The sequence below is a fragment of the Mesorhizobium sp. genome, from assembly GCF_004962245.1.
In the GTDB taxonomy this organism is placed as follows: Bacteria; Pseudomonadota; Alphaproteobacteria; order Rhizobiales; family Rhizobiaceae; genus Mesorhizobium.
This window is the reverse complement of record NZ_SUHQ01000004.1, coordinates 227,928-285,245: the sequence shown is the minus strand read 5'-3', so window position 1 is coordinate 285,245 and position 57,318 is coordinate 227,928. Positions and strand designations below refer to the sequence as shown.

The 57,318-nt window shown below is 61.4% G+C and carries 54 protein-coding genes and 1 pseudogene (1 of these 55 cut by a window edge); 15 read left to right on the top strand and 40 right to left on the bottom strand.

Features of this window, described 5'->3' with window-relative positions; all coding sequences use genetic code 11:
• Positions 1-464: 464 nt before the first annotated feature.
• Positions 465-995, top strand: coding sequence for a flavodoxin domain-containing protein (locus E5X88_RS06640; RefSeq protein WP_292159436.1), 531 nt, complete (start codon positions 465-467; stop codon positions 993-995).
• Between the two features lie 73 nt (positions 996-1,068).
• The gene (locus tag E5X88_RS06635; RefSeq protein ID WP_366929927.1) at positions 1,069-1,629 is read left to right on the top strand and encodes a pyridoxamine 5'-phosphate oxidase family protein; all 561 of its coding nucleotides are present in this window, start codon (positions 1,069-1,071) and stop codon (positions 1,627-1,629) included.
• A gap of 251 nt (positions 1,630-1,880) precedes the next feature.
• Here E5X88_RS06635 and groEL read toward each other — a convergent pair.
• A pseudogene (gene groEL, locus E5X88_RS06630) lies at positions 1,881-2,913 on the bottom strand (chaperonin GroEL); the annotation flags it as partial.
• Positions 2,914-3,647: 734 nt separating this feature from the next.
• Here groEL and E5X88_RS06620 point away from each other — a divergent pair.
• From E5X88_RS06620 to E5X88_RS06610, 3 genes are read left to right on the top strand one after another with little or no spacing between them, the layout of a single operon-like run.
• A complete protein-coding gene (locus tag E5X88_RS06620; protein ID WP_292159493.1) occupies positions 3,648-3,890 on the top strand; it encodes a hypothetical protein in 243 nt (80 codons plus the stop codon).
• 50 nt (positions 3,891-3,940) lie between these two features.
• Entirely contained in the window at positions 3,941-4,510 is a 570-nt protein-coding gene (locus tag E5X88_RS06615; protein WP_292159434.1) for a hypothetical protein, read from the top strand.
• A gap of 28 nt (positions 4,511-4,538) precedes the next feature.
• The gene (locus E5X88_RS06610; protein ID WP_292159433.1) at positions 4,539-5,030 is read left to right on the top strand and encodes a tyrosine-type recombinase/integrase; all 492 of its coding nucleotides are present in this window, start codon (positions 4,539-4,541) and stop codon (positions 5,028-5,030) included.
• A gap of 466 nt (positions 5,031-5,496) precedes the next feature.
• Here E5X88_RS06610 and E5X88_RS06605 read toward each other — a convergent pair whose 3' ends face one another.
• From E5X88_RS06605 to E5X88_RS06550, 12 genes are all read right to left on the bottom strand, one after another.
• A complete protein-coding gene (locus E5X88_RS06605; RefSeq protein ID WP_292159432.1) occupies positions 5,497-6,231 on the bottom strand; it encodes an ABC transporter ATP-binding protein in 735 nt (244 codons plus the stop codon).
• Positions 6,224-7,945, bottom strand: coding sequence for an ATP-binding cassette domain-containing protein (locus E5X88_RS06600; RefSeq protein WP_292159491.1), 1,722 nt, complete (start codon positions 7,943-7,945; stop codon positions 6,224-6,226). Before E5X88_RS06600 ends, E5X88_RS06605 begins: the two co-directional genes overlap by 8 nt.
• Positions 7,946-7,988: 43 nt before the next feature.
• Positions 7,989-8,822: a branched-chain amino acid ABC transporter permease gene (locus E5X88_RS06595; RefSeq protein WP_292159431.1), complete on the bottom strand. Its 834-nt coding sequence runs from the start codon at positions 8,820-8,822 to the stop codon at positions 7,989-7,991.
• 67 nt (positions 8,823-8,889) lie between these two features.
• Complete coding sequence (locus E5X88_RS06590; RefSeq protein WP_292159430.1) at positions 8,890-10,041, bottom strand: substrate-binding protein; 1,152 nt, start codon at positions 10,039-10,041, stop codon at positions 8,890-8,892.
• A 53-nt stretch (positions 10,042-10,094) separates the two neighbouring features.
• A complete protein-coding gene (locus tag E5X88_RS06585) occupies positions 10,095-10,940 on the bottom strand; it encodes a nitrilase family protein (protein WP_292159429.1) in 846 nt (281 codons plus the stop codon).
• A gap of 274 nt (positions 10,941-11,214) precedes the next feature.
• Positions 11,215-11,844 carry an ANTAR domain-containing protein gene (locus E5X88_RS06580; RefSeq protein WP_292159427.1) on the bottom strand — a complete coding sequence of 210 codons (630 nt, stop codon included), beginning with the start codon at positions 11,842-11,844 and terminating at the stop codon, positions 11,215-11,217.
• Positions 11,845-12,978, bottom strand: coding sequence for a transporter substrate-binding domain-containing protein (locus E5X88_RS06575; RefSeq protein WP_292159426.1), 1,134 nt, complete (start codon positions 12,976-12,978; stop codon positions 11,845-11,847).
• A 791-nt stretch (positions 12,979-13,769) separates the two neighbouring features.
• On the bottom strand, positions 13,770-14,675 hold the full coding sequence (locus E5X88_RS06570) for a LysR family transcriptional regulator (RefSeq protein WP_292159424.1): 906 nt from the start codon (positions 14,673-14,675) through the stop codon (positions 13,770-13,772).
• A gap of 12 nt (positions 14,676-14,687) precedes the next feature.
• Entirely contained in the window at positions 14,688-16,148 is a 1,461-nt protein-coding gene (locus E5X88_RS06565) for an NAD-dependent succinate-semialdehyde dehydrogenase (protein WP_292159422.1), read from the bottom strand.
• Positions 16,149-16,229: 81 nt separating this feature from the next.
• The gene (locus E5X88_RS06560) at positions 16,230-17,519 is read right to left on the bottom strand and encodes an SGNH/GDSL hydrolase family protein (protein ID WP_292159419.1); all 1,290 of its coding nucleotides are present in this window, start codon (positions 17,517-17,519) and stop codon (positions 16,230-16,232) included.
• Between the two features lie 45 nt (positions 17,520-17,564).
• Positions 17,565-18,542 (bottom strand): transketolase C-terminal domain-containing protein, encoded by a 978-nt coding sequence (locus tag E5X88_RS06555; RefSeq protein ID WP_292159418.1) that lies wholly within the window; start codon positions 18,540-18,542, stop codon positions 17,565-17,567.
• A complete protein-coding gene (locus tag E5X88_RS06550; RefSeq protein ID WP_366929926.1) occupies positions 18,539-19,447 on the bottom strand; it encodes a transketolase in 909 nt (302 codons plus the stop codon). The genes E5X88_RS06555 and E5X88_RS06550 overlap by 4 nt, the downstream gene beginning before the upstream one ends.
• Before the next feature lie 219 nt (positions 19,448-19,666).
• Here E5X88_RS06550 and E5X88_RS06545 point away from each other — a divergent pair, with 219 nt between their 5' ends.
• Entirely contained in the window at positions 19,667-20,677 is a 1,011-nt protein-coding gene (locus E5X88_RS06545) for an amidohydrolase family protein (RefSeq protein WP_292159416.1), read from the top strand.
• Positions 20,674-20,979 carry a NifU family protein gene (locus E5X88_RS06540; protein ID WP_292159414.1) on the top strand — a complete coding sequence of 102 codons (306 nt, stop codon included), beginning with the start codon at positions 20,674-20,676 and terminating at the stop codon, positions 20,977-20,979. The genes E5X88_RS06545 and E5X88_RS06540 overlap by 4 nt, the downstream gene beginning before the upstream one ends.
• A gap of 118 nt (positions 20,980-21,097) precedes the next feature.
• On the opposite strand, the gene E5X88_RS06535 is transcribed toward E5X88_RS06540, so the two are convergent.
• The 3 genes from E5X88_RS06535 to E5X88_RS06525 all read right to left on the bottom strand — a co-directional run bounded on the left by E5X88_RS06535 (position 21,098) and on the right by E5X88_RS06525 (position 24,257).
• Positions 21,098-22,165 (bottom strand): SDR family oxidoreductase, encoded by a 1,068-nt coding sequence (locus tag E5X88_RS06535; RefSeq protein ID WP_292159411.1) that lies wholly within the window; start codon positions 22,163-22,165, stop codon positions 21,098-21,100.
• A 184-nt stretch (positions 22,166-22,349) separates the two neighbouring features.
• Positions 22,350-23,132, bottom strand: coding sequence for an SDR family oxidoreductase (locus tag E5X88_RS06530; RefSeq protein WP_292159409.1), 783 nt, complete (start codon positions 23,130-23,132; stop codon positions 22,350-22,352).
• Positions 23,133-23,342: 210 nt separating this feature from the next.
• Positions 23,343-24,257 (bottom strand): LysR family transcriptional regulator, encoded by a 915-nt coding sequence (locus E5X88_RS06525; RefSeq protein WP_292159407.1) that lies wholly within the window; start codon positions 24,255-24,257, stop codon positions 23,343-23,345.
• Positions 24,258-24,447: 190 nt separating this feature from the next.
• Here E5X88_RS06525 and E5X88_RS06520 point away from each other — a divergent pair, with 190 nt between their 5' ends.
• Positions 24,448-25,374 (top strand): LysR family transcriptional regulator, encoded by a 927-nt coding sequence (locus tag E5X88_RS06520; protein WP_292159405.1) that lies wholly within the window; start codon positions 24,448-24,450, stop codon positions 25,372-25,374.
• An 11-nt stretch (positions 25,375-25,385) separates the two neighbouring features.
• Here E5X88_RS06520 and E5X88_RS06515 read toward each other — a convergent pair whose 3' ends face one another.
• The 11 genes from E5X88_RS06515 to E5X88_RS06465 all read right to left on the bottom strand — a co-directional run bounded on the left by E5X88_RS06515 (position 25,386) and on the right by E5X88_RS06465 (position 37,280).
• Positions 25,386-25,847: a hypothetical protein gene (locus E5X88_RS06515; protein ID WP_292159404.1), complete on the bottom strand. Its 462-nt coding sequence runs from the start codon at positions 25,845-25,847 to the stop codon at positions 25,386-25,388.
• Between the two features lie 28 nt (positions 25,848-25,875).
• Positions 25,876-26,835, bottom strand: coding sequence for an ABC transporter permease (locus E5X88_RS06510; protein ID WP_292159403.1), 960 nt, complete (start codon positions 26,833-26,835; stop codon positions 25,876-25,878).
• Positions 26,832-27,809, bottom strand: a complete 978-nt coding sequence (locus E5X88_RS06505; protein ID WP_292159402.1) for an ABC transporter permease — start codon at positions 27,807-27,809, stop codon at positions 26,832-26,834. Before E5X88_RS06505 ends, E5X88_RS06510 begins: the two co-directional genes overlap by 4 nt.
• Positions 27,806-29,380 (bottom strand): sugar ABC transporter ATP-binding protein, encoded by a 1,575-nt coding sequence (locus tag E5X88_RS06500; protein ID WP_292159401.1) that lies wholly within the window; start codon positions 29,378-29,380, stop codon positions 27,806-27,808. Before E5X88_RS06500 ends, E5X88_RS06505 begins: the two co-directional genes overlap by 4 nt.
• Positions 29,381-29,477: 97 nt before the next feature.
• On the bottom strand, positions 29,478-30,602 hold the full coding sequence (locus E5X88_RS06495; protein ID WP_292159400.1) for a sugar ABC transporter substrate-binding protein: 1,125 nt from the start codon (positions 30,600-30,602) through the stop codon (positions 29,478-29,480).
• Between the two features lie 639 nt (positions 30,603-31,241).
• Positions 31,242-31,979 (bottom strand): SDR family oxidoreductase, encoded by a 738-nt coding sequence (locus E5X88_RS06490; protein ID WP_292159399.1) that lies wholly within the window; start codon positions 31,977-31,979, stop codon positions 31,242-31,244.
• Positions 31,976-32,788 carry an aldolase/citrate lyase family protein gene (locus tag E5X88_RS06485; RefSeq protein ID WP_292159398.1) on the bottom strand — a complete coding sequence of 271 codons (813 nt, stop codon included), beginning with the start codon at positions 32,786-32,788 and terminating at the stop codon, positions 31,976-31,978. The genes E5X88_RS06490 and E5X88_RS06485 overlap by 4 nt, the downstream gene beginning before the upstream one ends.
• Positions 32,785-33,756: a phosphoglycerate dehydrogenase gene (locus E5X88_RS06480; RefSeq protein ID WP_292159397.1), complete on the bottom strand. Its 972-nt coding sequence runs from the start codon at positions 33,754-33,756 to the stop codon at positions 32,785-32,787. Before E5X88_RS06480 ends, E5X88_RS06485 begins: the two co-directional genes overlap by 4 nt.
• A 12-nt stretch (positions 33,757-33,768) precedes the next feature.
• Entirely contained in the window at positions 33,769-34,902 is a 1,134-nt protein-coding gene (locus E5X88_RS06475; protein WP_292159396.1) for a Gfo/Idh/MocA family oxidoreductase, read from the bottom strand.
• 202 nt (positions 34,903-35,104) lie between these two features.
• Positions 35,105-36,175, bottom strand: a complete 1,071-nt coding sequence (locus E5X88_RS06470) for a LacI family DNA-binding transcriptional regulator (RefSeq protein ID WP_292159394.1) — start codon at positions 36,173-36,175, stop codon at positions 35,105-35,107.
• A 136-nt stretch (positions 36,176-36,311) separates the two neighbouring features.
• Positions 36,312-37,280, bottom strand: coding sequence for a Gfo/Idh/MocA family oxidoreductase (locus tag E5X88_RS06465; protein WP_292159393.1), 969 nt, complete (start codon positions 37,278-37,280; stop codon positions 36,312-36,314).
• Between the two features lie 84 nt (positions 37,281-37,364).
• Between E5X88_RS06465 and E5X88_RS06460 the strand changes: the two genes are divergently transcribed.
• A complete protein-coding gene (locus E5X88_RS06460; protein WP_292159392.1) occupies positions 37,365-38,261 on the top strand; it encodes a sugar ABC transporter substrate-binding protein in 897 nt (298 codons plus the stop codon).
• A gap of 69 nt (positions 38,262-38,330) precedes the next feature.
• Here the strand turns inward: E5X88_RS06460 and E5X88_RS06455 are convergent, their stop codons facing one another.
• Complete coding sequence (locus E5X88_RS06455; protein ID WP_292159391.1) at positions 38,331-39,200, bottom strand: SMP-30/gluconolactonase/LRE family protein; 870 nt, start codon at positions 39,198-39,200, stop codon at positions 38,331-38,333.
• Positions 39,201-39,213: 13 nt separating this feature from the next.
• Positions 39,214-41,088, bottom strand: a complete 1,875-nt coding sequence (gene iolD, locus E5X88_RS06450) for a 3D-(3,5/4)-trihydroxycyclohexane-1,2-dione acylhydrolase (decyclizing) (RefSeq protein ID WP_292159389.1) — start codon at positions 41,086-41,088, stop codon at positions 39,214-39,216.
• Between the two features lie 147 nt (positions 41,089-41,235).
• Here iolD and E5X88_RS06445 point away from each other — a divergent pair, with 147 nt between their 5' ends.
• Together E5X88_RS06445 and E5X88_RS06440 are read left to right on the top strand one after the other, a co-directional pair.
• On the top strand, positions 41,236-41,976 hold the full coding sequence (locus E5X88_RS06445; RefSeq protein ID WP_292159388.1) for an SDR family NAD(P)-dependent oxidoreductase: 741 nt from the start codon (positions 41,236-41,238) through the stop codon (positions 41,974-41,976).
• A 28-nt stretch (positions 41,977-42,004) separates the two neighbouring features.
• Positions 42,005-43,129, top strand: coding sequence for a Gfo/Idh/MocA family oxidoreductase (locus tag E5X88_RS06440; RefSeq protein WP_120018733.1), 1,125 nt, complete (start codon positions 42,005-42,007; stop codon positions 43,127-43,129).
• Positions 43,130-43,187: 58 nt separating this feature from the next.
• Here E5X88_RS06440 and iolG read toward each other — a convergent pair whose 3' ends face one another.
• The 5 genes from iolG to E5X88_RS06415 are packed head-to-tail and all read right to left on the bottom strand — an operon-like array spanning position 43,188 to position 48,865.
• A complete protein-coding gene (gene iolG / locus E5X88_RS06435) occupies positions 43,188-44,192 on the bottom strand; it encodes an inositol 2-dehydrogenase (RefSeq protein ID WP_292159385.1) in 1,005 nt (334 codons plus the stop codon).
• 23 nt (positions 44,193-44,215) lie between these two features.
• Positions 44,216-45,223: an ABC transporter permease gene (locus E5X88_RS06430; RefSeq protein WP_292159383.1), complete on the bottom strand. Its 1,008-nt coding sequence runs from the start codon at positions 45,221-45,223 to the stop codon at positions 44,216-44,218.
• The gene (locus E5X88_RS06425) at positions 45,220-46,740 is read right to left on the bottom strand and encodes a sugar ABC transporter ATP-binding protein (RefSeq protein ID WP_292159381.1); all 1,521 of its coding nucleotides are present in this window, start codon (positions 46,738-46,740) and stop codon (positions 45,220-45,222) included. Before E5X88_RS06425 ends, E5X88_RS06430 begins: the two co-directional genes overlap by 4 nt.
• Entirely contained in the window at positions 46,737-47,777 is a 1,041-nt protein-coding gene (locus tag E5X88_RS06420) for an ABC transporter permease (RefSeq protein WP_292159378.1), read from the bottom strand. Before E5X88_RS06420 ends, E5X88_RS06425 begins: the two co-directional genes overlap by 4 nt.
• A gap of 17 nt (positions 47,778-47,794) precedes the next feature.
• Complete coding sequence (locus tag E5X88_RS06415; RefSeq protein WP_292159376.1) at positions 47,795-48,865, bottom strand: sugar ABC transporter substrate-binding protein; 1,071 nt, start codon at positions 48,863-48,865, stop codon at positions 47,795-47,797.
• Positions 48,866-49,407: 542 nt separating this feature from the next.
• Here E5X88_RS06415 and E5X88_RS06410 point away from each other — a divergent pair.
• Genes E5X88_RS06410 through E5X88_RS06395 form a run of 4 tightly spaced genes read left to right on the top strand, consistent with a single transcriptional unit; the run spans position 49,408 to position 53,138 of the window.
• The gene (locus tag E5X88_RS06410) at positions 49,408-50,295 is read left to right on the top strand and encodes a TIM barrel protein (RefSeq protein WP_292159374.1); all 888 of its coding nucleotides are present in this window, start codon (positions 49,408-49,410) and stop codon (positions 50,293-50,295) included.
• A 14-nt stretch (positions 50,296-50,309) separates the two neighbouring features.
• Positions 50,310-51,617 (top strand): histidinol dehydrogenase, encoded by a 1,308-nt coding sequence (gene hisD, locus E5X88_RS06405; RefSeq protein WP_292159372.1) that lies wholly within the window; start codon positions 50,310-50,312, stop codon positions 51,615-51,617.
• On the top strand, positions 51,614-52,399 hold the full coding sequence (locus E5X88_RS06400) for an SDR family oxidoreductase (protein WP_292159370.1): 786 nt from the start codon (positions 51,614-51,616) through the stop codon (positions 52,397-52,399). The genes hisD and E5X88_RS06400 overlap by 4 nt, the downstream gene beginning before the upstream one ends.
• Positions 52,400-52,442: 43 nt before the next feature.
• The gene (locus tag E5X88_RS06395) at positions 52,443-53,138 is read left to right on the top strand and encodes a trehalase family glycosidase (RefSeq protein WP_292159367.1); all 696 of its coding nucleotides are present in this window, start codon (positions 52,443-52,445) and stop codon (positions 53,136-53,138) included.
• Positions 53,139-53,147: 9 nt separating this feature from the next.
• Here E5X88_RS06395 and rraA read toward each other — a convergent pair whose 3' ends face one another.
• The 6 genes from rraA to E5X88_RS06365 all read right to left on the bottom strand — a co-directional run.
• The gene (gene rraA / locus E5X88_RS06390) at positions 53,148-53,630 is read right to left on the bottom strand and encodes a ribonuclease E activity regulator RraA (RefSeq protein ID WP_292159365.1); all 483 of its coding nucleotides are present in this window, start codon (positions 53,628-53,630) and stop codon (positions 53,148-53,150) included.
• A gap of 11 nt (positions 53,631-53,641) precedes the next feature.
• Positions 53,642-54,280, bottom strand: a complete 639-nt coding sequence (gene otnC, locus E5X88_RS06385) for a 3-oxo-tetronate 4-phosphate decarboxylase (RefSeq protein WP_292159361.1) — start codon at positions 54,278-54,280, stop codon at positions 53,642-53,644.
• Entirely contained in the window at positions 54,277-55,548 is a 1,272-nt protein-coding gene (gene otnK, locus E5X88_RS06380; RefSeq protein ID WP_292159359.1) for a 3-oxo-tetronate kinase, read from the bottom strand. The genes otnC and otnK overlap by 4 nt, the downstream gene beginning before the upstream one ends.
• Before the next feature lie 32 nt (positions 55,549-55,580).
• A complete protein-coding gene (locus tag E5X88_RS06375; RefSeq protein ID WP_292159357.1) occupies positions 55,581-56,567 on the bottom strand; it encodes an amidohydrolase family protein in 987 nt (328 codons plus the stop codon).
• Positions 56,551-57,228 carry an arylsulfatase gene (locus E5X88_RS06370; RefSeq protein WP_292159355.1) on the bottom strand — a complete coding sequence of 226 codons (678 nt, stop codon included), beginning with the start codon at positions 57,226-57,228 and terminating at the stop codon, positions 56,551-56,553. The genes E5X88_RS06375 and E5X88_RS06370 overlap by 17 nt, the downstream gene beginning before the upstream one ends.
• A gap of 62 nt (positions 57,229-57,290) precedes the next feature.
• Positions 57,291-57,318 carry the end of an ABC transporter ATP-binding protein gene (locus tag E5X88_RS06365; protein ID WP_292159353.1) on the bottom strand. Its footprint extends 1,052 nt past the window's final position, so 28 of the gene's 1,080 nt are visible here — the last part of the coding sequence; the start codon falls outside the window, past its right edge; the stop codon is at positions 57,291-57,293.

Here is a 57,318-nt window from a genome sequence, read left to right as displayed (position 1 = left end):
AGAAAGATGGAAGACTGTCCTTTGAGTTGAAGCATCGAGAGGCTTAGGGCTCCGCCCTCGGCGCGCTTCGGAGCGCCTTCCGCCCAGCTTCGGTCGCTTCGCTCCCTGCAGCCGGTTCCCCGCGAAGGCGCCCACTCCGCTTACACACCCGCTGCTCGCCGCGAGGCAGGGCTGCAGCGCAGTGCTGCGCCGCACCCCGACCTCAAGACCGGCGTGGATGGGAAGGCTGACCGCCCCGCGGTGGATGGTCGTAGTCGGATGGCTTGCGGTGCTGATCATGGCTCTGGCCACGATAGGGTTCTTCGTGCTCAAGCGCCCAGTTCGCAGCGAAAGTGGTTCGTGAAGCCTATTCCATGAGCTATAATGCAGCGAATTGCTGTTGCGAAGCATTGAGGTACCGGCATGCCGGGGTGGCTCGTATCGATCGTCCCTATGAATGTCTCTTCCGCTGTCGGAGGGACATCGTGAACGTCCTGATCGTCTATGGAACGACCGAAGGGCAGACGCGGAAAATTGCCGCACGGACGGCAACGCATATTCGCGAGCACGGGCACCAAGTCGAGCTGCAAGATAGCGCAGCGCTCGCATCCGATTTGAAGCTCGGACCCTTCGACGCGTTCGTCATTGCCGCGTCGGTCCACCAGGAGCACCACCAGGAAATCGTCACGAACTTCGTGTTTGCCCATCACGAACTGCTGAACACTAAGCCTTCAGCCCTCATATCCGTCAGTCTGTCGGCGGCGCTGGAAGACCAAAAGACGGAAGCGCAAAACTACGTGGATCGCTTCGTCTCCGTGACAGGGTGGCAACCACGCATGACCCTCCTTCTCGGGGGTGCTTTGCGCTTCACCAAGTACGATTACTTCCAGGAGCAGTTCGTCAGATTCGTCGTCATGAAACGCAGCGGCGATCCGAGCCCCGAGCGCGATCACGAATTCACTGACTGGAACGCCCTCGCCGACTTCGCTGATCGATTTCTTGAGACGGCCGGCTAAACAGGAGGTGCCTGAGTCCGGCGCAGCTTACATCGACACCCTTCGCCGTCTTTGCCGGCGTGGCGCATGGAACATGGGGTTTAGCAGCCCCGCGAGCGATCGCGAATCCAGTGGAAGCAAGAAGTCCGCTTCCGCGGCATCGAGATGTACAGAGCGAAGCTCGCTCGTTCACCAGGGGAGTCCCGTGATCGTCAGTGAGATGACCGCCCAAGAATGCAGGATGCACCTGGCCGCGAGCAGGGTCGGGCGCCTCGCTTGCGTAAGAGACGGGATGCCGTACGTCGTGCCAATCAGCTTCGTTTACGAGGACGGCCACATCTACAGCTTCTCCCTGATTGGTCACAAGGTCTGGGCGATGCAGGGACATCCTCAGGTTTGCTTCGAAGTCGACGAGATTCGCAGCCCCCGCAGCTGGTGGAGTGTCATTGCCTTCGGTCGCTACGAAGAACTCTCCGAAGCAGGCCCCCGGCAGAATGAGCGCGACCATGCATGGTCGCTGTTGCAGAAAGCGCGCCCCAACTGGTGGGAACCTGGCAGCGAGACACCTCACTCCGAGGACAATGTGGCCAGTCCGCCTCACCTCTTCTTCCGCATCAACATCGAGAAGATCACTGGCCGTCGTGCCCTCGTCTGACCGGCTCAGTCTAGTTATGATCGCGCAGGCCGAACATCGGCAACACAGCGACCTTCGCCTTCGCGAATTGAATTGGCAAGGTCGCGCCATGAGCCGACCTTGCATAGCATACCGTGATCCTCGACGACTTGTCTCACCTCGATAGTGGACGAGATCATTGTTGGTGGTCGCGAGCCCGGACTACGGCCGCGAAGCGGTCAGAAATCCAAATCCATATGCTCGTGACCGGGAAGCTCCGGCGGTGGCGGGCCCGGGATTTCGGCCACCATGGCCTCCGTCATGATGAGGAGGCCCGCCACCGAGGCCGCGCCCTGGAGCGCCGTTCGCACCACCTTGGCCGGGTCGATGATGCCCTTCGACACCAGATCCCCGTACACGCCCGATTGGGCATCGTAGCCATAGGCGTTGTCGTCGTTTTCGAGGATCCCGGCGATGACGACCGAGCCGTCCAGGCCGGCATTGATCGCGATCTGCCGAGCCGGCCAGGTGATCGCCTTCCTGACGATCGCGATGCCGACCTGCTGGTCCTCGTTGCCGCCCTTGAGCTTCTTGAGCGCCCTGCCGGCGCGCAGCAAGGCGACCCCGCCGCCCGGGAGAATGCCCTCCGCGACCGCGGCTCTTGTCGCGTTCATCGCGTCATCGATGCGATCCTTCTTCTCCCTGACCTCGACTTCGGTGGCACCGCCGACCCGGATCACAGCGACACCGCCGGCGAGCCTCGCCAGCCGTTCCTGGAGCTTCTCGCGGTCGTAATCGGAGGTGGTTTCCGCAAGCTGATCTTGATCTCGGCGATGCGGGCCTCGATGCTTGCCCGCTTGCCGGCGCCGCCGACGATCGTGGTGTTTGCCTTGTCGATCATCACCTTCTTGGTGCGCCCGAGCGTCTCGAGGGAAACATTCTCGAGCTTGAGGCCCAAATCCTCCGAGATCACCGTTCCGCCGGTCATCAGCGCGATATCTGCAGCATCGCCTTGCGGCGGTCTCCGTAGGCCGGCGCCTTCACGGCCGCAACCTTGAGAGCGCCGCGCAATTTGTTGACCACCAGCGCCGCAATCACCTCGCCCTCTACATCCTCCGCGATGATGAGCAGCGGCTGGGCGGCCTGCACCACCTTCTCCAGCAGCGGCAGTATTTCGTTCAGGCTGGACAATTTCTTCTCGCTGATGAGGACATACGCATCCTGCATCTCGACCCGCATCTTTGCGCGATTGGTGATGAAACGGGGCGAGATATAGCCGCGGTCGAACTGCATGCCCTCGACGAATTCGAGTTCAATGCCGAGCGCCACCCCATTAGCGATGGTCGAGTTAGCAAACGAATTCGGTGGCCGCACTGTGTTGACGGTATCCCTCGTCCGACTCGAACCCCCGACGTGCGGTGGCGTGCGCGACAAACCTGAACGGAATCGGCCTTGAATCTACTCATTTCATTTCGCCAATCGAACACCAGGTCCTTCTCCATTACCTGAGATGAAAATGACGCCTGCCTCCTCATAGACTCTTTTGATGGCCTGGATTGTCACCGGCTGCGGTCCACGCGGACCAGTTTCCTCTTGCTCAATTCGGCTTACAGTATTGGGCATCACTTTCGCACGTGCCGCCACCTCGCGAACGCTTAGTTTCAAGAGTGCGCGGGCAGCGCGAGCTTGAGCAGGAATCATCGATAAGCTGTACCTTTTTCAATACACTGTATTGACAAATTACGTCTAGATTTATAAATACATGGTATCGATTAGTGATGCAATTTGCTGCGCCTTTCAATGTGAGAGCGTACACGGTTTGGAGCCACGTCGTGATCGGGACGCCGTCCATTTATCCGATTTTCACGTCTTTGCTGCCCGTTGCCGAATGGGCTGGAGAAACGCATTCCGCATCAAAGAACATTCCCATAGGGAACATGGCTCGGCTCTTCCGAAAACGGACACAGCGGAATGTCTGGTGCCACCGAATACATAAATTCCCTTTCTTTCGAACATCTCTGTCGCAATTCCGGCACGCGAACAACTTCGAGGCAGCGGCCGTGAAGAGTGACGCGCTATCGTATCCGCCACGGGGACTCGCCCGCGTGGAAGCTGCACGTTACGTGGGCATCGGACCGACGCTGTTTGACGAAATGGTTGCCGATCGCCGTATGCCGAAACCGAAGCGTATTAATAGTCGAGCGATTTGGGACCGCGTTGAACTCGATATCGCGTTCTCGGCACTACCGAGCAACGAAGGCGGTCTCGGAGCCTTGTTGGCGGTAAGCCCTAAGGCAAAGTAAAGTGGGCAGCAGCGGGGCTAGACTAGTCATGATTTGAAGGTGCAAAGGCCATGGCAACGCATCCCGACTATCCCGGCGCGTCTTCGCGCATCAAGAACGGCAAGACCATTTGGCGTTTCCGCGCCAACCGCCACGCGCCGCAAATCGCGCTGCTTGGTCAGCCTGGCGACGAAGCGTTTGAGGCGGCATACCGGCGCGCCGTCGAAGGTCAGTCCGCCAAGGCGGAAATCATCAACCTGCCAGGGCGAGCGCTGCCAAAGACATTCGGGCAGGCTGCGCTACGGCTCGAAGCAACTATGGAATGGGCCGACTTCGATCCGGCCACGCAGGACAAAAACAGCCGTTTGATCGAACGTTTTTTGAACACGCCCGTGGACCCTGCGCACGTCCTGACTTGGCGTGACGTGCCGGTGGAATACATGGACGCCGACCGGTTGCGTACGATCATCGAAGGCATTTTCAGGACGAACCGCACAGTCGCGAAACACACGCTGGTCGCCATCAAAAAGCTCTTGTGGGTGGCGATTGAAGTCGAGAAGTGGATCAAGCCGCAGGAAGATCCGTCGCTGTCGATCCGCGTCCTATGCGCTCGGTTTCTGGCTCGGCAACCGACGCGGTGATATCGCAGATCTTGAGTGGGAAGACCTTGTGATCGAGGAGATCGAGCTGTTCGAGGGCTCATTGGTGACCGTCGAGGCCTTCTCCTTCCGCCAAAGGAAGAACCGCAATCGCCACGGCGGGAGAGAGATGTTCATTCCCGTTGTCGACAAACTGGCGGCAGCGCTCACGCCGCTGGATCGCTCGAAGGGCGGCACCGTGCTGAAGAACGCGTATGGCAATCCGTTTTCAGAAAAGAGCCTGACCGGCATGATGCAGCATTGGACCAGGCAGGCAGGCATTTCTGACGGCTATACGCTACATGGGCTGCGCCGCACTTTCGGCACCTATCTCGCCGAATGCAACATCCAAGCGAGAGCCATCATGGAGGCAATGGGACATTCCTCAATGGCGGTGACCGACGAGTACGTGCGCGAGGCCAACAAGAAGCGCATCGCGGTCGACATCGCGCGAGCGATCAACCAGCGCGAAGAAAAGCGCGATCAAATGAAGCAGCGAACTAATTTACGGATCGTCCGGTGACACGGAATCGCAAACTGGAAGAGGAGGCGCATTCGGGCGCCTTTTTTGTCGCCTGCGCGAGCCGTGGGCCCAGCGTGGGCCAACCGTGGGCCTCTGGCTGTTTTTCTAAATAAAATCAATGGTTTTGGTGGGCCCGGAGGATCAACGTTTCCTATAGGAAATCAATACGTTAGCGGATGGTTCGCCAACCCATTTCCCTCGTATTCTCTCGTATGGTCTGGCGAACCTAAGGACCAGGAGGAGGACTAGAATTCCATGCACGCGTTTCTCTTTCATCCCATAAAAGGGTCGATGAACCCGCGTTGACCATAGGGTGCGAGCGCGGCTGGTTTGCGGCCGCAAGCAGACCGGTAGGTTTACGCCACGGATAGTCGGAAGCGAACGTTGAGGCACCCCGCTTGCATCGTCGGTTTCCGGTTCTCCCGTCGCCGCGACCCCTGGAATATCCAGGCCGGATGCGTGCACCCTAGATCTTCAAGTGTTGAAGAACGCGGCCCGCCGTTCCCTCCGCAACGTCGCCCGCATCATCGATGCGGCCGAGCTTAAGGACGGCCCAGCGATCGGCGATACCGAGCGCGAAGGGCAGGTTCTGCTCGACGATCAGGATCGTCGTGCCGCTGTCGCGGCGCTCCTCCTTGAGTGCGGCGGCGATGCGTTCGACGACGGATGGCTGCAGGCCCTCGGAGATCTCGTCGATCAGCAGGAGCTTTGGCCGCAGCATCAGCGCGCGGCCAAGGATGAGCATCTTCTGCTCGCCGCCCGACAGTGTCCCCGCCCGTTGCGACAGGCGCTCCCTGAGGAAGGGAAAATGCGCGTAGACCCGCTCGAGGGCCGGGGTAAAGCCGCGATCCGAGCGCAAGGCGAGACGCAGATTGTCGCGCACGCTGAGATCTTGGAATAGCGCCTGCTCCTGCGGCGCATAGCCGACGCCCGAGGCTATCAGCGAGGCCGGCGAAACGCCCGACATCGAGGCGCCGTCAAGGCGGATGTCACCCGAACGCAGCGCCACGAAACCGAGGATGGTTTTCAGCAGCGTGGTCTTGCCCATGCCGTTCTTGCCCATTAGCGCGAAGATCTGCCCGGGTGCGATGGCCAGCGACAGTGCCTCGATGATGGCAACAGGCCCATAGCCGCTCGACACGTTCGATAGGGACAGTTTCGGCGCGGTGGTGCTGGCCAGTGGCTGTCTGGTCTCAAGCATGCGCGCCTCCCGAATAGATCGTCCTGACCACTTCAGAATTGACGACGTCGCCGACGCTGCCGTCGAGCACAAGCCTGCCCTGGTGGAGAACGACGATCCTGGTCGAGATGTCGCGGACAAAGTCAAGATCGTGCTCGACCAAGATGGCCGCAAAGCCAAGCTCGCCGGTCAGCTTCTGCAGCGTCGCGCCGATGGTGGTGCGCTCGACCTTAGTCAGCCCCGCCGTCGGCTCGTCGAGCAGGATGAGTTTTGGCTCGAGCGCGACGACCATGGCGAGTTCGAGGCTCTGCTTCTGCCCATGCGACAGCAGTGAAACCGGGCGGCCAAGCATCTGGTCGAGGCCGGTGGAGCGCAGGATGTCGGCAGCTGCCTCAGGCAGTCCAAGCGTGAGGGAGCGGTGCAGCAGGCTCGGCGCCTTGCGCGAGGCGCGTGCCATGCGCAGGCAGTCGGCGACGGCAAGGCTGTCGAAGACACTCGCCACCTGGAATTTGCGGCCCACGCCGAGCGCCACGATCTCGTCTGGCGTCATGCCGCGGATGTCCTGGCCGGCAATGCTGACGCTTCCAGTCGTGGCTTCGGTGCCGTCGCTGAGACACCGCATCAGCGTCGTCTTGCCGGCACCATTGGGACCGACGAGGCTGACCAGTTCGCCGGGGCGCACCTCGAGGTCGATGCCTTGCAGTACCTGCAGGCTGCCGAAGGACTTGCCGAGGCCGCTGACGGAAAGCACGCGGTTGCCGCTCTCCGCGCCGTTGCCGGGCGGCTCGGCGGCAAGCGCAGGGCTGCCCGCTTGGCTCACCTGCTCTCGATCGCGGCGTGGCAGGACCATCCTGGCGAGTTGCGCCAGCCCGTTCGGCAACAGGATGATCATGACGACGAACAGCGCGCCGACGACGAGGTTCCACAGGAAGGGCAGGTCTCCGGAAAGCTGGGCGCTGAGATAGTCGATGCCAATCGCGCCCATAACAGGCCCGATGATCGTGCCGCGGCCGCCAAGGGCGGTCCAGATGACGATCTCGGTACCGAAGACGAAGCCGGTATTTTCAGGCGCCACCACGCCCGAGGCGTTGGCGTAGAGGAAGCCGGCAATGCCTGCGACCCCGGCAAGGATCGTTGTCAGGACGATCTTCAGCCGTTGCGGATCGAGGCCGAGATAGGCACAGCGTGCCTCGTTGTCGCGAATGGCGACGAGCAGCTTGCCGGCATCGGAGCGAGTGAAGACCAGGGCGATTGCAGTGGTCAGAATGAGGCAGATGCCGGTCAGCCTGAAATAGCCCGATAGCCCGAGCGGCAGGCCGGAATAGCCGACCAGCCCGCTGCTCGACCCGGTCCACACCCCGCCGGAAAACACCAGCTGCGTCACCACGATCGGCACCACCAGCGAGATCACCGTCGCATAGAGCGGCGTCGAGCCGTGGCCAAAAGACAACCAGCCGACCAGGGCGCCGAGCAGCACCGGCACGATGATGGCCAGCAGAAGAGCCAGCGCGAGGAGGGCAGGCGTGGCGCCGAGATGGCTGAGCACCATGGCGCTGGCATAGGCGCCGGTGCCGAAGAAGGCAGCCTGGCCGAAGGTGAGCACGCCGGTATAGCCCCAGAGGATATCGACGGTCACCGCCAGCATCGCGTAGATCATCGAGCGGGTCAGCACGTTCAGCGTGAAGCGGTCGAACAGCGCTGGCCCGATGAACAGCACGAGCGCCGTCGCAAGGATGAGCGCGGCAAACAGCCAGGCCCTCGGCGGGATGGAACGGCTCTCAGGCACGGGCAAATCCCTTCGGACTGATGCGCAGCACCAGGGCGCACAGGACCGCCACCGTGATGCCGCCGAGAATGGGGCTGACGAAGGTGCTGACCAGAACCTGCGCGCTGCCGAAAACGAGGCAGGCGATGGCCAGGGTCGAGAAGGACGAGCCGGCGACCATGACCAGCATGAACGAGCCGATCAGCCAGGCGACGCCCATGTTCGGGTCGACGCTGGTCAGCGGTGTGAGCAGCACGCCGGCGAGCGCCGCCAGGCCGGTGCCGACCATGAAGGTGGCGAGCCGCACGCGCGCGGTGTCGATGCCGAGCGCCCGCGCCAGCATTTCGTTCATGATCACCGCCTGCGCCGACAGGCCGAGCCGCGTACCTTCGAGCAGGAAGGTGAAGGCGAGCCCGATCACCAGTGCCGCCGCCACGGCGAACAGCCGGTAGAGCGAATAGCTGACGCCGAGGACATCGACCGTGCCCGACAGGAGATTGGGGGTGAACTGCACGTCGCGGCCGAACCACAGCGTGATCAGCTGGCCGATGACGATGCCGAGCCCCCAGGTCGCCAGGATGGCGTCGAGCGGCCGCCGATAGAGCGGCCGCACGATCACCAGCTCGGTGACGCCGCCAAGGATGGCACCGACAGCAAAGGCGATCGGCAGTGCCGCCCACGGGTTCAGCCCGAGGCCAGCGGTGGCGACGGCGCAATAGGCGCCGATGGTGAGCCAGGCGCCATGGGCGAAATTGATGATCTTCAGCACGCCGAAGATCGCCAGCAACCCGCCAGCGACGATGAACAGGATCGCCGCCGTCGTCACCATGTCCAGAAGAAGCGTCATGGCAGGTCCCCGATGATGTGGAACAGGGCGGCGCAGGACTGCCGCCCCGTTGCGATCCAAGGCGCGGTTACAGGTTCGGGCACTGTTCGCCGGGATCGACGCCTTCGAACGTGTCGACCAAGCCGACCGAGCCGTCCGCCTTCACCTGGCCGAGATACATGGTCAGCGGTGCATGATGCTGCTTCTTCATCGAGACCGCGCCGCGTGGGCCGGTGAAGGATACCTCGGCCAGTGCCGCCAGCACAGCGGCGGTGTCGGTCGTCCCGGCTTTCTCCACCGCCGCCTTGTAGAGGTAGATGCCCTCATATTCCGGCACCGACAGGTCGTTGGGGGTGCGCAGCTCGGCGCCGAATTTCTTCTCGATGGCGGCGAGGAAGGCGTTGTTGGCGTCGCTGGCGATGCCGGTGACATAGGACGCGGAAATGAATATCCCGGCAGCATCCGCGCCCATGCTCTTGGCGGTTCCCTCGTCGACGGCGAGGTTGCCATAGGGGATTGTGACGCCGGCGCCGCGCAGCTGCTTGGTCAGGGTCACGTTCGGCGCGCCGCCGGCCGTCGAGGTGATCACCGCATCGGCGCCGGAGCTCTTCAGGTTGGAGATGATCGCCGTCCAGTCGCTGCCTTCCATCGGCAGGTACTCCTCGCCGACGACGCTGGCGCCCGACTTCTCGATATAGGCCTTGGCGAATTCGAGCATGCCGCGGCCAAAGGCGTAGTCGGAGCCGATCAGGAAGAATTTCTTGGCGCCTTGCGTCTTGATGAAATTGTCGACGATCGGCGGCACCTGCTGCTCCGGCACCCAGGCGTTGACGAACAGGTTGGCGTTGCAGGATTTGCCCTCGTAGAACGAGGTGTAGATGTAGGGGATGTCGCCCTTGGTGATGATCGGCAGGCCGGCATTGCGGGCAGCACTGGTCTCCATGGTGATGACGGCGTTGACCTCCTTCTGGAAGACCAGCGAATCGAAGGCCTTCTGCGCGCCTGCGGCACCCGAGGCATCATCGGCGATTTCCAGCTCGAGCTGGCGTCCAAGCACGCCGCCGGCGGCATTGATTTCGGCGACCGCCAGTTCCGCCGATTGCACCACCGAAGGCGCGACGACGCTGTTGGCACCCGACAGTCCGACCGGGACACCGATCTTGATCGGACCGTCCGCGGCGAAGGCGGCGCTGGTCAGGGCGGCGCTGGCGAATGCAAGGATCAGTGCTTTGTTCTTCATGGTATTCCCCTTTCTCTGGTTGATCGTACCGGGTAGTGCCGGCTTCTTCTTGGTTATCCGTAGACGTCTGCGCGGCGGTCGCCGATGGCGTCGTTGCGCTCGCTCAGCGCCCGCGCCTTGGCGACTTCGCCGAGGTTGATCGTGGCGATGAGGATTTCCTCGTCGGCTTCGCTGGCCGGCCCGGCGATCGGCCAGCCGGTCGGGCCGACGATCAGGCTGCGGCCGACAAAGGGCTGGCCGCGCTCGGTGCCGACGCGATCGGCGCAGGCGATGTAGAGGCCGTTGCTGTGCGCCGCCGCCTTGTGCAGGATGTTGGCCATCGGCTCGAGGTGGTCGCCCTGGCCGGGCATCGGCACCCAGTTGGTCGGCACGCAGATCAGCTCCGCGCCTTTCAGCGCCAACTGCCGGTAGGTCTCAGGGAACCAGCCGTCATAGCAGATCGCCACGCCGATCCTGCCGACCGCAGTCTCGAACACCGGCAGGCCGAGATTGCCCGGTTCGAAATAAAGCTTCTCGCGGTTCCACAGATGCAGCTTGCGGTAGGTGCCGATGGGACCGGCCGGCCCGCACAGCATGGCGGCGTTGAAGAACCGGTCGCCGTCGCGCTCGGCAAGGCCGCTGACGATGTGGAGATTGAGCTCGTTCGCCAGCGAGCACAGCAGCGTAGCGCTGCGACCATTGGGAATGGGCGCGGCGAGCGCGGCAAGCTCTTCCCGACTGTCGAAGACATAGCCGGTGTCGGCGAGTTCCGGCAGCACCACGATCGCCGCACCGAGGCCCGCGGCCTGGCGTGTCAGCCGCTCCATCGCCTCCAGATTATCGTCCAGCCGGCCGATCGCCGGCTGGAACTGGATACAGGCCAGACGCAAGTCCGCCGTCGCTTTCGCATGTGTCGTCAAAGCCTTTCTCCAAACGCAAAAAACCCCTGGCGCGGATGTCATCCGCGAGCCAAGGGCTACATAGCCATCGATGTGAAACGGCATTCCTGCCGATGAGCAAACCTGCTCGTGCTTTAAGAAGTTGCACGACTGGAAGATCGCGTCAAGGGCCAAAAATGATGGCCGCGAGCGAGATCGATTTCTTCTGCTTATTGAAATAAAATCAGCATGTTATGGAGAATTGTTACAGCTACCGTCAAGCTGCCGTGCTCACGTTCGCCCGTCGGGCGTCAGCCTATTTCTGGCCGCCTTGCGAAGAAATCCCGAAGCCGAAAGTGCGCATCGCTTCCTGCGCGGCGAGGATACCATCGGCCACCGAAACCAGCGCGACGCGCTTGGATGTCGCCTGGTCGCGGATAAGCTTGTAGGCGGTCTCCTCGTCGACGCCGTTCATTTCGACCAGCACCTTGACCGCCTTCTCGATCGTCCGGCGGCCTTTGAGCGTATCCTCCAGCTTGCGCACCTTGTTCGCCAGCCGCCCTTCATAGCCATAGCGGTAGCGGGCCAGCGCGAACTGCGTCAGCACGCCCAGCTGCCTGAGCGGCTTGGTGATGACGCCATGGGCGTTGAGGTCGATGATCGCCTTGATCGAGGTCGGGCTTTCATAGGTGACGATGGCGACCACAGCGGCATTGGCGCCTTCGATCAGCGACACCATCGCATCGGTCGGCGCTTCGCCGACCTGCACGAAGACCGTGTCGATGTCGCCGGGGATGGTAGCGGGCGGCGGCCACGCCGCGCGCACCTCGCAGCCCAGGCGTCGCAAGTGGTCGACAAGGGCTGCGCCATCCTCATCCTTCGGGTGGACGACAAGGATCTTCGCCTGCCGCAGGTCGTTGAGAATGCGTTTGAGCGTCGCGGTCATTTACAGCCACGGCTCTTCGAAATGGGTGGAGGCGAGGTAGGGGTCTGGCCGGATCGGCGCCTGCGATTGCCAGGCGATGTCGAACTGGCCGGTGGCGTTGGCGATGCCGATGCGCGGCGTCGACCAGACGTGGCGGTTCTCCTGGTCGAACATAATGCGTCCCTCCGGCGACGCATAGTCGACCTCCAGCGCGGCCTGTCCTAGACGGTACGTGTCGAGGGTTCCGGCCTTCTCCAGTGCGCGGGCGAACAGGTGCACCTGGGTATAGGCCGTCTGCGACCACATGGTCGCTGTCGTGCGGTCGCCGAAACGGCGGGCGAGCTCGCCGACGAAGCGCTGGTTCTCGCCGCTGTCGACGCTCGCCAGATAGGGTGCGGCCAGCACATGGCCGGTGCAGTGCTCGGCGCCGATCACCCGGATCTCGCCCTCGGCCAGAGTCAGGCTGGCGATCGGCCGTTTTGCCCGGTCGATGCCGGCCTCGGCATAGAGCCTGTAGAGGATCTGCGCGCTGCGCCCGATCACCGTCGAGAACACCGCGTCCGGCGCGGCCTTTTCGATGTCGGCCATCAGCCGCCGGATCCGGCGCTCGTCAGCGTCGAGCGGCACATACTGCTCCTCGATGATCGTGCCGCCCTTGCATTCGAGGAGGTCGCGCATCACCCGGTTGGATTCATGCGGGTAGATGTAGTCGGACCCGGCCATGAACACGCGCGGCCCGTAACGCTGCAGGATGAAGTCGGCGAGCGCAAACGTGTTCTGGTTGAGCGTGGCGCCGGTGTAGAGCACGTTCTCCGAATATTCGAAGCCCTCATAGATCGACGGATACCAGAGCAGGCCGTTGTAGCGCTCGACGATCGGCAGCACCGCCTTGCGGCTGCCCGACATCGAGCATCCGAAGATGACGTTGACGTCGTCTTCGGTCAGAAGCTTGCGGGCCAGCGAACGGAACGCCTCGGGATCGCTGCCCGGATCGTAGGCGATCGGCTCGATCTGCCGCTCCAGCACGCCGCCGGCGGCATTGATCTCCTCGATGGCAAGAGCCGTCCCATAGAAATGCTCGCTCTCGGTGACCGAGGTGATGCCGCTGCGCGAAAAAAGGATGCCGACGCGCCAAGTCCCGGCTGTTCCTGTCACGGCAATCCTCCCTGCGCTTTTCCGCAAGGCCTATTGCACATGAGGCGTGATGGCAATCGTCATTAGATTGCTGCTGTGGTTGCGTACAGATGACGTACCGCTTGGCTAGGAGGCGATTCAAATCGCAGCGCGCCTCTCTTTTGGCTAAACGTCAAGAATGCCCCAAGCAGCCGACATTGCGGCGGCCACTCTGCACGACCGAAGTTGGCGCAAAGATGCAATCCGTAGAAGATGAATGCGATCGGCGAGTGGCCGGACCAGCTCCTTGAATCGACTTCGGCGAACCGCTTCGTAACCTATTGGCGGATAACGATTATTTTAGTCACTGAGGGACGTCGTCTTTTCAACAAAAACAAGCAGTTAGCGGGTGGTTAGCCAACCCGTATCCTTCGTATGTTCTCGTATTCGGTGGCGAACCCAGTAAAGAGGACTCCAGTTGAGGCTCTGCTCGTCAATCATCGAAGCAACGACGCAGAGGCGTAGGAAAGTATGTTGGTGGCAGAGAGGCGCAACCACCGATGCCGACTTTCGCTGATGGTGGCCATCTGAATGGAAAAATCGCCTCGAAGCAAAACAGCACGATAATCCTGGTCCACAATGAGCCCGCTCGATACCCGACAGGCAACTCTGATCATGCTGGAGCACCCGCCCCTTTTGAATCGCCTGCTGACCCAGCGATTTGAGAAACCATTCCGGCTTGTGCGGCATCATCCCGCCCATGGTAAGTTGCTCTACCGCACTTCGTTCCTCGCTTACCAACGCTCCCGGAGACGAAAGGGCGAAAGCAGCGATCAAGAAATCGAGACCTTCTCACTCAGAAAGTCCAGAAGCGCGCATACACGCACGGGGAGATGTCCACCTTCACCTAGGTAAACGGCGTGGATCTCTTCGAGATCTCCAGCGTTAATTTCCTCGAGGACTGGCACCAGCCGGCCAGCCTCAATATCCTTCTTCACTTGAAAGCGAGCCAGTCGGGCGAGGCCTAGGCCACTTATGACGAGTTCCCGCAGGGATTCCCCGTCGCCAATACGAGCATTTCCAACCAGCGGAACGCACATTTGCTCGGTGCCTTTCATGAGAGGCCACCCCTCGATCGGCCGAATATGGGCAAGGCCGAGGCGATTGTGACGTTCCAGATCTTCGGGCGTTTTCGGCGTGCCGAAGCTTTCAAGATATGAAGGAGAACCAACGATAATCATGCCAGTCTCACCAAGCTTGCGAGCAACAGTGTGAGAGTTTCTCATCGGACCGCTTGTCACGATCACGTCTGTTCGTTCTTCCCGAATGTCGCCAATAGCGTCGACGAGATAAATGTCGAGCGTGACCTTCGGATTCCGGGAAAGGAATTCGGAAACGAGCGGCAGAAGAATATGCGTTCCTATTGGTCTGGTGGCGCTAACACACAAGCGGCCCGACGGTGCTTCGCTGGCCGTAGCGCAGCTTTCGGCCTCGTCGATATCGGACAAGATCCCGACACAGCGTTCGTAAAAAATGCGCCCTTCAGGCGTAAGATGGAGCGTTCGGGTGGAGCGATTGAGTAGCCGAGCGCCTATACGTGCTTCCAGCCGCGAGATCAATTTACTGACACCCGAGGGAGTCACTCGGTGGGCACGCGCGGCTGGCGAGAGGCCTCCCAGGTCAACGACGCTTACAAAGACTTCCATTTCGCCCGATCGGTTGACCTCCGGTCTTGGCATCCTACATCTCCTCTAGAGGCCGAGGCCGCCGATGCAGACATATTTGGTGTCGAGATAGTCCTCGATGCCCTGATGTCCGCCTTCCTTGCCGAGGCCAGACTCCTTGACGCCGCCGAACGGCGCTTCAGGCGTGGTGATGAGACCTTCATTGACGCCGACCATGCCGTATTTCAGCCCTTCCATGACCCGGAAGGCGCGGCCGAGGTCGCCGGTGTAGAAATAGCAGGCAAGGCCGAATTCAGTGTCGTTGGCCAGGGAGATGGCCTCATCCTCGGTTTCGAACTTGAATACCGGCGCGACCGGACCAAAAATCTCTTCCTTCATGAAGCGCATCTTCGGCGTCGCGTTGGCGATCACCGTCGGCTGGAAGAACGAGCAGCCAAGTGCGTGGCGCTTGCCGCCGGCGACAACCTTGCCGCCCTTCGAGGTTGCATCGGCGATCAGTTCCTCGACCTTCTCGACCGCCTTCTCGTCGATCAGCGGCCCCTGTTGCACGCCCTCTTCCAGGCCGGAACCGACCTTCAGACTGTCACTGGCGGCGGCGAGCTTTTCGACGAACTTGTCATAGACGCCGGCCTGAACCAGGAAGCGGTTGGTGCAGACGCAGGTCTGGCCCGAATTGCGGTATTTGGCAGTGATCGCGCCGGCAACGGCGCGCTCGAGATCGGAGTCGTCGAAAACGATGAACGGTGCATTGCCGCCGAGTTCCATCGACACCTTCTTGACGGTGACGGACGACTTCTGAATGAGCAGCTTGCCGACCTCGGTCGATCCGGTGAAGGTGATCTTCGACACCAGCGGATTGGCGCAGATCTCGTCGCCGATTTCGCCGGCGGCACCAGTCAGGATGTTGATGACGCCCTTGGGGAAGCCAACTTCCTCGGCCAGCGCGCCCCAGGCAAGGCCGGAGTAAGGCGTCTGTGTCGCCGGCTTGACGACCGCGGTGCAGCCTGCGGCCAGCGCCGGGCCGAGTTTGCGGGCAAGCATCGAGGACGGAAAGTTCCACGGCGTGATGGCGGCGATGACGCCGACCGGCTCCTTGGTCACCAGGATGCGGCGGTCGGCCCACGGTGACGGCACGACGTCGCCATAGGTGCGGCGGCCTTCTTCGGCGAACCACAGGATGTAGGACGCGGCCGAGCCGATCTCGCCCTTCGATTCAAACAGCGACTTGCCCTGCTCGATGGTGAGCAGTTCGGCCAGCACGTCCTGATTGTCCATCATCGCATCGTGCAGCTTGCGCAGGAGCTTCGAGCGTTCGAGCGCAGTGGTCTTGCGCCATGTCTTGAAGGCTTCGGCGGCGGCCTCGATGGCGCGGCGGGTCTCGGCCTTGCCCGACTTCGGCACGGTGCCGATCTTGAGGCCGGTGGCCGGGTTGTTGACGTCGACCGTCTGGCCGCTGTCGGCCTGCGCCCATTCGCCGTTGATGAGATTGGCCTGCCGCATGAAATGGGACCTGCTCCTGGAAGTCATTTCCAAATCCGCTGGTTTCGCGACGGACCCAATTCCATACGCAGGAGACCTTGGCACTGAGGTTGAACGCATGGTCGTTGATCACTGGTTGCCGAACAGCACGTCGAGCGTCATCGCATCTGCAATGGCCTTGGTGCCGCCGGCACCGGCATGCAGATGATCGCCGGAATCGTATTCAGCTTTCATATGCAGGGGATTTGCAGGATCCCGGATGATCGCATCGAGATCAACGACGGCATCGAATTCGCCGCTGGTGCGGATCCATGCATTGACCTTCTGCCGAAGCTCGTCGCGCTGTCGGTTGTAGTACCCCTCGAGCGGGCTGCCTGCGAGTGCGTTCTCGAACGGTGTCAGTGTGCCGACGACGATCCGGACATTTCGCGTGTGGGCCTGGGCGATCAGCTGTCGAAATCCGGTGACAATGTCGTCAAGGGTTGGAAATGGATCCCTCGGTGCGAAGCTTTGTCCAGGCCAGGCGATATCGTTGATACCGATCAACACCACGACCGTCTTGACATTGGGCTGGCTGAGAACATCGCGGCCGAAACGGGCAAGCGCGTTCTCGCCCATCCGACTCTGCAGCAGGCGGGCGCCAGAAATACCTGCGTTCAGCACCGCGACGTTGTCGCCGGCAAGCCGTTCGGCCAGAAAGTCAGGCCACCTGACATTCTGGTTGAGACCCGAAGCGGCGCCATCGGTGATTGAATCGCCGAGGGCGACCACCGTCCTCGCGCCCTGCGGCGCCTCCACCAGAACGTCAGTGAGAAAGATGCGTGTCGTAATCTCGCTTGGGCCGTCGATCGCCGCAGCCGACACCTGGTTTCCGGCGCCGATATAGCCGGTCTGCTCCGCATCCCAATGAAATGTCGACAACGGCGTCGGGCTGGCCACAAACAGCGAGACGGATACGTCGCCGCGCGCCGGAACGTCGAGGTCGATCGGATCGCTTATCATCGGCGCGCCAGGCGGAACAATCGCCGTTTGCGATCCACTGAAGGTCAATACGCGATCACTGCCGTCGAGAATGGTTGAGCCACCACCTGCCAGCGCAATATGCACGGCGTTGATGACCAGCGGTTCCGTGCCGTACTCGTTCGAGATGACGACACGCAGCCGATTACCGCCGAGGCTCAGACGTACGACCTGGCGCACCGTCTGGTTCCACAGGTTGAACGGCAGCATCGTCGGCAGAGGAAAATCACCATCCCAGACTGGCTGAGGGCTGGCGGCCCAGCTGCCGATCCAGGTCATGCTATCGGCGGCACGCGACGGTGAGGCAAGGGCGACGCCAGCCGTCACGATTGTCGTCAGCGTCACGCCTATCCTGGCGCCACGGTAGATACATTCGCACATATGGCCGATCCGTTTCACGTATGTCCTCCCAGAGGTTCAACTCGTTGCTGCGCCAGTCCCTGCTCAAGCGAGCAAACCTGCCGCGATTTCTTCGATACCGGCGCTGTCCAGCTTGTAATGCGCATAGAGATGGGTCGGCGGCGCGATCAGGCTGTATTCGTCGTGGATGCCGTGGCGGCGCAGCTTCACCGGAAGCCCTTCCCCGGCGATCACCTCGGCAACGGCGCCGCCGAGACCACCCAGAACATTGTGCTCTTCCACTGTGAGCACCATCCTGGCGTTCGTGGCCGCCTCGAGAATGGCCTCGCTGTCGATCGGCTTGACCGTCGCCATATCAAGCAGGCCGACGCTGTGACCTTTGGCGTTCAGGGCTTTGGCCGCCTGAAGCGCCGGATGCACCGTCGAGCCGCATGCGATGATGACTAGGTCCTTGCCATCGAGATGCTTGATTGCCTTGCCGAAGACGAAAGGTTTGCCAGCCTCGTAGACCACCGGGTCGCGCCCGCGCTGGGTGCGGATATAGATCGGCTCTGCATAGTTGGCTGATGCTGCGATCACCGAGGCAAGCTGGGCGCCATCGGCGGGAGCCACCACGGTCAGACCGGCTATCGAGCGGGCGATGGCGAGGTCTTCGGTGGCGTGATGCGAGGTGCCGTAGAAGCCGAGCGAGATGCCTGCATGATGACCGATCAACCGGACCGGCAGAGCGGAGTAGGCAACGTCCATGCGAATCTGTTCGCAGCACAAAAGCGCCAGGAAGGAAGCGAATGTCGCGACATAGGGCTTGAGCCCTACCGCGGCCATGCCGGCCGCTGCCGACACCATGTTCTGCTCGGAAATACCAAACTGGACGAAGCGCTCCGGGCATCCCCGCGCGAATTTCGCCAGACCGTTCGAATATTGCAGATCGGCGGTTCCGGCGACCACCGGCTCGCCACTCCGGACCAGCTCGAGCAGCGCGTCGGATAACGCGTCGAGGCCCGGCGTCTGGGCATTCAGCTGGCGATACTGCCAAGACTTTTCGGATAGCGGCCGGTTCATCCCCTTATCTCCATTGCCTTGATCTCGGCGATCGCCCTTTCGGCGTCGACCGGATCGAGATAGCCGAGATGCCAGCCCGGTTCGGTCTCCATGTAGGAGACGCCCTTGCCCTTCACCGTCTCGGCCACGACCATGACCGGGCGGTCGCGCGCCGTGTCGGCCTTGAGTGAGCGCAGCAGCGTCGTCACCGCACCAACGTCATGGCCGTCGACGACGTGGGTTTCCCAGCCGAAGCTCCGCCATTTGTCGACGATCGGCTCGACGGTGATGATGTCGTCGACGGCGCCGTCGAGCTGGTAGCCATTACGGTCGATGATTCCTATCAGACGGTTCAGCCTGTTGTGGGCGCCGAACAGGGCCGCCTCCCAGACCTGGCCTTCCTGCAGCTCGCCGTCGCCGATCATCACGAAAGTATGGAAGTCCTTGCCGAGAATGCGGCCGGCCAGCGCCATGCCGCAGCCGGCCGACAGCGCATGGCCGATGGAACCGGAACTGAAATCAATGCCGGGCACCTTGCGCATGTCGGGATGGTCGCCGAGCGGATTGCCGAGGCGCGTGTAGCCATCGAGGATTTCCGTCGGAAAGAAGCCAAGATCGGCAAGGATCGGGAAGAGCCCAACCGCCGCGTGGCCCTTGCCCATCATGAAACGATCGCGCTCGGCCCAGTTCGGCTCACCGGGCTTCAGGCGCATGACGCCATAGTAGAGCGAGGCGAACAGCTCGGCGGCCGAAAAGGCCGAGGTATAGTGGCCGACCTTGGCGATCTCGATCAGCCGGATCGCCTCCAGACGGGAGAACAGTGCTTTCTCCTTCAGCATGGCCAGTTCCACCTCGTTCGGTGCGAATTCAGCGCGACCGGCGGGCGGCGAACTGTTCGGTGTCCTGTTCTTCTGCTTTCCCAGCACGCTTTTTGTCCTCCACGCGAACGCCGATCTCACCTTCGGCTTTGTGTCGTTTTCTAACCGTCCAGCGGTCATTTCGTTGGCAATTCATTCTGAAAACTGACTGCGGAAATGCTGAAAAATCCGAGTCCGATTGGCGTGCTAAAGACGAGCATCAGGCGATCCGTTTGCCGCTGCAATTTGCTGTGGCGGCACGATCGGCCATGCAAAGCGGAGGAAATCATGAAGGACGGAATGTTTGTCTTCGACGCAGCGGTCCATTGCCAGGACTTCACCGACAGGCAGATCAAGCCCGGCAGCGACGGGCGCCGCGTGCGCGTGCTGCGCGAACAGTTGAAGGGCTTCATCGACCTCACCGCGCGACGCGGCCCGGAGGCCAATCCCGGCTTCTCGTCACCACCGGACCTCGACTGGGCGAACGCCGCCCTCTTCGAGAAGAGCGACACCGATCTCGCCATGGCGTGTTCGGTGCCGCTCTTCGCCCATTGGAAGGCCGGCCTCGGTCCCGTCGAACTGAGCTACGAACTGGCCAAATCCAACCCGTCCCGCATCCTTCTTACGGGCGGCGTCGACCCCGCTTACCAGGGGCTGGACTACGCACTTGCCGAGATGGAACGCCAGGTGAAGGAATGGGGTGCCGTCAGCATGAAATTCTATCAGTACCAGATGCGTGGCTGTCAGTGGCGCGCCGACGATCGCGACGTTGCCTATCCGCTATGGGAGAAGGCCATCGAGCTCGGCATCAAGATGGTTCAGTTCCACAAGGGCTTTCCGCTCGAGCTCGGACCGGTCGAAGCCTTTATGCCGAACGACATCCAGTATGCGGCGGCCGATTTTCCGGAACTCAATTTCGGCATCCACCACCTGGGCGATCCCTATGTTGCCGAAACCATCTCGATCGCCAGCCGGTTCGAAAACGTCTATCTGATCCTGCCGTTGTGGTTCAATCAGTACTTCCTGCAGCCGCACAAAATGCTGCACAGGCTCGGCGAGGCGCTGCTTTTCGTCGGCAGCGACCGCATTTGTTACGGTTCGGAGGCGTTCATCTGGCCCCACATCCAGCCCTACATCGATGCCTGGGCGACGATGGAGATGCCGGACGAACTGCAGGACAAATACGGCTATCCACAGCTTACCAGGGAGATCAAGGAAAAGGTCTTCGGGATCAACTTCGCCAATGGCCTCGGCATTGATCTCAACCGCAAACGGGCCGAGCTGGGGCTCGCTGCATGACCGCCGGTGGCCCGCAGATCAACGCGGACGGACTCGAACGGGCGCTCGCCGGCATCCGCCCGCTGGTACTCGGCCATGGCGGCAACATCGAAATCGTCGATATCGAGAATGGCGTCGTCACCGTCGAGCTGACCGGTGCCTGCGAGGCATGCCCCAACATCGCCATGACCTATGCAGGGCCGATCCGCACCTTCCTGTTGGAGGTCCCTGGCGTCAGGGAAGTGAAGTGCCGGCGGATGCATGCATCGAAGCGGACCCTCGACCGCATCGCCCACATGCTGGGCGCCCGCCCCTTCGAGTAACGACGGCATCGGCCGAGGCGGCGGCCCGATTCAGGCCCGACAAGATCACCATCTCGCCTGTTCGCAAGGAAAAGCGGCGCTGTCGACCAGCGCCGCCTCAAGCAGATCCGCAGCCGCGTCACGGAATGACGCGTTCGCGCCGCAAGCGATCGAAGACGTCGATGAACGATCGGTCGGTGTCCTGATAGTCGAGGAAGCCGAAACGGCGGCTCTTCTCCATGCTGTTGACACATTCCATAGGCCGGCCGAGGTCGAGGTCGGTGTGCCACGGAGAGGCCAGCATGCCAAGCCTGTTCGGCTGCAGACCGTGTTGGGCGACCAGCCCATCCCAAGCCGGGCCCGAGTCCTTCATCTGGTCCTCAAGCTTGACCTGCCTGTCGGGGTAAGGCGCGGCCTCGATGCCGAAATAGTCGGCGATGACGTTCCACAGCCGGCTCCACCGGAAGACGTCGCCATTGGCGGCGTTGTAGGCTTCATTGCCGGCATTCGGTTCGGTAGAGGCCCAGACGATCTGCCGGGCCAACAGACGCGCGTCGGTGATGTCATTCAACCCCTGATAGGCCGCGGGATGGCCGGGAAAGAAGAACGGCTGTCCGGTTGCCTTGCAGATCGACGCATGCGTCGCCAGCGTGGCGCCGATATTCATCAGGTTGCCGACGGCATAGCCGATAATCGTATGCGAGCGATGCACGCTCCAGCCGAAGCCGCGTTCCGCCGCCGCCCCCATGACGATGTCCTCCAGCGCATAGTAGAAGTTCTTGTGCGGCAGGCGCGGCTGCTCTTCGCGGAACGGCGTCACGGGCGTGCTCTTGGCATAGTGTTCGAACGGGCCGAGATAGTGCTTGGTGCCGGTCACCACCGCGACATGTTCGACGCAGCTCTTGCCCTTGAAGGCATCCAGCACATTGCCGAGCATGGCGCCATTCAGCCGGATGTTCTCGTCTTCGTCGGCGCCCCGGGTCCAGGTGCAGTAGAAGATATGGGTCGGCTGGAGATGCGCCAGGCTCTGGACCGTCTTCTCGCGATCGAGGACGTCGAGGGCGATCGTGTTCACGTAACTCGCACCGAGCGGCCGCCGCCGGGAGATCCCACTGATCTCCCAGCCACCTTGCTCGGCAAGATACTCGGCGACATTCAATCCGACGATGCCGGTAACACCGACGACTAAGGCGCGCTTTTTATACATTGGGATCTCCCTGATGCTGTCGTCCACCCGGCGCGATGCGGCCCATGGCGATCGATGAAATGTTAGGCTTGAGTGTCGAGGAGCGGCAGCCGGCTGCGTTTCCAAACAGCTGTGCCCCCGTGTCAATGCGGATGATGTCGGCGGCCGATCATCGCGGCAGATCGGGCGCGTGCTTTCCCGGCGCTCAGAGGATCGAGTGGACAGCGCCGCCGTCGGCGCGCTGCATGGTCCCATTCATCGCCCAGTTGGCTGCCATCTGCACGACTGCCCGTCCGTGCATTTCTGGATCGATCAGCTTCTGGATGAGCGATCCGGGCTGGTCGTCCTTGAAAAATCCTCGCAGTACCTCGTCGAACGAGATCCCCCGATCGGCGGCTATTCCCTGGAAGTAGTCCTTGACCGAATCCGTCGCCGTCGGTCCCGGCATGTAGGCGTTTACGCGGACGCGGGTGCCCCGCGTCATCTCGGCAAGCGCCCGCGACAGGCCGAGCTGCGCGGTCTTGGTCAGGGAATAATGGACCATGAACGGGATTGAACGCACTGCCGCTTCGCTCGAGATGAAGACGATGCTGCCGTCATTGTTGTCGAGCATCTCCTTCAGGACCGGCCGGGTGATGCGGATGCCGGTCATGACGTTGAACTCGAAGTATTCGTGCCAGCGCTCGTCAGAGATGGTGAAGAAATCCTCGACGTCGAAGCGACCGATATTGTTGACGAGGAACGCGATCGGACCGGACTGGCGTGCAAAGGCATAGAGCTTGGCCGCACCCTCCGCCGTCGTGAGATCGGCGACGACGCCGCGGCAGTTGGGTCCGATCTGGGTGACGGCCGCCTCCAGCTTCGCCGCATCACGGCCGTTGATGACGACGGTCACCCCTTCATTGTGGAACGACTGGGCGATCGCCAGTCCGATGCCGGAACTGCCGCCGGTCACGATTGCCACTTTTCCAGCTATACCGAGATCCATGACCTTGGCCTCCATCCTGTTGATTGAAGAAAATTGACTGCGGCAAACGTCCGCCCGGTCGCTCGTGCCGAACGCAGCTGACTGCACGCACTCTGCCCGCCGCCTTGTTGCCCGTCTTTGCCCATGGGAAAAACAGCCAAGGGCGAAAGACCTATTTCGGCATTTCCGAAAGATGCCACCGCCGTACGGCGGATGCTGGGGTGGGGCGACCTAGACATAGGCCGCCAACTCGCCACTCAGCCGCTTGAAATATCGAACCGCGAAATCGATGAACAGGCGGATGCGCCGCGGCATCATCGTGCGGTGGTCGGTCAGCAGGTGAAAGCCGAAGGGGCTGCGTGTGTAATCGTCGAGCACGCTCAGCAGCCGTCCGCTCTTCAGATCACCGGCAACATCCCACAGCGATTTGCGCACCAGGCCAACGCCTTCCATCGCCATCTGCCGAAGGGCGAAGCCATCACTCGACATCCGGTCGCCCTGGATGCGGATGGTCATTGTCTCGCCATCCTTGATAAATTCCCACTCATCCATGATGCGATCCGACCTGAGCAGCGCCAGGCAGTTGTACTGCGCAAGATCATGAGGCGTGGCCGGCATGCCATGCCGCTCGGCATAAGCGGGCGCGCAGCAGATCAGCCGCCGGTTGGGTCCGAGCCGTCTGGTGGTCAGCGCGCTGTCGGGCAGGTTGCCGTAGCGGATCGCCACGTCGCAGCCGGTCTCGACGATGTCCAGGACGTTGTCGGTGAGGAACATGCGCATCTGGATTTCGGGATTTTCTGCGAGAAACTCATCCACCATTCCCGCTACATGCTGCCGGCCCAGATCGCTCGGACATGTCAGCGTGATAGAGCCGCGCAGATCGCTGCCGCCGCTGCGCAGCGTCGCCTCTAGCGTATCGAATTCCTCGATCACACGGTCTGAATTCTCGAACAGGAGCCGCCCTTCCGGAGTCAGGTTCATGGAACGGGTCGACCGTTTCAGCAGGGAGACACCATAGTGGGCTTCCAACGCCTTCAAGCGCCCACTCATGGCAGCAGGTGACAGACCGAGATGGTTGCCGGCAGAAGTGAGACTGCCGGCGCGTACCACCGTGCGAAACAGATGGAGATCCTGAATTCTGTCCATGCCACCCTCCTCCAGCTATCTTCCGGTTCGCACCGGCTTGATCATTCAGTAGCGGAAGAGAGTGTTTTTCAGAATTTGCGAAAAACAGATTTCAGCTGTGAACCAATTTCACAATTGCTCGCAGATTCCTTATGATCAGGCGCGTAGTGGCGGCCTTGTGTCGCCAGGACCAGCGCGGGAGGAGGATCACGTGATCAATCGCGGCGCCGAAATGGAAGTGTTCGTCCGGGTTGTCGAGATGGGCAGTTTCTCGGCTGCGGCGCGCGCGCTGCACATCACACCCTCGGCGGTCAGCAAGCTGGTTACCAGAATCGAGGAGCGGCTCGGCGTTCCTCTGGTCATCCGGTCGACGCGCAATCTTCAGCTCACACCGGAGGGCGAGATGCTGTTCGACCGGGCTCAGCGCATCGTCAGCGAGATCGAGCAGACCGAGCGCGCCGTCGCATCGGGGTCCAATGAACCCCGTGGGCCACTGCGCGTGAACGCCAACATTCCATTCGCGACGCACTACCTGATCCCGATTATTCCCGAATTCCTGGCGCAAAATCCCGGCATTACGCTCGATCTCACCCTTTCCGATTTTCCGGTCGACCTGATCTACGAACGCGCCGACGTCGCCATCCGGACCGGCCTCCTGCATGACTCGTCGCTCAAGGCCCGCAAGCTGCTGGAAAGCGATCGACACGTCATCGGGTCGCCGACCTACTTCGCAAAGTACGGAATCCCGTCGCATCCGCAGGAACTGGCATCGCACAACTGTCTGAACTTCAACATCCGCCGCAACCTCGATACCTGGCCGTTCCAGGACAGACAAAATGCTGCCGCAGCCCTGCTCAGCTTGCCGGTCAGTGGGAACATGCGAACCGACAATGGCGAGACCATGCGCCAGCTGGCGCTGGCCGGACTCGGCATTGCAAGGCTGTCGTCATTCCATGTCGGAAAGGATATCGACGAGGGTCGGCTGGTCACCGTTCTTGAGGACTTCAACCCCGGCGACCTCGAACCCATCCACGCGATCTTCGTCGACCACGAGCATCTGTCCAACCGCATCCGCGTCTTTGTGAACTTCCTGGCAGAGCGCATTCCACGCCGCATAACAACCGGTCAGCCGTCGTAACGGCTCGTGAGCTATTCGGACAGCGCAGGCCAGGTGACCCGGCCTGGCCGCACCCGAACATGATCGGGCACCGGCAGCGGCGGATTGGCGCTCTCCATGAATTCGACCGTCGTGAACACCAGCGCGGCATCCCCGGTGTTTTTCAGGTCGTGCACTGCAAACTGCCCGGGTCCGAAGCGAAAATGCTTGGTATCGCCCGGACGGTAGATCGTCTCGACAACCCGGCCGTCGTGGAAGGATGAAAGAGAGCTGCCGGCCGTGGACGTCGTCCAGAAATAGTCGAGCACATGCCGATGGAAGCCCAGCCGTTCGCCGGGCTTCAGGCGGATCATCCAGACGCGAACCCGTGTGGTCTCCGATACCAGCGACTGGCCGACGCAGCCATTGAGCTGATTGACGGCGAACTCCTGCTTGAGCGCATCGCTCCATTTGGCCGGCGGCTGCAAATGCCGCTGTGCGTCACTTCGTTGCATACCGACCGATCCTGTCTGCCTGAATGATTTAGTTGGCCGGCGCTGCCCGGCTGTAGAGCCCGACCATGAGAATGATGACGACGCCGTAGCAGATCTGCTTCGCAGCTTCGGGCGCCTGCATGATCGACAGCATCGACGAGATCAGGGTGATCAGCAGGACGCCAGCGACGGTTCCCGAGTAGGATCCCCGGCCACCGAACAGGCTGCTGCCGCCGAGAACCACCGCGGCGATGCCGGGCAGCAGATAGGGATCGCCCATGCGCTGATAGGATTGGCCGGCATAGCCGGTGAGGAGCATCCCGGCGATGGCGCTGCACAGGCCCGCAACGACGAAGGCGAAGACTATGACCTTGCGCGTATCGATCCCGGACAGATAGGCGGCCGGTTCGTGGGTGCCGACCGCGTAGATGTAGCGGCCCGTCCTGCTGCGTCGAAGCAGGAACACGATTGCCGCCGAGACCGCAAACCAGACGAGGACGGCGCAGGGTATCCCGAACAGTTGGCCGGCTCCCAATGCCGACATGACCGGGGAAGGCTGGCTGCGCAGTGCGTAGAAGCCACTGTAGAACACGCAGACCCCCAGGATGATGTTGTTGGTGACCAGCGTCCAGATCATCGACGGGATGCGCAGATAGGCGACGCCCAGCCCGTTGATCAGTCCGATCAGCAGCCCGGCGCCGAGGCCGGCAACCAGGCCTCGCTCGCTGACGAGAGCTTCCGGGCTGGTGCCGACCAGCGCGGTAGCCAAGGTGGCAGATGCGGTAATTGTCCACGGCACCGACAGGTCAATGTGACCAAGCAGGATCACCATCATCGCACCAGCTGCGACAATGCCGAGAAACGCCCCGTTTTGCAGCTGTTGCATAAGGTACATCGGCGACAGGAACTGGTGATAGTAGGCACCGCCCACGGCCAGCAGCAGCAGCATCGCCACGGCGATCGCTTTGGTCGGACCGTCGAAGGAAGTGACGAACGACACGGCTCTCATTGAAACACCTCCAGCCGATTGTTGATACGCAGCAGCCTGGTAGCGCCGAATGCCACGGCGACCAGCAGCACCGTGCCTTCGAAGAGGGGTTGTGCCAGCGGCGGCAGGCCGGTGAAGAAAATCAGGCTGCCGATAGTGCGCAGGATCAGCGCGCCGGCGATCGAGCCCAGTACGCTGCCGGCACCACCGGTCAGCGCGGTACCGCCAATCACGACCGCGGCGATCGAATTGAGTGTGTAGGGTAGCCCGATCGATGGGTCGCCGCTTAGTGTCTGAAAGCCGATGAAGAGGCCGCTGAATGAGGCGAAGATGCCGCCAAGCGTGTAGGCGGCGATCTTGGCCCGATCGACCTTGAGACCGGACATATAGGCGGCCTGTTCCGACGAGCCGACCGCGACGATCGATCGGCCAAGGCTGGCCTTCGACACCGGCAGCCAGAACAGGCAGACGAGGACGAGCAGCACAACGATTGAGCTGGGCAGGATACCGGCAAGGTCGCCAGTCGTCAGTTCGCTGAGTGTCTCGTCTATCGACCCACCCGGGATCGGCCTGATGATCAGGGCAAAGCCTGAATAGATGGCCCCTGTCGCCAGGGTCGCGATGATCGGCTGTATCTTGCCGACGACGACGACGATGCCGTTGATCGCACCGCACACGGCGCCGGCCAGGACCACGATGGCGATGCCAAAAGCAAGCTCCAGCGGCCCGCCATTGACCAGATGCGAGGCCAGACAATTGGTCAGCGCCATGATCGGACCGATCGACAGGTCCACGCCGCGCGACATCACGACGATGGTCTGGCCGACAGCCAGGAAGGCGAGCGCCGTACCCTGGTTCGCCCATGCCGAAAGGACGCCAATGCTGGCACCCCTCGGATGGATGTGCAGGAAATAGACGAGCAACCCGCCCAGCACCAGCCAGGCGAGCAGCGCTCGGTTGTTGCGGCGCAAATGAATGTCGAGGAAAGCTGTCATGCCAGGCCCTCCGCCAGTGCTGCAGTCGGCGCGGCGGTTTCCCGTCCGGAGTTGTCATGGGACAGGTTCAGCGCGCTCGACAGGATGTTGTGCTCGTTCAGTGACGGACCGCTCAGCGTCGAGGCGACGCGGCCGTCGTACATGATGAGGGCCCGGTCACACAGACCGATCAGCTCGTCATAGTCGGTTGAGTGGAACAGGATTGCGAGGCCGTCGCCAGCGAGCCGGCGCAACAGCCGATAGATTTCCTGCTTGGTGCCGACATCGATGCCGCGGGTCGGGTCCATCAGCAGCAGCAGCTTAGGGTCCGTCGCCAGCCATTTGGCGAGCACCACCTTCTGCTGGTTGCCGCCGGACAGGGTGCCGACCGCGACATCGGCGTTGTCGGTCTTGATCTTGAGCAGATCGATCATGCGGCCGACCAGCGCTTTTTCGCCTGGACGGTCGACGACGGCGTAGCGGCTCAGGCGGTCGAGCATCGAGACGGTGAGGTTGTCGCGAACTGAAAGACTGAGGAAGAGCCCTTGCGTCTTCCTGTCCTCGGGGATCAGCGCGATCCGCATGTCCGAACCCTTACCCCCTTTCGGGCCGCGATGGACGGCCGGACGGCCGTTGATCCGCACGGTGCCGGTGGTACCGCGCAGCACGCCGGCGATGGCCAGCAGCACCTCCTGCTGGCCCTGCCCGTCGAGGCCGCCAAGCCCGACGATTTCGCCCGGCCGCAGTGACAGGCTGACGCCTTTGAGCTGGTCGCCCCAGCGCAGGTCGTGGATGTCGAGGTAAGGCGGCGCCACCGGCACCTCGGCTGGTTTGTCAGGATAGACCTGCGAGATTGGCTTGCCGATCATCAACTGGACGATCTCGTCATGCGTCTTGGCGCCGCTGGCAAAGGTCGAGACGTGCTCGCCGTTGCGGAAGACCGAACAGGTGTCGGCCAGCGCCTCGATTTCATGCATGCGGTGGGAGATGAACAGGATGCAGGCGCCGTCGTCGCGCATGCGGCGCAAAAGGTCCATTACTGGCCCGACATCCGACGCGGTCAGCGCGGAGGTGGCTTCGTCGAGAATGAGGACGTCTGGCTTTTGGACGATCGCCTTGGCGATTTCGACGATCTGCCGTTTCGACAAGGGCAGGTCAGCGCAGCGGCTGCGCGTATCGATGCCCTCCCCGCAGCCCATCTGTTTCAGTACCCGGGCGGCAAGACGATCCTGCGCCTTGCGGTCGATCAATCCGAACGCCGTCTTCGGCGGTTGGGTAAGGCAGATATTCTCGGCGACGCTCAGATCCGGGATTATGGAAAGCTCCTGGAAGATGCACACGATGCCCTTGGCCGCGGCATCGGCGGGATTCGCGAATGTCACGTTATCGCCCTGCAGGCGAATGGCTCCGGAATCCGGCTGGGTGACACCGGCAAGGACTTTCATTAGCGTGCTCTTGCCAGCGCCATTCTCGCCAAGGATGGCGTGAATGGATCCTCGTCTGGCTTCAAAGCAGACACTTTTCAGCGCATTGACGCCGCCGTATGTCTTGGTAACGTCCGTCAACGCCAAGAAGGAACTACCTTCGGTCATCTTCCCTCCTCCCATCGATCGCGGTTGGCCGAGAGCTTATCGGATCTGCTCTCGGCCGACGTGCAGGAGCGTCCGTTCGGACGCTTTGCTGGGGCGACTAGTTGTTGTCGGCGGACTGGGCGTTCAATTGCGCCGGCGTGAACACCATGTCGGAGCCGCAGACCGCATAGCCGGTCACCGTTTCCAACGTGTCGGGCTCGTCGGGGAAGTAGTTGACATTGGGTTTCATGTCCTTGGTTTCGACATAGGGCGTCGGAACGTTGACCAGGGCCGGAAACTCTTCGCCCTGCATCAAGGCAATGGCAGCGCGAACGGCGACGGGACCCTGGCCGGGCGACGTTGAAACGGAAATGCCAGGGATGTCGTTCATCGCCAGCGCCTTGACGAAGCCGTTTTCGGCGTCGCCGCCGACTGGCACCGGCGGATGGCCAGTCGCCTTCATCGCGTTGGTCACGCCGCGGCAGCCATGCTGGCAAATGATGGCGTCAAAGAAACCGTGAACCGCAATGGCGTCGGCGGTCACTTTCTGGACAGTCCCCGTATCCCAATTGCCGACGACTTCGACGACTTTGATGTCCGGATATTTCGCGAGGACTTTCTGCACGCCCAAATGTCGATCACGATCCGTGGAATTGCCCTGAATGCCGCGGATCTCCAGAATCTTGCCCTTCGGTTCCTTCATCTGGTTGACGACGGACTGGGCCTTGATTGCGCCTTCGAACTCGATCCATTCCGGCGTTATGCGCAGCACGCTCGGGTTGTCGACGGGATTGTCGAACGAAACCAGGACGGTTCCCGCCTGTTTGGCCCGTTTTATGACGGCGTCGAAGGCGGTCGGGTTGACAGCAATGAAAGCAATGGCGTCGTAGCCGGCCTGAATGAAGTTGTCGATCGCGGCAATCTGCGCAGCCACGTCAGATCCGGTGCTGACAACCTTGAGTTCGGTGATGTTCTTGGCGTTTTCCGGAGCAGCCGCCCAGACTTTGACGCTCTTGATCATCTGCTCGCGCCAGGGGATGCCCGTATGGCCATTGACCAGCGCGACACGGTATGGTCCTTCTTTCTTGGCGTATTTGATCGTGCCGGTGTTGCCGAGGCCGGGCTTGTAGCATGCCGGCATGAAGGTGCCGGCCTGTGCCGTCTGGACCAGCAAAGCGCTCGCGACGGCGAGTGCGCTGACGGCATGGGTTAGTGTTCTCAATCGTGACAGATATGATTTCAATGGTTCCTCCCGTTGTGGCGATGCCGACGACCTCTCCCAGTCGTTTCCGGCGCGGTGAGGGTCGTGCCCTTGGCATCCTTCGACGCCTCTCTTTCGCCATGCCAATCTTCTTGCTGGGACGAACGATGCACTAGCCGCACGCACAGAACACGACTTGTGAACGAAATTCGCAGATGGACATGGTCAACGCACTGCCAAAGCGAGGCATGCGAGCAATCTTGAATGCCTTCGGCATGGGGGTGGCTCACGCGGTGCTAGGTGTCGTCGGCCAGACCAGGTCGAATCTCGGGCCACCAGATTTTTCACTCTCAAGGAGCGAGACTCGGGCTGCGAAACCGACAGGTCATCACGAGCGGGGAAGTTGCCGGAGAAATCGCCCTCAGGAAGGATCTGGTGAAACCCAGCCCTCGTTCGTCGGCGTGCGCGAACGGATTGGGAGGGCTCGCGTCTTCCGGCGCCACACTTGAATCAGTTGTTGAGCATGGCCTGAATCGCATTCTCAGCATCCAAGTCCAACTATATGATTGGATTCGGCAATTACTGTTCCGACAGCCACAACGCCGGACTTCAATGGTTTGACCATCTCAGACCTTCGCCTCGATGCCTCTTTGTAATCTGAAAGTTGCCGGAGCGTGGTTCCTACAGAAGCGTCCGACCACCATTCACTGCGAACTTCTGGCCAGTGATAAAACTCGCTTTCGGCGATGCCAGAAAGGCGACCATGTTGGCTATGTCCTCGGGAGTGCCAAAATGGCCAAGGGGCGTGCGGTCGAGATACCAGTTGCGACTGACCTGTGGCACGTCGGCATGGCGTTCCACCGGGATCCAGCCCGGCGCGACGAGGTTCACCGTAATTCCATCCGGGGCGAGCTCTTTGGCCCAGGAGCGCGTCATTGAAAGCATTGCTCCCTTTGCCGATGCATAGTTGCCGAAATTCGGGTTACCAAGCTCGGCAATCTCCGAGCCGATGTTGACCACCCTGCCGGACTTGCGGGCGCGCCAGTCCGGCAGCACAAGTTGGAGCAGTTCAAGCGGCGCCTTGACGAAGAACTCGAGCTGGTCGAGATACGTCCGCCATGACTGCTCCATCAGCGGCATTTCCGGCTGCGGTCCCGTTGCATTGTTCACGATGAGATCGACCGGTCCGAGTGCGTCGCGTATCTGATCCAGGCCGACACGCAGCTGGTCTCTGTCAACGACACTGAAGCGTGCTGCAAATGCCTTGCCCCCACCCGACTCGATCGAGCGTACGACCTGTGAGGCGCTTTTTTCGTCGCTGGCATAGTTGACTGCCACTGCCCAGCCATCTGCCGCCATGCAGCGGGCCATGACGGCACCCAGTCCACGCGATGCGCCGGTTATCAAAGCTACGTTCATGATCTGGGTTCCATCAAAGAAGTTTCAGTGCCTTGGCGGGTGGAAATGTCGAATGCAGATCGGAGAGAGCGAGCCCCCTCCTGCAGAAAGGTCTGGTCGCTCGACAGCAGGAAGAGGCTGGACCCCAGTGACAGCCAGCCAGGAAGTTCAGAAAGATCCGAGACGAACATGCCAGTGCGCATTCCGGCTTCGGCAACCTTCCGGCAGATTTCATCGACGGCTTCCAACACCTGCGGATCTTTGGGCGAAGCAGCTCCCATCGAAATGGTGAGATCAACCCGGCCGATGAACAGACAGTCCAGGCGTTCGATGCGGATGATGTCAGACAGGTTGTCGAGAGCTTCCCGGTCCTCGATCTGGGCGACTATCACCGTGTCCTCTGTGGAGCGCTCCCGGTGTTCAGCCATCGGTTTGCGTGTGTAGCCTGCCGCACGCGTTGAACCAGCGTAGCCGCGCCCGCCAGGACCGAACAAGGCGCTGCGGACCAGCCGGTCGGCCTCTTCGCCGCTGCGGATGTGGGGCGCGACCACCCCGACGGCACCCAGATCGAGGCAGTTCAGCAGGCTGTCGGCCGATGCCGTGCCAGGACGGACAAGAACTGGCATACCGAGAGCACGGGCAGCGAAGATCGACCCGTCCAGGTCGCCACGATCGAAAGGTGCGTGCTCGGCATCGAGACACAGGACATCCAGCGTCGAGCTCGAAAGGACTTCAACCACAGTGCGGCTGGGCGTCTTGATCCACGTACCGATGAGCGGCGCGCCAGAACGCAGTCGCGAGCGAAACGAAGGGGCCTGATGTGCGCTCATTGGCTCCCCCGGAGGGAGTCACGGTTGACGACCGTGTCGGGCATTCGTCCTGCAAGCACCTCAAGAACGGACTGTGTTGCCGACCCAGTCATGCGCGCTATGGATTCATGGCTGATGCCACCCATATGCGCTGCACAGACCAGATTGGGGACGTCACGAAGGGTATCGGCGCCGGGTGGCTCCGTTTCGAAAACGTCGAGACACGCGCCGCCCAGCCTTCCCTCCCGCAGAGCCTCGAAAAGCGCCTTTTGATCGACTACGGGGCCGCGGGATGTATTCACCAGAATGGCCGTGGGCTTCATCCGGGCAATTGCGCTGGCATCGATGAGGTGATTGGTCTCCGCGATGAGGGGAACATGGAGGCTGACGATATCTGAACGGCTCAGAAGTTCTTCGAAACTGGCAACCTTTTCGGCGCCGGCAAGCGCGTCGACCTGGGCATCGAAAAAGCAGACTGTGACCCCAAAACCGGCAAGTCTGCGCGCCACTGCGCGCCCGATGGTGCCGGCGCCAACAAGTCCAACGGTTTTGCCCGGCAGTTCGCCGGGCGTCAGTGGGCCTACGCGCTCCCAGCGGCCGGCTTTGACCGAGTTGTCCTGCTGGGGAATCTTGCGAACGGCCGAAAGGATGAGCGCCAGCGTGTGGTCTGCCACGGTCTCGGCGTTCATGCCCGGGGTGATTGAAATTGCAATTCCCAGTTCATCAGCCATGGCGCGATCGACCGAATCGAACCCGACGCCGACCCGGGCAATTATCCGCAAATCCGGAAGCGCGCGAAGGACCTCGGCCGTGAATGGATCCGTGCTGACGATCGCAGCGGCACAACCTGCCGCCAGATGCGTCAATTCGTCCGGCGTCCGAACGCCAAGCTTCGGCGCGAGGACCAGTTCATGGCCGGCATCCAGGAGGCGTCTGCCTGTGGTCGCGCCGGCGCGATCGAAGCCCGGCCAGCTGATGAAGATACGCATCAGACTATCCCTTCACTCGACCACGCTTCGGTAGGAGATGTTGACGCGCTGACCGAGGCTGGCGGCCCTGATCGCTGCATCGATGATTTCGGAGCAGTAGTAGCCATCGCGGAACGTTGCTCCGATCGGAGCGACCTCGTGCAACCCGGCAATCGCACCCAGAATGTGAACGGCCTCGTGGCTGAATGTGTCTACCCAACCAAGCGGATGGCCTGGCGGAAACCAGTTTGACTGGTAGGGATCAGCGCTTCGCATGACCGGAATTGTCCGGAAGGCCTTGTCGGCCCCAGCAACACGCAGCTCATTGAGACGCTGCATTGAAAACGCTATCGACCCTTTTGAGCCGTCGACTTCGATCCTGCTTGTAACCAGATGACCGCCAGCGACCCGTGACGCCTCGACGACGCCGAGCGCGCCGTTGTCATAGTCGAACAATGCTGCAAACTGATCGTCCGTCTCGATCCGGGCGCCATCGCTTGCAGCGCCGACCTTTATTCGCGTCACGGCCTGCACGGTCGTTGGGTCAGCATCCATCAGGAAGCGTGAGAGATCAATATGATGCGCTCCGAGATCGCCGAGCGCTCCCGCACCTGCGGCCTGCCTGTCATCGCGCCAGCTTTTCTGGCGTTTTTCGTCGAGAGACGAGGAGACGAGAAACTGCGACCGGTAATGAAGGATTTCGCCGATCTCGCCGGTCTGGATAATCTCACGTGCGAGCTGCAGCGCCGGAAAAAAGCGATAGTTGTAAGCACACATATGCTTGACGCCTGACTTGTGAGCTGCATCCCACATCGCAAAGGCGTCATCTGCAGTTGGGCCAAGCGGCTTCTCGCAAAACACGTGCTTGCCGGCTCGAGCTGCGGCGATTGTCGGCTCGACATGCAGCGCATTTGGACCTGAATTGTCGAACAGCTGGATCCTGTCGTCGGCCACGATATCGCGCCAGTCCGTGACGCCCTGTTCCCATCCAAGCCGACTTCTGGCTGCTTCGAGTTTTTGCGCATCGCGCCCGTAGAGCGACACCAGCCTTGGGCGAGGCACGGCCTCCGGAGCAATGAGAGGCACATCGCGGTAGCCAAGCGTATGTGACTTGCCCATGAAGGCGTAGCCGATCATGCCAATGCCAATTTCGTTCGATCCGGCCATTCCGAGTTCCTGTTTCTGCACTTCGTCCGCTGCCAACCGATCCTGTCGAGCGTGTGATCTTAAAATATGAATAGCTATGCAAAGTCAAGTCAGAACCTGAAATGCATGCAGGAATTGCCACTATCGGGGTGCCGGCTGCGATGATCACGAGGCCACGTCGGACAGAAACGAGTGAACCTGCGGAAATTGGCAGATGTCCGGGCTAGCGTGCGGTTGATTCTCGCTCGCAAAGCGTTCCGGGAACGAGGCGCAATTTGCCGCCGCCGGCAGTGCCCTCCTGCCAGCGCTGCTTGAGCGCGGCGATGGCTGCGTCAACCATTTCCGCTCCATTCTGGCGGATTGTGGTCAATGAATAGGACGGCCAGCTCGAAAACGTCGCATCGTCAAAGCCGGCAATCATGACGTCTTCGGGAATGCGCAGGCCGTACTCGACGCGGGCGCATTCCATTGCCCCAATGGCAGTCAGATCGTTTGCGCAGAACACCGCGTCCGGCGGGCTCTCGCCCGCAAACAGGGTACGGGCGGCTTCATAGCCGCCCTCGTAGTGAAAATTGCCCTTTACGATCTCGACATCCTCGACACCCAGCTCTTTCAGGCGCCCGACAAATCCCTGCTCGCGATCGGTATTGGCCAGTGTTTCGTTGCCGGCGATGTAGGCGAATCGCGTTCCGCCCTTCTGGAACAGGAGATTTGCAATCAGCCTGCCGCCCTCGACATTGTCGCAGCAGACGGCAGATACCCACTTGTTCTGTTGCCGTCCATTGAGCAGGACGATGGGAATACGCATCTGGGCGCACTCGTCGGCAGCGTCTTTGGACATGATGGATAGCGCCGAGATGATACCGTCAACGCGATAGCGCATGATCAGGGGAATGGCTGCGTCGAAGTACTCGTTATGATCGACGAAGAACACCAGCACCTGATAGCCCTGCGCCTGAAACTGGCGGGTGAACTGCTCGAAGATGTTAGCATAGTAGGGATTGTACATTCCGCCAATGACGATGGCGATCAGCTGCGAGCGATGCGTCACAAGGATGCGAGGAAGGATGCTTGGCTGGTAGCCAAGCTCACGCGCTGCCGCGATCACTTTCTCGCGCGTCTTCTTGCTGACGCTGGCCCCTGGGGTAAAGGCACGCGATACCGCCGACTGCGACACTCCGGCCAGACGTGCCACGTCGATCGAAGACGGCTGCAGCCTGCCGCGGCCATCCGGACCGGCTGCCGCATCTAGCAACGTCGGCTGCTTGCTGCCGTTTTCATCATCCTGCCGCACACCAGACTCCGCCTCTGAATTGCAATGCACTAGGAGGCAGGTTAGCGACAATGTGCGCCATCGACAATGTCATGTTCGCAGTTGCGGAAAGAGCATGGGGGCTGGCCGCCGATCGAGCCGATGGCAGATCTGACCTTCATCGTGCGCTCTCGACCACCCGCTCCACCAGGTCGAAGGCTCTGAGGCCGTCCCCGAGGCTGCACACGGGCTCGCCGCCGCATCGCAGAATATCCGCGAGATGGTCAACCTCGGCCTGATAGGCATCGCGATAGCGCTCCTGGAAGCCTGTATCGCGACGGTCCAGCAATGTGCCGTCAGCCGAATCCTGGCGGACGCAGCTGACCCTGGGATCATCACAGACGAGACGGCCGGCGGCCCCGAAGACCTCAAGCCGCTGTTCGAAACCATGCACGGCCCGGCGGGTCGCCGAGATATGACCTACCGGACCATCATCCCATTCCAGCTGCAGCGATGCGGTGTCATGGTCGCCGATCCCGGCGAGGCCGGCATCGACGTTCCTGTCCAGGCGGGCGTGAACGCGGTCAGGCTGGCGTCCTACCAGCCAGAGGAGTTCGTCAAGGTCATGGACCACCATATCAGCGACGATTCCGCCCTGATGCGCCGTGACGGTTCGATCCGGCAGGGAAATATCGCGGCTTAGCTGGAGGATATGTTCGATCTTACCTATGCCGCCGGCCGCGATCCGGTTCCGGACCTCACGCCGCATGGGATCGAAGCGCCTGTGAAATCCCAGTATGACTGGCAGGCCGGATCTGCCCACGAGGTCAATTGCCGCCTCGATGGAGCGGCGATCACGGGCGACGGGCTTTTCACAGAGCGCCGGCAGACCGAGATCGACGGCCATCGCCAGATAACTGACATGGGTGTCTGTCGGTGAGGCGATGACGATAGCGTCGGGCACTACTGCCCCTGCGGCCTCGCCCAGCGTGGGAAAGCAGGGCAGGCCCCAGTCTGACGGCAGACTGCCCGGTGCAAGGGCATCGACGAAGCCAGCGAGCTCCAGCCACGGACTGCGGTGAACGGAGCGGGCGTGCACGGCAGCTATTCTTCCGGTTCCCACAATGACGATCCGGTACTTGCGCATGGGTCAACTTTTCGATTGATTTTCAAGTGGCAGGCATGTAGCACAAGGACAAGTGAATAGCTATGCATTTGTGGTTTCCCCGGCATGCGGCCTAAACGCCTGAAGTTCTACGCGATCACGCACGACATCCTCGGCGACGTGTTCTGGGACGTCTTCCGCAGGGGGCTCATGGACGCTGCGGAGCGCTACGACGTCGATGTCGAGCACCTGAGACCGGGCAAATTCTCGCCCGAGATCCAGGCAGGCCTTATCGAGGGAGCCATGCATGCGCAGCCGGATGGCATCATCTCCACAATCCCGCGCGTGGAGGCGGTCGACGCGCCACTTCGTGCCGTCATCCAGCGGGGCATACCGGTCATAGCAATCAACGCCAGGGACCCTCGGCCGCAAGGCGAACGCATTCCTTATCTGTTTTACATTGGCGGCGATGATACCAATGCGGGCCGTCTGGCCGGCAACTACCTGATCGGAAAACTCTCTCCGAAAAGCGGCATGTGCGTTGATCACTACCTGTATGACCACATCTGCCATTCCGATCGCTATCAGGGTTTCGAACAGGCCTTCGAGGCACAGGGCCTGAGGTCAGACCGGCTGCGCGTGCCTGGCGGTGATGCGGAAGCCTGTGCGCGGGCTGTCGCGGAATACCTGACCGAAAATGCCGGCGTGGACGCTGTGCTCACACTTGGTCCTCCAGGAGCACAGGCGGTCATTGACGCCCGCAAACTGGTCCCCCACGAACGTCAGTGGGCCCACATGACGTTCGATGTTGCCCAGCCGCAGATCGATGGCATCCGGTCTGGCGACATTGTCGCCACGATCGACAGCCAGCAATATCTGCAGGGTTATCTGTCGGTGCAGCAGATGTGGCTGCATGTGGCGCAGGGCTTCACGATGGCTGACGACATCTACACCGGCCCGGCCATCGTCGACGCTGCCAATGTTGATGCTGCGGAAGACGGCGTAAGGCGGGGTATCCGCTGACCCCGGCTTCCGCAGATTCGTCGCATCGGAAATTGGCGGCGGATGTCCGATCCCCTCCGACCGCTCCGGTCAGATCCGGCTAACCGGCTCCCGCAGACCGGTTGCACCCGGCCTGAAGATGAACAGGTTGCCGGCCTCGGTCTGGGCTCGTCGCTGTTCATCGTCGAGCAGCCGCTTGGCTGTTGTCACCGCGAGGTAATCGAGATCGGGCCCGCAGAACGCGCAGGATGTTACCTGCATGGCTGGCAGGAGCAGCTCGTCTGCAAGCCGCCCCTGCCCCCGGTAGACGGCGATCCGCCCGCCGCCGAACTTGGCGTTCCAGATGTTGCCCTCTCTGTCGGCGACCGCGCCGTCCGGTATCGATGCCAGTGCGGTGTCGTCAGCAAACACCTGGCGCCCGGCAAATTCTCCGCTGTGCGGATCGAGATGGTAGCACCAGATCAGCTTCATATGGCTGTCGGCAAAAATGACCTCGTCACCAGGAAGGAAGACCAGGGCGTTGGGAACGTGAATTCCAGACAGCATCCGGCTGATCTGGCCGGCGGGGGAGACCCGGTAGAGGCTGCCTTCGGGCCGACGGCCTAGGGTCGACATCGACCCGATCCAGAAATTGCCGGCAGGGTCCGCCTTGCCTTCGTTCAGCCGGTTTGTCGGCATGCCCACTTCAGGGTGCAGAAAATATTGGTACTGCCCGGTGGCAGGACTGAAGCGGAAAAGGCCGGTCTGCGCCGCGACCAGGATTTCATCAGCGCCGAGCAGCGCCAGGCCGCCGCCCAGCGCCGGCAGCGGCCAGGTGCGCATCGCGCGAGACAGCCAGTCAAGCTCGAAAAGCGTGCAGCGTATGATGTCTACCCAGTAGAGACGGTTCCGGCGGTGGTCCCACAAAGGGCACTCGCCAAGCTCCATCTGTACCGGCAGCACTTCGATCAGCTGGGACATCGGTACCTTCGCGTCAGGCCAGCGTCTTCTGCTTGGCGCGACCCGTCTCGTAGCGCCTGCGCGCCTCACGGACCCGTTCCAGGCCGGAAACTTCAGCGACGCCGACCTCCCACCACAGGCCGGCTCCGATCGAACCGCCCCGTTTCTCGGCCTTCACCACGATCACGGCGGGACCTTCGACTGTCCTTGCCTGCGCGAGCGCTTCGGCAAGGCCGTCTGGATCGGAAGCGGAAAACACCGCGCAACCCATCGATCGCGCGTTTGCCGCGTAGTCGACATCGAGATAGTCGCCGTCGGGCTGGCGCCCCTCTGCCGACCGGCGGCGGAATTCATTTCCGAAGTTGTCTGCGCCGGTGCTGGCCTGCTGAAGCGCCCTGATGCACTGGAATCCCCAGTTCTCGATGACCACTGTGACCAGGCGAGCGCCCTCCTGGACAGCTGTCACCAGTTCGGTCGGCCCCATGAGATAGGTGCCGTCTCCGATGACAACGAACACGGTGCCCTCGTTTTCCCGTGCGATTGCAACACCCAGCCCGGCCGGTATCTCGTGACCCATGCACGAAAAGCCGAATTCGATGAAGCATTCGCTGCCGGCCGAGTTATCCCAGGCCTTCATGATCTCGCCTGGTGGCGTGCCGGCGGCGGCAATCACCACATCACCCTTCACGGCCGCCTGGTTGACCATGGCGATGATCGTTCCCTGCTTGAGAGGCGCTCCCTGCTCGTGCGAGATGGATGCACGATAGTCTTCCAGCCAGGTATCGACTGCGCCACGAACCTCGTTTCGGAAGCTGTGGGTGGTTGCACAGCCCCTGCCCGCCAGCGCCTCGCCAAGCGCTGCAAGGGCGAGTTTGGCATCAGCGACAATGGGCTCTGCACCGAGCTTGTAGGCATCCTGTGCGTTGACGTTGATCGAGAGGTAGCGGGTTTCGCTGTTGAAATGCGACCGGGATGCCGTGGTAAAATCCGTGAGGCGCGTGCCTATTGCAATCACCAGATCGGCCTTTTCACCAACCCGCGCGGCCGCCCCCGTTCCCGTCGTGCCGCCGCCTCCCAGAAGCAGAGATGCGCCCTGCGAAACGCCCTTGCCGGCGAAGGTTTCCATGACAGGGATGCCGAAGCGGTTGCAGAAAGCCACAAGCTCGGCTTCGGCCGCGGCATACCGGACTCCCCCGCCGGCAATGATCAGAGGCCGGTTGGAGTGCGCGATCAGATCCGCGGCACGAGCAATCTCGTCTGCATTCGGACTTGCCCGGCGAATACGCCATACGCGCCTGTCGAAGAAACCTGCCGGACAGGAAAACGCCTCGCCCTGGACATCCTGCGGAAGTGAAATGGTGACGGCGCCCGTATTTGCCGGGTCGACGAGGATGCGCATGGCTTCCGGCAACGCTGTCAGCAGCTGTTCAGGGCGCGAAATCCGGTCGAAGAACCGGGACAGCGGCCTGAATGCATCGTTGACCGACAGATCAGCTTCAAGCGGATGTTCGAGAAGCTGAAGGACCGTCCCGGGCCTGCGGTGCGCGAAGATGTCAGAAGGCAGCAGGAGCACCGGAATCCGGTTGATCGTGGCCGTCGCCGCCCCTGTGAGCATGTTGGTCGAGCCTGGACCGATCGAGGCGGAGCATGCAAGCGTGGCGCGCCTGTTTTTTGCCTTGGCATAGCCCATGGCGGCGTGAACCATCGATTGCTCGTTCTTCGCCTGGTAGAAGGGCAGATCGTCGCCATACTCCTCAAGCGCCTCACCCATGCCGGCGACGTTGCCATGTCCGAAGATCCCAAACATGCCGCCAATCAGGCGTTCCTGCAGTCCGTCATAGTCTGAATATTGCGACTTGAGGAAACGGACGACCGCCTGCGCAGCGGTGAGTGAGACTGTCTGAGCCATTTTTCTGCGTTCCTGAATATTGACTAGCTATGCATTTTGGGTTCTGAGTGAGGCTGTGCTGTCGTTCCGGGGAGCCAGATGATCGCTTCTAAGGCAAAAAACGGCGCAAGAGAAGATGAAAATTGAAATGCTATGCAAAGAGGCTCCATGAAGCGCTTCGACGGCAAGGTCGTGATGGTTACCGGCGCATCGACGGGCATCGGGCTGGAGACCATACGCAGGATCCAGCGTGAGGGCGGCCAGGTGGCCGCCGCGCACAGGCGTGACCCGTCATCGGTAGATGTGGACGGCGCTTATTCGGTCTACCTCGACGTCACATCATGCGATGCGTGGGAACAGGCCGTCCACACGGTAGTCGAGCGGTTCGGCCATCTGGACGTTCTGGTGAACAACGCAGGGGCACGCGCAAGCGGAGGCGTCGAGGAGACGAGTCTCGAACTGTGGCATGAGATGATCGACACCAATCTGACGAGCGTTTTCCTTGGTTGCCGCGCAGCGGTCCCCCGGTTGAGAGCCGCAGGAGGCGGCGCCATCGTCAATGTCGGTTCGATCACCGGCATCCGCGGCACCGAGAACATGATCGCCTACAGCGCATCGAAGAGCGGGATAACCACACTGACGGCGTCGCTTGCACTTGACCTTGCACGCGACAGGATCCGGGTGAACGCGGTCTGTCCGGCGGCCATCGGCACGCGCATGGTGACATCCTGGCTGGGAGCGGCGCAGGATCCAGATGCGGCCACCCAGGCAGTTGTGTCGAAACATCCTATCGGCCGGGTTGGCAGGCCCGAGGAAGTGGCCTCGGTTGTCGCTTTCCTCGCAAGCGACGACGCTAGCTACATGACCGGCCTCGCCATCCCCGTCGACGGCGGGCGTTCCATCCGATGAACCTCAGAGCAGCTCCAGGAGACCAAACGTGAAAAGCTTGAAATTCGGTATTGTAGGATCCGGCTATATGGCCAAGACCCACAGCCTGGCACTGCGGAACATCGAAGGCTTCCTCTGGCCGAACATGCCGCGGATCGAGATGGTTCGCCTGGCCGACATCGATGCACGTCTTGCGGAGGAGAGTGCACGCCGGTGGGGATGGGCAGAAGCAACGACAGACTGGAAGCAGATTACCCGCGCCGACGACATAGACGTGGTGGTCATCATTACGCCCAATGACAGCCATGAGGAGATCGCCAGCGACGCCTTCGCCAACGGAAAACATGTTTTCTGCGAAAAGCCACTGGCCAGCTCGGCTGCCTCTGCAAAACGGATGGCAGAGGCTGCCAGTCGGTCTGGCAAGGTCAACATGGTGAATTTCGTCTACCGCTGCTGGCCGGCGGTGCAATTTGCCAGGAAGCTGGTGGAGAGCGGCGAGCTCGGTGAACTGCGTCACTTCGAAGGCCACTTCTTCCAGGACTATGCCAACGCCCCGGAGCTGCCCTACGCCTGGCGGTTCGACAGCGCCCGGGCCGGCGCCGGCGCTGGAGGCGATCTCGGATCCCACATTTCCGATATTGCCGTGGCGCTGGTCGGTCCCATTGCCCGCGTTGCGGCATCCTCGCGAACGTATTTTCCGCTGCGGGCTGAAGGAGCGGCCATGCGGAATGTCACTGTCGACGACATGATGACCACACTGGTGGAATTCAGGTCGGGGGCAACGGGGTCGATTCATTCATGCTGGGCCGCAACCGGGCACAAGAGCGACCTCGCCTTCACGCTGATCGGCTCCAAGGGGGCGCTGTCGTTCAGTTGGGAGCGCAACAATGAAATCCATCTATACACCGAGGCCGAGCAAAAGGATCGAAGCGGCTTCCGTCGTATCATGATCGGCGGCATCCATCCCGAAGCGGAGCCATTCTGGTATGCGCAAGGGCAAGGTCTCGGCTATGGCGAAGCATTCGTGATCACGGCCCGACGTCTTATTGAGGCAATCCAGAAGAATGACACTTCAGCGTCGCCGAGTTTTGCCGAAGCGGCTCATATCAACGCGGTCATAGAAGCAACCGTGAAAGCCGCTGCAACGCGGCAGTGGCAGGAGGTGGAGGGTTGATAGCCCTCGCCTCTTCTGGATGGTTCGGCGCGGCGCTTTCCAGGCAAAGTCGTGGGGTTCAGGAGAGCTTAATCGCAAGGCCCGACCTCATGGACTCTTCAGCTGCCTCGGCAATCTCGAGCGCTCTCAGACCGTCTGCGGCACCAGGAGACATGGCGCCTCCTTCCTCCAGGCGGTTCACGAAATAGTCGAGCTCTCGCCGATAGGCGTCTGCGTAGCGTTCAAGAAAGAAGGGCTGCGGCTTGTCGGATGATCCGCCGTCGGCGTTCCAGGCAGTGGCCGGGGTAGACAAAAGATTGCCGAGCTGGAGCATACCACCCGCTCCATGAATCTCCGCGCGCTGATCATAGCCATAGGCAGATCGCCAGGAATTGTTGATCGAAACGAGCGTCCCCGAAGGCACCGTCAGCGTAACCATGACGGTGTCGACATGTCCGGCCGCGGCGATCCGCGGGTCCGTGCGCGCCGCACCGACGGCATAGACACTATCCGGTTCTTCGCCGGTCAGCCATCGCGCCATGTCAATGTCATGAATGGTGGTTTCGCGAAGGATGCCGCCTGAAGCCACGATGTAGTCGATCGGCGGCGGACCGGGATCGCGGCTGGTGAGCAGCACCAGGTCCGGGGCTCCTGCCTTGCCCTCGCGCAGTCGCGAGGCCAGCGACACGAAGCCCGGGTCGAAGCGTCGGTTGAACGCCAGCAGGAACGGTGTGCCCGCCGCCTCGACCGCGGCAACAAGCGAACGAACGGTGTCGAGATCACGCGCCAGTGGCTTCTCGCAGAAGACGGCCTTGCCGCGAGCCAACGCCTGGTCAATCAATTCGGGGTGCGTAGAGGCGACGCTGGCAATGACGATAGCGTCGACGGCAGGATCGTCGAACACGTCGGTTGCCGAGCGCACGCGCGACTGAAATGTTTCCGCGAGGGCGCGGGCACCTTCGATATTCGGATCAACGATTGCGGCGAGCACCGCACGAGGATGGGTGGCAATGTTGGCGGCGTGAATCGAGCCCATCCGTCCGGCGCCGAAAAGTGCCAGTTGCAGCCGCTTACGTCCTGGCATGTGTTCCCCTTCTTTCCGACGCTTTACTTGATGATGCCAATCTTCTCGCGATCGATCGTTATGGCGACTGCAATGACTATGACCACGCCGAAAACGATGTTCTGGTAGGCGGGATTGAGCCCGACGATGACAGTGCCGATGCGCACCAGTCCGGCGATGAGTCCACCAACCAGGGCGCAGGCAATACCCCCTATGCCTCCCGAAATGGCAGTGCCACCAACCACCACACCGACGATCGCCGGAAGGAGGTAGTTGTTCGCCATTGCAGGCGAGCTGTATCCGGTCTGCCCGAGCAGGAGCAGGCCGGCGACAGATGCACAGATCGCTGAAATAGCGAAGGCCAGCACCTTCACGCGCAGGGTTTTGACGCCCGACAGGAGGGCCGCCCGTTCTGAAGCGCCGACTGCAAAGATCTCGCGGCCAAGACGGGTAAACCGGAACAGCGCGCCGAGGATGGCGGCCGAGATGAGAACTACAATCACTCCGTTCGGCAATCCGGCCGTGCGGCTGCCGAAGAAGGAGATGATGGCTGATGGTTGCGACAATGGGGCAGCGGTAGCGTTTGAGATGAAGTGGGTGATCCCGTAGAGCATCCCCAGCGATCCGAAGCTTACGACAAATGACGGAATCTGGGCCCGGTGATGAACATAACCCTGTAGGGCACCAACGAGGCCGGCAAGCCCGAGCACCGCGACAAAAGCGAATTCCCCCAGGGTCGGATTGAGCATGACGAAGGCGACCGCCGCAAACGAAGCCATGGTCGCGACAGACAGGTCGATACCGCCGAGCAGGATGACGACAGCACTGCCCATGACCAGCATGAGCAGCGGCGCGGCGTCTGTTGTCAGTCCGGCAAGTGCCCGCAGCGACAGGAGTTTGGGCTGGACCCACGCGATGGTCGAGAACAGTCCGGCAAGCGCGATCACCGGAACAGCGATTGACCTGAGCCGACGGGCAATTTCAATTCGCCTGATGGATGCGTTCTGTTCGCCAACCTGGCCAGCGCGAATTTCTGGGCTATCTCCACTCATACCATCGCCTCGACAATTTGTTCGGGCCTTGGCTTGTGCAGGCAAAGGTCTTCAAATCTGGCCGACACTTCGCCATCACGCATGACGATCACGGTGTCCGCCATACCCAGCGTCTCCTCGAGAGTTTCCGAGACGAAGACAATCGCCAGCCCCTGGCGGGCGAGTTCCCTCATGACGCCGAAGAGATCGGCCTTGGCGCCAGGATCAAGGCCACGCGTCGGGTGATCGAGGATGAGCACCTGGAGACGATCCGACATCAGCCATTTGGCCAGAGAAACCTTCTGCTGGTTGCCCCCGCTCAACCGCTCGACATATTCGACGGGTGAAGGCGTCTTGACCTTGAGCCTGTTCATCCAGGAAAGCGCTTGCGCCGTTTCCTTTTTCCGGTTGATCAGGCCAATGCGTCCCATCTGCGGGCCGAAGGTGAGAACGATGTTTTCGAGGACGGTGCGTCCGACTATGACACCCTCAAGTTTCCGCTCGGCAGGGACATACCCGATCCCGGCGCGTATCGCTGCATCGGGCATTGCCGATAAACCCAGTTCGTGGCCGGCGACCTTGACGCTGCCAACCACACCGTCCTCGGCGCCGAAGATGGCACGACAGAAGGTTTCGGCACCCGAGCCTGCCACACCGGTGACGGCCACGATCTCGCCTGACCTGACCGAGAGAGATACGTCGCGAAACCTGCCCGGCGCGGTGAGACCGCCGACCACCAGCCGCGGCTCGAACGCCTCGACCGGCTCGCGACCGCTCTCCTGATAATAGTCGTCGGAGCGTCGGGAGCCGACCATCAGATGGTAGAGCTCCTCGTGGCTCGTGGTGTCCTGCGTTCTTTCCGCGACATTCTCGCCATTGACCATGACGTGAACGCGGTCGGAGATTTCCAGGACCTCTTCCATCCGGTGAGATACAAAAACGACCGATGCGCGCGCTCGCAGTCGCCTGATCTGGCGAAACAGATCTTCGACCTCAGATGGGCTGAGCAGCGACGTTGGTTCGTCAAACAGGATGACAAGCGGCTGATCTATCAGTTCCTCGATTGCAAGCACCTTGGCGAACTCGACCATCTGCCGGTCCGGAAAGCTCAGCGCGTCGACCTTGATGTCGGGAGGGATATCGCACTCAAGCTTTGCGAGCTGTCGGGCAGCTTCCCGATTGAGACCTCTCCAGTTGTAGATACCGAAGCGACGGTGCGGCGACGGCTTGTCGAAAAAGATATTCTCGGCAACCGTGAGATTGGGGATTAGCGACTGCTCCTGATGGACCAGCCCGATGCCCATGCTCGCCGCAGCCAGCGGCGACCGGACGATGGTATCAACGCCACGCAGGCGGATCTTCCCGGTGGTCGGCTGCTCCATGCCTGAAAGGATTTTCAGAAGCGTCGACTTGCCGGAACCATTCTGGCCAATGAGGCCAAGAACCTCGTTCTGGCGCAACTCTACGCTCACATCGTGCAAGGCACGCACGCCCGGATAGGTCTTGCCAATGTTTGTTGCAGCGAGAACCGGGGTCATTTCACGATCCTCAGCCGCCCACGAAGGCTCCAGTTGCCAATGACCAGGGCTGCGATGATGGTGAGGCCCTCGGCCACATGGCGCAGGTAGGGGTCGACTCCAAGCTGGATCATGCCGTTGCGCAGAAGCTCGAGAATGAACACCCCGATGATGGAATGGAGCACGCCGCCCGTGCCGCCACTGAGAAGCGTTCCGCCAATGACGGCGGCACTGACTGCCGGGAACAGGAAGCCCTCCCCGGCTGCGGGATTGCCGACGGCGAGCTGCGCAGAGATCATGACGCCGCCAACGCCGGACATGAGCCCCATAAGCACGAAAGCCAGGATCTTGTGAAAGCGGACATGCTGTCCTGACTGCCTCGTGGCCTTTTCGTCGCGGCCGATGGCGTAGGACATTCGCCCGAACTGGGTATAGGTCTGGAGAAACCAGCCAAATACTGCAACCGCGAGCGCCAGAAAAACCAGGGCGGAAACGCCAAGGCTCTTGTCCAGTGCCAGACGCGTCAGCCGTTCATCAAGAATTTGTGGCTGCCTACCCGGAAAGAGCAATGTGGCGATACCCAGTCCGACAAACCAGGTTGCGAGTGTGACGATCAGGGACGGTAGCCGCAGAAATGTGTAGACGAGACCATTGACCAGGCCAAACGCTGAGCCAAGACAGGCGCCCGCCAGAATGGCCCACCAGCCCAGATCGAAACCTGTCACAGAGTTGGCGATGAGCAGCGAGACCAGCATGCTCGATGCTGCCATCACGCCTTCGATCGACAGGTCGATGGAACCCTGGATCAGGATGAAGGAGAGGCCCACGACGAGGACAACCGGGATCGCGCTCGATTCAAGAACGACCTTCAGGTTGCTGGCTGACAGAAACTGCGCGCTTGCCAGCGAGAAGACCAGAACGAGAACTGCAAGCGTGGCAACCGGGCCGAGTTCCTTGAGCGGAAATCGAAGCCTCGATGCGACCTTTGGCTGGCCCGCTAGCCTCCCCGCACCTTTGTACGGGGAGGCTTCGATGCCCGCGTTTTGCGTGAGTGTCATGACCGACCAGTTCCAGCTTACTTGTTGGCACCGGCGGGGATCTGACCGACCGAGGCCGCCCAGAAATTGGCCTTCACCTTGTCGTAGCTATAGTCGGCTGCAACGTGCTTGCCGTTGAGGATCGCCTCGACATTGTCTTTGTTGACCAGGGTCTGGGACAGGTAGAAATCGCGTTGCTCTTCTTTCAGTTTGGCAAGGTCGATGTCGCCGGTGATCACGCCAACGGCCAGTGCTGTGGCCGTTGCGCCCTGGACATAGCCATCTATGTACATCGTCGAGAGCATGTCACCCGACTTGATAAGCTGCATGACATCGCTTGAACCGTCGGAACCCGTGACGAGAACCTTGCCGGCAAGGCCCTGTTCCCGTAGCGCCGCTACTGCGCCGAGAGCCATGCCGTCATTGGCAGAGAAGATACCCTTGAGGTCGCTGCCGTATTTGGTAAGCCAGGCTCGCGTGATGCTTTGGCCCTGGGTCTGATCCCAGTTTCCGACCTGGACATCGACGAGTTTCAGCCCCGGGCATTCGGCAACCGCCTTTTCGAGCCCGGCGAGCCTCTGCTTGGCCGGCGGATTGTCCGGTATGCCCTGAAGGGCAGCGATGTTGCCCCTCCCGTTGAGCGCCTTGCACAGTTCCATGCCGTTCCGATAGCCGGAATCGACGCCGTCGAACGAGATGTTGGCGACCCAGGCGTCCGGCGCCGTATCCCACGGATGAATCTCGTCGGGGCGATTCCAGAGATTGACGATCTTGGCGCCGGCGTCTCGCGCCCGCTCCACAATCGCTTTGGTGAAGGCGTTGGACGCGGGGTCGACGGCGATCGCGCACCCCTCGCAGCCGGTCGCGAACACGGCCCCGAACTGCTCCAGCAGTTTCTGCCCGTTGAAGTCGCTGACGATAACATTGACGTCCTTGCCCTTCGATCCGGCGACAGCCTTTGCCCCCTCGATAAATGCTGCCCAGTACTCGCTGGACGCGCTCCCGACGCCGACATAGACGTTCCCAAGGTCTCCGGCGAACGAGGCAGATCCCGACAGCGACAGTACGCCTAAGCCGAGTGCAAGCTTTCTCATCAGATTCTTTAGCATGGCTTCCTCCCTGGTCATGAAAACCACCCGCCACGGACGGGCTGCCATCACCAAACGCCAATTTGCATAGCAATGCAACAAGAATCTTGCATTGCTATGCTGAGCAGCCGCAATTTTCCTCCCAACGCATTGTAAAAAAACGATATATCGCCGCAGATCTTCCCTGATGGACCCAATCGCTGAATTTCTGTCGGCTCTTGGGTGCGCCTTTTCGGAATAAAGTACCCGATTGCGCTCCTGCATGGCCGAACGCATAGAGCCAATCGCCAGCGCTCTGGCCTGATGCCTTAATCACCGGGCAGAGACGCGGGCCGCCAAGCGTCAACCAGCTTCAATACAAATAATTGTTTTCATTGCACTTATTCGTCTCAGCGATGCCCACCAGATAATGTATCAGAACTCGCTTGGGAGCGAGCGCATCCAAGGAACTCCGTCGGCAAGCGAAGAGAACGGATTGCATTGCTATGCAAAATGTGATTTATGCGGGGGATCGCTCGTCCGCGATCGGGGCGACGCAGGATGCATAGCCAAAGGATATCCAGATGCTCGTCAAACTTGCCAATGCGCCCGTGTCCTGGGGGGTCGACTACGCCGATGATCCCAAAAACCCGGCATGGCCGCGTGTGATGGATGAGATCGGCGCGGCCGGTTACGGTTACACCGAACTCGGTCCCTACGGCTACTATCCGACGGATCCTGCGGTTCTGCGGCCCGAGTTTGATCGCCGCGGCCTTACGGTGATGGCCGGATTCGTGTTTCAGGATCTGCATAGCCCGGAGAAGGCTGAAACAGTGCTCGACGTTGCAGAGCGCACGGTGCGGCTGCTTGCGGCGGCCGGCGGAAAGTACCTTGTCACTATCGACCACATTTCGCCGGAAAGGATGAATACGGCCGGGCGACGTGACCTCGCTCAGCCAATCGGTGCGCAGCGCCTCGACCATCTTGTCGGGCTGATCGATAGCATCGCCGACCTCGCGCTCGCACACGGGGTCATGCCTGTCATCCACCAGCATGCTGGCTGCTACATCGAATTCGAGGACGAAATCGAGATCGTCCTGGACCGGCTGGACCCGAGCCGGGTCGGTATCTGCATTGATACCGGCCACATGGCATATGCGGGCATCGATCCTGTCGCCTTCTACCGCCGGCATGCGCATCGCGTACGCTACTTCCACTTCAAGGATATCGATCCGGTTGTCCACAAACGCGTACTTGCAGATCAGATTCCGTTTCTCACCGCTATCGAGCAGAAGATTTTCTGCCCGCTGGGCAAGGGCGTTGTCGACTGGGCCGGACTGGCAACCGCATTGCGGGAAACCGGTTATGACGGGGCCGCGACAGTGGAACAGGACATTGATCCGACCATTTCGCTCAATCCCGCGGACGATGCGCGGGCCAGTCTCGCCTATCTCCGCTCCGTCGGCTTCTGAAACGAGGTGCTGCAATGATCCGTGTCCTGAAGGAAGGCCGTTCATCGGTTCAGAAAGTCAATGACCATGCCTCTGTCAAAGCGGCGGTAGAATCCGTACTGGCGGCCGTCGAGCAACGCGGCGACGAAGCAGTGCGCCACTATTCAGAAACGTTCGACAAATGGGCACCCGAGAGTTTCCGCCTGTCACAGGCTGAGATCGACGGATGCATCGCCGCCGTGGCACCCCGCGACCTCGATGACATCCGCTTCGCACAAGCACAGATCCGGCGCTTCGCGCAGATCCAGAAAGATGCGCTTCGTGACGTCGAGGTCGAGACCCTTCCTGGTGTAGTGCTGGGACACAAGAACATTCCGATGAGTTCGGTCGGCTGCTATGTGCCCGGCGGCAAGTACCCGCTGGTGGCCTCTGCGCATATGAGTGTCATCACAGCGAAGGTCGCGGGCGTGAAGCGCGTCGTGGCCATGACCCCGCCCTTCCATGGCAAACCCGCTCCTGCGGTGATCGCCGCAATGGCCCTTGCCGGCGCCGACGAAATCTACGTGATCGGTGGCATTCAGGCGATCGGCGCGATGGCGATCGGCACGGACACGATTGATCCGGTCGACTTCCTGGTCGGGCCGGGCAATGCGTATGTGGCCGAAGCAAAGCGCCAACTGTTCGGACGCGTCGGCATCGATTTGCTCGCCGGGCCGACAGAGACATTGGTTATTGCCGATGAGACGGTTGATGCGGAGCTCTGTGCCACGGACCTTCTTGGTCAGGCCGAGCACGGCCCTAATTCGCCGGCGATCCTGCTCACCAGTTCCGAACGTCTGGCTCGAGACACTGTCACCGAGGTCGAGCGGCTCCTCGAAATCCTCCCAACCGCGACGATCGCCCGCCAGGCCTGGGCCGACTACGGTCAGGTCATCGTCTGCGACAACGAGGAGGAGATGGTGGCGGAAGCCGACCGGATTGCGTCCGAACACGTCCAGGTCATGACCCGCGATCCCGAGTACTTCCTCGCCAACATGACGAACTATGGCGCCCTCTTCCTGGGACCGCGAACCAATGTTGCCTACGGCGACAAGGTCATCGGCACCAACCACACTTTGCCGACGCTCGGCAATGCCCGGTTCACCGGCGGTTTATGGGTCGGCAAATTCATGAAGACATGCACCTACCAGCGCGTCCTGACCGATGAAGCCTCGGCCATGATCGGCGAATACTGCTCGCGACTATGCGTGCTCGAGGGTTTCTTCGGCCATGCCGAGCAGGCCAACATCCGCGTGCGGCGTTACGGCGGCAGAAACGTGCCTTACGCGCAAGCCGCCGAATGATGGTTGACGCCGCGCCCATACGCTTGCCGGCAACACCGTCATTCCGTCTTGACGGACGGCGGGCGCTGGTGACTGGCGCCGGGCGGGGAATTGGGGCGGCACTGGCTTCTGCTCTCGCGGAGGCAGGTTCCGACGTTATTCTTGCCGCCCGCACCACCACGGAGGTGGAGACCGTTGCGACCGCTATCAGGGCTCGCGGCGGCCGGGCCTCCCCACTGACCCTTGACGTGACCGACGTCGCCGGGGTGTGCAAAATCCTGGCGGCCCAGCCCGCCTTCCACATTCTTGTCAGCAATGCCGGCACCAACCGGCCCAAACCGATCGCTGAGGTGACGGAGGACGACTACCACGCGGTACTCGATCTCAATCTGAAGGCCTCGTTCTTCGTCTCCCAGGCTATTGCGAAGCGCATGGCCGAGGACGCGATCCGGGGATCAATCATTTTCATGTCTTCGCAGATGGGCCATGTCGGCGCGGCAAACCGGACACTCTATTGCGCCTCAAAACATGCAGTCGAGGGTCTGACGAAGGCGATGGCAGTGGAACTCGGCCCGATGGGCATCCGCGTCAACACGATCGCGCCCACGTTTGTCGAGACGCCAATGACGCAACCATTTCTGAAGGATCCGGTCTTTGCGCAATCCGTCCTCGCGAAGATCAGACTTGGCCGGCTGGGGCGTGTGGAGGATCTGATGGGCGCGGCAGTTTATCTGGCCTCCGATGCCTCGGCACTGGTCACAGGAACCTCACTGGTTGTCGACGGCGGATGGACCGCGGAGTGAGCGGACGCAATCTCGCCGCTCCAGAATGAAAGAGAGCAGCAGCATGGAAATTCTTGACTACATCGAGGCCTATTGGCCACGGATTGTCCGTAACGTGTCCGTTGACGAAGGCACGCTGATCGGGCTCCCCCGACCTTACATGGCGCCGGCCGAGGACCCGATTTTTCAGGAGATGTTTTACTGGGACAGCTATTTCACGGCCGTTGGTTTGAGCGGCACGCCTCGCGAGCAGCTTGTCGTCGACATGGCCGAGAATATGGTCGCAATGCTGCGTCGCTTTGGCATGATCCCCAATGCAAGCCGACTGTATTTCCTTTCACGCAGCCAGCCGCCACTTTCGACTGCCATGTTTCGCCTTGCCTTCGAAACGAAGGAGGCTCGTGGCGATGCTGATGCCTGCGCTTTCCTTGCTGAAGCCATGAACGTCTCGGGGATCGCTAAGAAGGATCGGCGCGCGCCGAAACCCAAACGCGCGATTTCTTCGGCAGGGGCAACGCCCCTCCTCGGCGTTCGGAGCGGCTCCCGTTCTCTAGGGATGACGCGCAAACCACAGCTTGGCGAACCTATTGGCGAACTGGTCAATAAACCATTGATAAATAACGATAATGGTGGGCCCGGAGGATGTTTGGGAAACAAGCAAAATCAAACAGTTAGGGATCGGTGGGACCACGCGGCATTAAAATCTGTTCCAATGTTTTTCGATGTTTCTGTCCCACCTACGGCGCTACCTAGCCAATGATCGCATGAACTACGCGAGGACGTTTTCGTCGGATACCAACAGTCCATCCCTGTCGGCGTAGGCGAATGCGCCAGGCCGGAACTCCACACCTCCGAAATGGACGACCGTACCCGCTTTCCCGGCGCCATCCTTGGACGACTTCTTGGGCGAGACGCCGAGGCAGAACACAGCGACGTCCATGTTGTCGATTTCCGTGCTGTCGCGCACCGAGCCGTTGATCACGATCCCCGCCCAGCCATTGTCCCGCAGGATCATGGCGATCTGATCGCCGAGCAGGGCGCAACGGGTCGAGCCGCCGCCGTCGACGACCATTACTCTCCCTTCGCCCGGCTTCTGAAGCTCAGCCTTCAGCAGGGCATTGTCTTCGAAGCACCTCACTGTCGCGATCGGCCCGTGGAACGACCTCCGCCGCCCCAGCTTTGTGAACGGCAACTCGCAGAAGCGGACAGCTTCCCCATGCGCGTCAACAAGATCGGCTGTCTTCAAGGCCATGCTCTCCTGTTTCAATAGCCGCCGAAGACGGCTTTCAACTCGTCTACCTGCTCGGCGGTCAGCATGCGCGTGGGCGCGCCGCGCAGGAGAACCAGCAGCTTCGCGGTTTCCTCCAGTTCCTCTGCAGCATAAACGGCGGATGCGATGTCCCTTCCCGTCACCACCGGACCGTGATTGGCGAGCAGTACGGCCGCGTATTTCCCGCTCAGCTCGCGGATCATGTCGCCGGCCCGCTCGTCGCCGGGACGCACATAAGGCACCAACCTGACCGCCCCGACCCGCATGACGACATAGGGCGTGAGCGACGGAGTACAGTCTTCCGGATCGATGTCTGCCAGACACGACAGCGCGGTTGCAAATGTAGAATGCAGGTGAACGACCGCGCCGGTCCCAAGCTTCGTCTCGTAAAAGGCGCGGTGGAGGAAAACCTCCTTCGAAGGCTTGTCGCCAGACACGTGCCGCCAATCGCGGTCGAGCTTGGAAATGCTCCCGGGGTCGAGAAAGCCAAGACACGAGTTGGTCGGCGTCATCAGGAAGCCGTCCTCGACGGCGGCGCTTATGTTGCCGGCCGACCCGACGGAGAATCCGCGGTCATAGAGAGACTTCGACAGCCGCGCAATGTCGTCGCGAACACGTGCTTCGTCACTCATCGCCCCGCCAGCCTTTCGAGCGCCTTGTCGAAAAAATCGCGCGAGCCAAAGTTCCCCGATTTCAGGGCCAGCGCGATCGGACCTTTGCCTTCCGCGACGAGAACCGGCACGCCGGGATCGATTTCTGCACCTATGGCCAACGCGCCGAGATCGAGCGCCGAGACAACCGCTCCGGATGTTTCACCCCCGGCAACGACAAGCCTCCGAACTCCGCCGGAAACTAGTTTGCGTGCCGTGTCGGCGAAAAGCGCATCGAGCGTCTGGGCAACATGCTCGCGTCCGTGGATGCCCTGCAGCCGCGCTACCTCGTCAGGCGAGGCGGATGAATAGATCAGCGGCGCCTTGCCTTCATTGCCACGCACAAAGGACACGAGGTCTTCGGCCGTCGTCTCGCCGCGCATGACGGCATCAACATCTATCGCAAGTGTCGGATGCCGTTCCCTGTGATGGTCCACCTGGCCACGGGTCGCGCCAGAGCAACTGCCAGCAAGAATTGCCTCGGGGCCATCCACAGAGACTTGTATTGCGGACGTACCCGCGACCTTGCCAGCGTCGATGAAGTTGCCGGGAAGTCCCAGAGCGATTCCTGAACCGCCGGTGACAAGCTTTACCCCGGCGCAGGCGCGACCGATCGCCACGAGATCGTCGTCGGTGACCGCATCGACGATGACAAGGCGCTTGCCCGTCGCCGCAGCCTGCTTCAGAGCGTGTTCGGTAGGGCCCGGTCCGTCCCGAACCGTCTCCCAGGCGACGAAACCCACGGGCTCCTTGGCCTGGCGACGAAGCCACCGGCGGATATCGGGATCGGTCATCGGATTAAGCGGGTGATTCTCCAGGCCGGACTCGTTCAGCAGCCGATCGTGAACAAAGAGGTGACCGTGATAGACCGTGCGTCCCGCGGCTGGGAAAGCCGGGCAGACGACGACACCACGCACGCCGAGATGCACGGCCAGTGCTTCCGCAACCGGCCCGATATTGCCTTCCGCCGTCGAGTCAAAGGTCGAGCAATATTTGAAGACGATCTGCTCGCAGCCCTGACCGAGCAACCAGCGAAGTGCGGCCAACGATTGATCGATTGCGTCGGTCGCAGGAATCGACCGGCTCTTCAGGGCGACAACGCCAGCCTCGATACCAGCCGGCGCGTCGGCTGCGGGAACGCCAAGGAACTGTGCCGTCCTCAGGCCCCCCTGCGTGGGCAAGCCCTTGGCCAATGTGTTGGCGATGTCGCTGGCACCCGTAAAATCGTCCGCAATGACTCCGACCAGCATCGCTACCTTCTCGATTCCTGTTCAAAGGCGGTTCAGAAGCCGTAGAGCTTTGTCGGGTTTTCGACGAAGACCTTTCGGATTGTGGGTTCGTCGCCCGCCCAAGCAGCAGCCAGATCCATAAGTTGTGCGTCGTCCGGCTTTCCGTGCTTTCCCGGGGACGGGTGCGGCCAGTCCGAGCCCCAGATCAACTGATCCGGCGCGGCCAACAGATCCGCCTTGGCAACCGCGCCGACATCCGCATATGGCGGACCGTCGAGCGTATCCTGATAAAGACTCGAGATTTTCGCATAGGCCTTGCCAGTGGCGAGTAGATCACGGACGACTTTGAATGCGGGATGATCGAGCGCGTCGGGCTGCGGTATGCGTCCCAGATGATCGAACACGACAATCACAGGCAGGCTGCCGAGAAGATCCGCGTTCTTGGCTATGTCATCGCCCTTCATATGTACCTGTATATGCCAGCCGAGATCGGCCACGCGCTTCGATAGAGGCGCGATCATGTCGACGCTGGTGGCGCCCGCCCTGCCAAGATTAAAGCGGATACCCCTCACGCCGAGGCCATCGAGCCGCTTGAGCTCCGCATCGGTGACAGACGTATCGACGACTGCGACGCCGCGCGCGCTGCCGCCAAGCTCTGCCAGAGCTTCGAGCAGGCAGGAATTGTCAGTGCCGTAGGTCGACGGCTGAACAATCACACTGCGTTCGAAGCCGAGGCGCTCCCGCAGACGCTTGTAATCCGCAAGGCTGGCATCCGGCGGAACGAGGCTAGCGTTGGGTGCCGCCGGGAACTTGCTGTTATAGATGTGAAAATGACAGTCGCAGGTGTGCTCGGGAGCCCGGAACTTCGGTTTTTCAGTGCCGGCAGAGAAGGGAACCTCGTCGTCCGCCTTTGTTTTACCCACGCCAAGCATCGCTGAAGCCGCAAATCCGGCTACTGAAGCGGCAAGCTGGCGACGTGTCATGGCATGAGGCTTCATGAAGACTTCCTCTCTGTTGGGAGTTTCATCGAATGCGGTCATTCGCTCCGAACAGTCCGCGCAGCTTGGCTACTGCCGCTTCCGGACTAGTCCTGACAGGAATGTTGGTCACGGCCTCGACCGCTTCCCGCGCGCGGGCCATAGAGAAGTGAGCCAGGGTGATAGCGTCAAAATCATTCAGCTTCTCGGCTTCTGCCGCGATGAGCCGGTTGTGGGTCTCGACGTCACCAGCGCGTACGGCCTCGATAGCGCCGGGCACAAAGAAGCTGGTGATCGTGGCGGCCGGGTCAAGGCGCTCGGCTTCCTCGCGAAACTCGTGTTCCATCCCCTCCCTCGACGGCGGGAATGTGTAAAGCATCGCCGTCCGGCCGCCGGTACGAATAGCCGCCTCGAACATCGCCTCGTTTGGCTTCAGGACTGGAACATCAAGCTGCGCGGCGGCTTGTTCGATGGCGTGTCCAAACGCCGAGCAAGTGAACAGTACGGCGTCGCTCCCGATCGATCTGGCATATCTGGCCAAGGCCACGATGCGCCCGACCATCTCGTCGGTCAGCTTCTCCGCCTTCGCCCGGTCCAGCGAGAGGCTGTCTTCCAGGATGTTGACCCTTTCGGCATCCGGCCATGTGGCGTCGAATGCCGCACGGATCGGTTCCATCGAGATAGGCGTGGCGTGAATCAGTGCTATTCGAGGTGTCGCTGGCATTGTCCGAGTCCGATGAAGCGATCGATGGCCTCCCGGGAGGAGAGCAGCCTTCGATGTGGAGGTTACGTTCGGGGCGCCGCAGCGAAAACC

Excerpts from the sequence above, each read along its gene's own strand:
- iolG (WP_292159385.1), bottom strand. The coding sequence starts at position 44,192 with ATGCCAGGACGTAAGCGGCTGCAACTGGCACTTTTCGGCGCCGGACGG.
- E5X88_RS06635 (WP_366929927.1), top strand. The coding sequence starts at position 1,069 with ATGGGGTTTAGCAGCCCCGCGAGCGATCGCGAATCCAGTGGAAGCAAG.
- E5X88_RS06375 (WP_292159357.1), bottom strand. The coding sequence starts at position 56,567 with ATGACCGCATTCGATGAAACTCCCAACAGAGAGGAAGTCTTCATGAAG.
- hisD (WP_292159372.1), top strand. The coding sequence starts at position 50,310 with ATGATCCGTGTCCTGAAGGAAGGCCGTTCATCGGTTCAGAAAGTCAAT.
- E5X88_RS06580 (WP_292159427.1), bottom strand. The coding sequence starts at position 11,844 with ATGACCGCGACGCTCAAACGCATTCTCAACGACCTGCGGCAGGCGAAG.
- E5X88_RS06540 (WP_292159414.1), top strand. The coding sequence starts at position 20,674 with ATGACCGCCGGTGGCCCGCAGATCAACGCGGACGGACTCGAACGGGCG.
- E5X88_RS06475 (WP_292159396.1), bottom strand. The coding sequence starts at position 34,902 with ATGGCCGGATCGAACGAAATTGGCATTGGCATGATCGGCTACGCCTTC.
- iolD (WP_292159389.1), bottom strand. The coding sequence starts at position 41,088 with ATGGCTCAGACAGTCTCACTCACCGCTGCGCAGGCGGTCGTCCGTTTC.
- E5X88_RS06530 (WP_292159409.1), bottom strand. The coding sequence starts at position 23,132 with ATGGATCTCGGTATAGCTGGAAAAGTGGCAATCGTGACCGGCGGCAGT.
- E5X88_RS06465 (WP_292159393.1), bottom strand. The coding sequence starts at position 37,280 with ATGCGCAAGTACCGGATCGTCATTGTGGGAACCGGAAGAATAGCTGCC.
- E5X88_RS06510 (WP_292159403.1), bottom strand. The coding sequence starts at position 26,835 with ATGAGAGCCGTGTCGTTCGTCACTTCCTTCGACGGTCCGACCAAAGCG.
- E5X88_RS06480 (WP_292159397.1), bottom strand. The coding sequence starts at position 33,756 with ATGCGTATCTTCATCAGCTGGCCGGGCTTCGATCGCGCCGGCGCGACC.
- E5X88_RS06615 (WP_292159434.1), top strand. The coding sequence starts at position 3,941 with ATGGCAACGCATCCCGACTATCCCGGCGCGTCTTCGCGCATCAAGAAC.
- otnK (WP_292159359.1), bottom strand. The coding sequence starts at position 55,548 with ATGCTGGTCGGAGTCATTGCGGACGATTTTACGGGTGCCAGCGACATC.
- E5X88_RS06545 (WP_292159416.1), top strand. The coding sequence starts at position 19,667 with ATGAAGGACGGAATGTTTGTCTTCGACGCAGCGGTCCATTGCCAGGAC.
- E5X88_RS06555 (WP_292159418.1), bottom strand. The coding sequence starts at position 18,542 with ATGAACCGGCCGCTATCCGAAAAGTCTTGGCAGTATCGCCAGCTGAAT.
- otnC (WP_292159361.1), bottom strand. The coding sequence starts at position 54,280 with ATGAGTGACGAAGCACGTGTTCGCGACGACATTGCGCGGCTGTCGAAG.
- E5X88_RS06455 (WP_292159391.1), bottom strand. The coding sequence starts at position 39,200 with ATGTCCCAGCTGATCGAAGTGCTGCCGGTACAGATGGAGCTTGGCGAG.
- E5X88_RS06605 (WP_292159432.1), bottom strand. The coding sequence starts at position 6,231 with ATGCTTGAGACCAGACAGCCACTGGCCAGCACCACCGCGCCGAAACTG.
- E5X88_RS06430 (WP_292159383.1), bottom strand. The coding sequence starts at position 45,223 with ATGAGTGGAGATAGCCCAGAAATTCGCGCTGGCCAGGTTGGCGAACAG.
- E5X88_RS06595 (WP_292159431.1), bottom strand. The coding sequence starts at position 8,822 with ATGACGCTTCTTCTGGACATGGTGACGACGGCGGCGATCCTGTTCATC.
- E5X88_RS06400 (WP_292159370.1), top strand. The coding sequence starts at position 51,614 with ATGATGGTTGACGCCGCGCCCATACGCTTGCCGGCAACACCGTCATTC.
- E5X88_RS06485 (WP_292159398.1), bottom strand. The coding sequence starts at position 32,788 with ATGAGCGCACATCAGGCCCCTTCGTTTCGCTCGCGACTGCGTTCTGGC.
- E5X88_RS06460 (WP_292159392.1), top strand. The coding sequence starts at position 37,365 with ATGCGGCCTAAACGCCTGAAGTTCTACGCGATCACGCACGACATCCTC.
- E5X88_RS06590 (WP_292159430.1), bottom strand. The coding sequence starts at position 10,041 with ATGAAGAACAAAGCACTGATCCTTGCATTCGCCAGCGCCGCCCTGACC.
- E5X88_RS06505 (WP_292159402.1), bottom strand. The coding sequence starts at position 27,809 with ATGACAGCTTTCCTCGACATTCATTTGCGCCGCAACAACCGAGCGCTG.
- E5X88_RS06515 (WP_292159404.1), bottom strand. The coding sequence starts at position 25,847 with ATGCAACGAAGTGACGCACAGCGGCATTTGCAGCCGCCGGCCAAATGG.
- E5X88_RS06415 (WP_292159376.1), bottom strand. The coding sequence starts at position 48,865 with ATGCTAAAGAATCTGATGAGAAAGCTTGCACTCGGCTTAGGCGTACTG.
- E5X88_RS06370 (WP_292159355.1), bottom strand. The coding sequence starts at position 57,228 with ATGCCAGCGACACCTCGAATAGCACTGATTCACGCCACGCCTATCTCG.
- E5X88_RS06535 (WP_292159411.1), bottom strand. The coding sequence starts at position 22,165 with ATGTATAAAAAGCGCGCCTTAGTCGTCGGTGTTACCGGCATCGTCGGA.
- E5X88_RS06490 (WP_292159399.1), bottom strand. The coding sequence starts at position 31,979 with ATGAACGTAGCTTTGATAACCGGCGCATCGCGTGGACTGGGTGCCGTC.
- E5X88_RS06565 (WP_292159422.1), bottom strand. The coding sequence starts at position 16,148 with ATGACTTCCAGGAGCAGGTCCCATTTCATGCGGCAGGCCAATCTCATC.
- E5X88_RS06395 (WP_292159367.1), top strand. The coding sequence starts at position 52,443 with ATGGAAATTCTTGACTACATCGAGGCCTATTGGCCACGGATTGTCCGT.
- rraA (WP_292159365.1), bottom strand. The coding sequence starts at position 53,630 with ATGGCCTTGAAGACAGCCGATCTTGTTGACGCGCATGGGGAAGCTGTC.
- E5X88_RS06500 (WP_292159401.1), bottom strand. The coding sequence starts at position 29,380 with ATGACCGAAGGTAGTTCCTTCTTGGCGTTGACGGACGTTACCAAGACA.
- E5X88_RS06420 (WP_292159378.1), bottom strand. The coding sequence starts at position 47,777 with ATGACACTCACGCAAAACGCGGGCATCGAAGCCTCCCCGTACAAAGGT.
- E5X88_RS06445 (WP_292159388.1), top strand. The coding sequence starts at position 41,236 with ATGAAGCGCTTCGACGGCAAGGTCGTGATGGTTACCGGCGCATCGACG.
- E5X88_RS06570 (WP_292159424.1), bottom strand. The coding sequence starts at position 14,675 with ATGCCAAGACCGGAGGTCAACCGATCGGGCGAAATGGAAGTCTTTGTA.
- E5X88_RS06425 (WP_292159381.1), bottom strand. The coding sequence starts at position 46,740 with ATGACCCCGGTTCTCGCTGCAACAAACATTGGCAAGACCTATCCGGGC.
- E5X88_RS06410 (WP_292159374.1), top strand. The coding sequence starts at position 49,408 with ATGCTCGTCAAACTTGCCAATGCGCCCGTGTCCTGGGGGGTCGACTAC.
- E5X88_RS06525 (WP_292159407.1), bottom strand. The coding sequence starts at position 24,257 with ATGGACAGAATTCAGGATCTCCATCTGTTTCGCACGGTGGTACGCGCC.